The sequence below is a fragment of the Amycolatopsis sp. ATCC 39116 genome, from assembly GCF_000231075.2.
GTDB classification, from domain to species: Bacteria; Actinomycetota; Actinomycetes; order Mycobacteriales; family Pseudonocardiaceae; genus Amycolatopsis_E; species Amycolatopsis_E tucumanensis.
The window spans coordinates 1-40,766 of sequence record NZ_AFWY03000065.1 but is presented as its reverse complement, the minus strand read 5'-3'; the positions used below and the strand labels follow the sequence as shown (position 1 = coordinate 40,766).

Annotated in this window: 44 protein-coding genes and 2 riboswitches; of the genes, 24 read left to right on the top strand and 20 right to left on the bottom strand. The window is 71.9% G+C overall.

Annotation, left to right across the window (positions count from 1 at the left end; translation table 11 throughout):
- Nucleotides 1–34 precede the first annotated feature (34 nt).
- Genes AMY39116_RS0337465 through AMY39116_RS0337455 form a run of 3 tightly spaced genes read right to left on the bottom strand, consistent with a single transcriptional unit; the run spans nt 35 to nt 3,136 of the window.
- On the bottom strand, nt 35–1,204 hold the full coding sequence (locus AMY39116_RS0337465; protein WP_020422721.1) for an acyl-CoA dehydrogenase: 1,170 nt from the start codon (nt 1,202–1,204) through the stop codon (nt 35–37).
- Nucleotides 1,201–2,181, bottom strand: coding sequence for an alpha/beta fold hydrolase (locus AMY39116_RS0337460; protein WP_235716299.1), 981 nt, complete (start codon nt 2,179–2,181; stop codon nt 1,201–1,203). Before AMY39116_RS0337460 ends, AMY39116_RS0337465 begins: the two co-directional genes overlap by 4 nt.
- A 1-nt stretch (nt 2,182) precedes the next feature.
- A complete protein-coding gene (locus tag AMY39116_RS0337455) occupies nt 2,183–3,136 on the bottom strand; it encodes a VOC family protein (protein WP_020422719.1) in 954 nt (317 codons plus the stop codon).
- A 123-nt stretch (nt 3,137–3,259) separates the two neighbouring features.
- On the opposite strand from AMY39116_RS0337455, the gene AMY39116_RS0337450 reads away from it, so the two are divergent.
- The 4 genes from AMY39116_RS0337450 to AMY39116_RS0337435 all read left to right on the top strand — a co-directional run bounded on the left by AMY39116_RS0337450 (nt 3,260) and on the right by AMY39116_RS0337435 (nt 8,098).
- The gene (locus tag AMY39116_RS0337450; RefSeq protein WP_235716298.1) at nt 3,260–4,210 is read left to right on the top strand and encodes a helix-turn-helix domain-containing protein; all 951 of its coding nucleotides are present in this window, start codon (nt 3,260–3,262) and stop codon (nt 4,208–4,210) included.
- A 366-nt stretch (nt 4,211–4,576) separates the two neighbouring features.
- The gene (locus AMY39116_RS0337445; RefSeq protein ID WP_020422717.1) at nt 4,577–6,817 is read left to right on the top strand and encodes a xanthine dehydrogenase family protein molybdopterin-binding subunit; all 2,241 of its coding nucleotides are present in this window, start codon (nt 4,577–4,579) and stop codon (nt 6,815–6,817) included.
- 1 nt (nt 6,818) lies between these two features.
- A complete protein-coding gene (locus AMY39116_RS0337440) occupies nt 6,819–7,289 on the top strand; it encodes a (2Fe-2S)-binding protein (protein ID WP_017983258.1) in 471 nt (156 codons plus the stop codon).
- The gene (locus tag AMY39116_RS0337435; protein WP_020422716.1) at nt 7,286–8,098 is read left to right on the top strand and encodes a xanthine dehydrogenase family protein subunit M; all 813 of its coding nucleotides are present in this window, start codon (nt 7,286–7,288) and stop codon (nt 8,096–8,098) included. Before AMY39116_RS0337440 ends, AMY39116_RS0337435 begins: the two co-directional genes overlap by 4 nt.
- A gap of 33 nt (nt 8,099–8,131) precedes the next feature.
- Here AMY39116_RS0337435 and rraA read toward each other — a convergent pair whose 3' ends face one another.
- Entirely contained in the window at nt 8,132–8,602 is a 471-nt protein-coding gene (rraA, locus tag AMY39116_RS0337430) for a ribonuclease E activity regulator RraA (RefSeq protein WP_020422715.1), read from the bottom strand.
- Nucleotides 8,599–8,898 carry a helix-turn-helix transcriptional regulator gene (locus AMY39116_RS0337425; RefSeq protein WP_020422714.1) on the bottom strand — a complete coding sequence of 100 codons (300 nt, stop codon included), beginning with the start codon at nt 8,896–8,898 and terminating at the stop codon, nt 8,599–8,601. Before AMY39116_RS0337425 ends, rraA begins: the two co-directional genes overlap by 4 nt.
- A 46-nt stretch (nt 8,899–8,944) precedes the next feature.
- On the opposite strand from AMY39116_RS0337425, the gene AMY39116_RS0337420 reads away from it, so the two are divergent.
- Entirely contained in the window at nt 8,945–9,547 is a 603-nt protein-coding gene (locus AMY39116_RS0337420; protein ID WP_020422713.1) for an HAD family hydrolase, read from the top strand.
- Nucleotides 9,548–9,697: 150 nt separating this feature from the next.
- Here the strand turns inward: AMY39116_RS0337420 and AMY39116_RS0337415 are convergent, their stop codons facing one another.
- Nucleotides 9,698–11,497 carry a sigma-54-dependent Fis family transcriptional regulator gene (locus AMY39116_RS0337415; RefSeq protein WP_020422712.1) on the bottom strand — a complete coding sequence of 600 codons (1,800 nt, stop codon included), beginning with the start codon at nt 11,495–11,497 and terminating at the stop codon, nt 9,698–9,700.
- 140 nt (nt 11,498–11,637) lie between these two features.
- Between AMY39116_RS0337415 and AMY39116_RS0337410 the strand changes: the two genes are divergently transcribed.
- From AMY39116_RS0337410 to AMY39116_RS0337365, 10 genes are all read left to right on the top strand, one after another.
- Nucleotides 11,638–11,883, top strand: a complete 246-nt coding sequence (locus AMY39116_RS0337410; protein ID WP_020422711.1) for a hypothetical protein — start codon at nt 11,638–11,640, stop codon at nt 11,881–11,883.
- Between the two features lie 67 nt (nt 11,884–11,950).
- The gene (locus AMY39116_RS0337405; protein WP_157358818.1) at nt 11,951–13,600 is read left to right on the top strand and encodes a methane monooxygenase; all 1,650 of its coding nucleotides are present in this window, start codon (nt 11,951–11,953) and stop codon (nt 13,598–13,600) included.
- Nucleotides 13,601–13,658: 58 nt separating this feature from the next.
- On the top strand, nt 13,659–14,699 hold the full coding sequence (locus tag AMY39116_RS0337400) for an NADH:ubiquinone reductase (Na(+)-transporting) subunit F (protein ID WP_020422709.1): 1,041 nt from the start codon (nt 13,659–13,661) through the stop codon (nt 14,697–14,699).
- Nucleotides 14,700–14,711: 12 nt separating this feature from the next.
- Nucleotides 14,712–15,881 (top strand): toluene hydroxylase, encoded by a 1,170-nt coding sequence (locus AMY39116_RS0337395; protein WP_020422708.1) that lies wholly within the window; start codon nt 14,712–14,714, stop codon nt 15,879–15,881.
- 8 nt (nt 15,882–15,889) lie between these two features.
- Nucleotides 15,890–16,249, top strand: a complete 360-nt coding sequence (gene mimD / locus AMY39116_RS0337390) for a propane 2-monooxygenase effector subunit MimD (protein ID WP_020422707.1) — start codon at nt 15,890–15,892, stop codon at nt 16,247–16,249.
- A 33-nt stretch (nt 16,250–16,282) separates the two neighbouring features.
- Nucleotides 16,283–17,320: an amidohydrolase family protein gene (locus tag AMY39116_RS0337385; RefSeq protein ID WP_020422706.1), complete on the top strand. Its 1,038-nt coding sequence runs from the start codon at nt 16,283–16,285 to the stop codon at nt 17,318–17,320.
- Nucleotides 17,317–18,033, top strand: a complete 717-nt coding sequence (locus tag AMY39116_RS0337380) for an iron-sulfur cluster assembly protein (protein ID WP_020422705.1) — start codon at nt 17,317–17,319, stop codon at nt 18,031–18,033. The genes AMY39116_RS0337385 and AMY39116_RS0337380 overlap by 4 nt, the downstream gene beginning before the upstream one ends.
- Nucleotides 18,030–19,055 carry an NAD(P)-dependent alcohol dehydrogenase gene (locus tag AMY39116_RS0337375; RefSeq protein ID WP_020422704.1) on the top strand — a complete coding sequence of 342 codons (1,026 nt, stop codon included), beginning with the start codon at nt 18,030–18,032 and terminating at the stop codon, nt 19,053–19,055. The genes AMY39116_RS0337380 and AMY39116_RS0337375 overlap by 4 nt, the downstream gene beginning before the upstream one ends.
- A gap of 28 nt (nt 19,056–19,083) precedes the next feature.
- The gene (groL, locus tag AMY39116_RS0337370; protein WP_020422703.1) at nt 19,084–20,775 is read left to right on the top strand and encodes a chaperonin GroEL; all 1,692 of its coding nucleotides are present in this window, start codon (nt 19,084–19,086) and stop codon (nt 20,773–20,775) included.
- 27 nt (nt 20,776–20,802) lie between these two features.
- Nucleotides 20,803–21,495 (top strand): GPR1/FUN34/YaaH family transporter, encoded by a 693-nt coding sequence (locus AMY39116_RS0337365; protein ID WP_020422702.1) that lies wholly within the window; start codon nt 20,803–20,805, stop codon nt 21,493–21,495.
- A 175-nt stretch (nt 21,496–21,670) separates the two neighbouring features.
- On the opposite strand, the gene AMY39116_RS0337360 is transcribed toward AMY39116_RS0337365, so the two are convergent.
- From AMY39116_RS0337360 to AMY39116_RS0337350, 3 genes are read right to left on the bottom strand one after another with little or no spacing between them, the layout of a single operon-like run.
- On the bottom strand, nt 21,671–21,940 hold the full coding sequence (locus AMY39116_RS0337360) for a DUF6510 family protein (RefSeq protein ID WP_020422701.1): 270 nt from the start codon (nt 21,938–21,940) through the stop codon (nt 21,671–21,673).
- Nucleotide 21,941: 1 nt separating this feature from the next.
- Nucleotides 21,942–22,673, bottom strand: coding sequence for a ferredoxin reductase (locus AMY39116_RS0337355; protein WP_020422700.1), 732 nt, complete (start codon nt 22,671–22,673; stop codon nt 21,942–21,944).
- A gap of 1 nt (nt 22,674) precedes the next feature.
- A complete protein-coding gene (locus AMY39116_RS0337350; RefSeq protein WP_020422699.1) occupies nt 22,675–23,274 on the bottom strand; it encodes a sulfite oxidase-like oxidoreductase in 600 nt (199 codons plus the stop codon).
- Nucleotides 23,275–23,354: 80 nt separating this feature from the next.
- Here AMY39116_RS0337350 and AMY39116_RS0337345 point away from each other — a divergent pair, with 80 nt between their 5' ends.
- Nucleotides 23,355–24,197, top strand: coding sequence for an LLM class F420-dependent oxidoreductase (locus tag AMY39116_RS0337345; protein WP_020422698.1), 843 nt, complete (start codon nt 23,355–23,357; stop codon nt 24,195–24,197).
- Here the strand turns inward: AMY39116_RS0337345 and AMY39116_RS0337340 are convergent, their stop codons facing one another.
- Together AMY39116_RS0337340 and AMY39116_RS0337335 are read right to left on the bottom strand one after the other, a co-directional pair.
- Nucleotides 24,198–24,707 carry a CGNR zinc finger domain-containing protein gene (locus AMY39116_RS0337340; RefSeq protein WP_020422697.1) on the bottom strand — a complete coding sequence of 170 codons (510 nt, stop codon included), beginning with the start codon at nt 24,705–24,707 and terminating at the stop codon, nt 24,198–24,200. It abuts the gene before it with no gap.
- 13 nt (nt 24,708–24,720) lie between these two features.
- On the bottom strand, nt 24,721–25,086 hold the full coding sequence (locus tag AMY39116_RS0337335) for a DoxX family protein (RefSeq protein WP_020422696.1): 366 nt from the start codon (nt 25,084–25,086) through the stop codon (nt 24,721–24,723).
- A gap of 59 nt (nt 25,087–25,145) precedes the next feature.
- Between AMY39116_RS0337335 and AMY39116_RS0337330 the strand changes: the two genes are divergently transcribed.
- From AMY39116_RS0337330 to AMY39116_RS0337310, 5 genes are all read left to right on the top strand, one after another.
- On the top strand, nt 25,146–25,967 hold the full coding sequence (locus AMY39116_RS0337330) for a class I SAM-dependent methyltransferase (RefSeq protein WP_020422695.1): 822 nt from the start codon (nt 25,146–25,148) through the stop codon (nt 25,965–25,967).
- Nucleotides 25,968–26,068: 101 nt separating this feature from the next.
- The gene (locus AMY39116_RS0337325; protein WP_020422694.1) at nt 26,069–26,845 is read left to right on the top strand and encodes a sulfite exporter TauE/SafE family protein; all 777 of its coding nucleotides are present in this window, start codon (nt 26,069–26,071) and stop codon (nt 26,843–26,845) included.
- Nucleotides 26,846–26,864: 19 nt separating this feature from the next.
- Nucleotides 26,865–26,940: riboswitch (S-adenosyl-L-homocysteine riboswitch) on the top strand.
- Nucleotides 26,941–26,953: 13 nt separating this feature from the next.
- Nucleotides 26,954–27,586: an MOSC domain-containing protein gene (locus AMY39116_RS0337320; protein WP_020422693.1), complete on the top strand. Its 633-nt coding sequence runs from the start codon at nt 26,954–26,956 to the stop codon at nt 27,584–27,586.
- Between the two features lie 28 nt (nt 27,587–27,614).
- A riboswitch (cobalamin riboswitch) is annotated at nt 27,615–27,737 on the top strand.
- A gap of 72 nt (nt 27,738–27,809) precedes the next feature.
- Nucleotides 27,810–28,805, top strand: coding sequence for an ABC transporter substrate-binding protein (locus AMY39116_RS0337315; RefSeq protein WP_020422692.1), 996 nt, complete (start codon nt 27,810–27,812; stop codon nt 28,803–28,805).
- On the top strand, nt 28,802–29,839 hold the full coding sequence (locus tag AMY39116_RS0337310) for an iron ABC transporter permease (RefSeq protein ID WP_020422691.1): 1,038 nt from the start codon (nt 28,802–28,804) through the stop codon (nt 29,837–29,839). The genes AMY39116_RS0337315 and AMY39116_RS0337310 overlap by 4 nt, the downstream gene beginning before the upstream one ends.
- Before the next feature lie 12 nt (nt 29,840–29,851).
- Here the strand turns inward: AMY39116_RS0337310 and AMY39116_RS0337305 are convergent, their stop codons facing one another.
- From AMY39116_RS0337305 to AMY39116_RS0337275, 7 genes are all read right to left on the bottom strand, one after another.
- Nucleotides 29,852–30,085 carry a hypothetical protein gene (locus AMY39116_RS0337305; RefSeq protein ID WP_020422690.1) on the bottom strand — a complete coding sequence of 78 codons (234 nt, stop codon included), beginning with the start codon at nt 30,083–30,085 and terminating at the stop codon, nt 29,852–29,854.
- 369 nt (nt 30,086–30,454) lie between these two features.
- Entirely contained in the window at nt 30,455–31,408 is a 954-nt protein-coding gene (locus AMY39116_RS0337300) for a hypothetical protein (protein WP_235716297.1), read from the bottom strand.
- A 78-nt stretch (nt 31,409–31,486) separates the two neighbouring features.
- Nucleotides 31,487–32,875 carry a VWA domain-containing protein gene (locus AMY39116_RS0337295; protein WP_020422688.1) on the bottom strand — a complete coding sequence of 463 codons (1,389 nt, stop codon included), beginning with the start codon at nt 32,873–32,875 and terminating at the stop codon, nt 31,487–31,489.
- Nucleotides 32,872–33,747 (bottom strand): MoxR family ATPase, encoded by an 876-nt coding sequence (locus AMY39116_RS0337290; protein WP_020422687.1) that lies wholly within the window; start codon nt 33,745–33,747, stop codon nt 32,872–32,874. Before AMY39116_RS0337290 ends, AMY39116_RS0337295 begins: the two co-directional genes overlap by 4 nt.
- 77 nt (nt 33,748–33,824) lie before the next feature.
- Nucleotides 33,825–34,586 carry a maleylpyruvate isomerase family mycothiol-dependent enzyme gene (locus AMY39116_RS44230; RefSeq protein ID WP_020422686.1) on the bottom strand — a complete coding sequence of 254 codons (762 nt, stop codon included), beginning with the start codon at nt 34,584–34,586 and terminating at the stop codon, nt 33,825–33,827.
- A gap of 77 nt (nt 34,587–34,663) precedes the next feature.
- Nucleotides 34,664–35,599: an anti-sigma factor RsbA family regulatory protein gene (locus tag AMY39116_RS0337280; protein WP_020422685.1), complete on the bottom strand. Its 936-nt coding sequence runs from the start codon at nt 35,597–35,599 to the stop codon at nt 34,664–34,666.
- On the bottom strand, nt 35,596–36,435 hold the full coding sequence (locus AMY39116_RS0337275) for an MEDS domain-containing protein (protein ID WP_235716296.1): 840 nt from the start codon (nt 36,433–36,435) through the stop codon (nt 35,596–35,598). Before AMY39116_RS0337275 ends, AMY39116_RS0337280 begins: the two co-directional genes overlap by 4 nt.
- Nucleotides 36,436–36,584: 149 nt before the next feature.
- Here AMY39116_RS0337275 and AMY39116_RS44225 point away from each other — a divergent pair, with 149 nt between their 5' ends.
- Nucleotides 36,585–36,962, top strand: coding sequence for an STAS domain-containing protein (locus AMY39116_RS44225; RefSeq protein ID WP_027936570.1), 378 nt, complete (start codon nt 36,585–36,587; stop codon nt 36,960–36,962).
- Between the two features lie 12 nt (nt 36,963–36,974).
- On the opposite strand, the gene AMY39116_RS0337265 is transcribed toward AMY39116_RS44225, so the two are convergent.
- Complete coding sequence (locus AMY39116_RS0337265; protein ID WP_020422682.1) at nt 36,975–37,685, bottom strand: TetR/AcrR family transcriptional regulator; 711 nt, start codon at nt 37,683–37,685, stop codon at nt 36,975–36,977.
- 73 nt (nt 37,686–37,758) lie between these two features.
- On the opposite strand from AMY39116_RS0337265, the gene AMY39116_RS0337260 reads away from it, so the two are divergent.
- On the top strand, nt 37,759–39,261 hold the full coding sequence (locus AMY39116_RS0337260) for an FAD-dependent monooxygenase (protein WP_020422681.1): 1,503 nt from the start codon (nt 37,759–37,761) through the stop codon (nt 39,259–39,261).
- A 111-nt stretch (nt 39,262–39,372) separates the two neighbouring features.
- Here the strand turns inward: AMY39116_RS0337260 and AMY39116_RS0337255 are convergent, their stop codons facing one another.
- Nucleotides 39,373–39,960, bottom strand: a complete 588-nt coding sequence (locus AMY39116_RS0337255) for a DUF4291 domain-containing protein (protein ID WP_020422680.1) — start codon at nt 39,958–39,960, stop codon at nt 39,373–39,375.
- Nucleotides 39,961–40,012: 52 nt separating this feature from the next.
- Between AMY39116_RS0337255 and AMY39116_RS0337250 the strand changes: the two genes are divergently transcribed.
- Nucleotides 40,013–40,573, top strand: coding sequence for a winged helix-turn-helix transcriptional regulator (locus tag AMY39116_RS0337250; protein ID WP_020422679.1), 561 nt, complete (start codon nt 40,013–40,015; stop codon nt 40,571–40,573).
- Nucleotides 40,574–40,766 lie beyond the last annotated feature (193 nt).

Below are 40,766 nucleotides of genomic sequence, written 5' to 3'. Positions count from 1 at the left end.
GCCCCGCGGGCGCCGCCGCCCTGCGCTCCTGCCCTCAGCCCTTCAGTTCCAGGAACTCCCAGTGCGCCTCCGGCGCCAGGCCGGCCATCCAGCGGCCGCAGTTCTGCAGCACGACCGGCCCCGACGTGATGTGCTGCGTCCCGGCGTGGAGGTCCCTGAAGAAGCGCTGCAGGTCGCCCCTGCGCAGCGCCGCCGTGGCCGCCCACTTGTACACCGTCTGGCCCGCCGCGTGCACCGACCACGTCGTGTTGTTCAGCATCAGCCGGGTGAGCGTCTCCTGCTCCGTGGTCAGCAGCGAACCACCGTCCAGGGTCGCCTCGTTGGCCTCCCACACCTCCATCGCCCACGCCCGTGCCGAGCGCAGCGCCGCCTCCGCCTGCGCGTACTCCGCGTGGAACTGCCCGGTGTCGACCGACGCGCCCGGCGTTCCGGACTTCCGCGCGGCCAGCGCCCGCATCTCGTCGAGCATCCGGCGCCCCACCCCGAGCGCCCAGCCGGTGTGGCACACGCCGGCCATGTTCGCCAGCCCCATCCGGTAGATCGCGCCGCCGTGCCGGGCCGCCATCGTGGTGATCTCGTACACGTGCGTCGACGGCACGAACACGTCCTCGCACACGTAGTCGATGCTGCTGGTCGCCTTCAGGCCCATCACGTCCCAGTTGTCGACGAGCGTCGCCTGCTCCTTGGGGAACGTGAAGATCAGCGCCTGCCCCGTCTCCTCGCACAAGGCCGCCGTGTGGATGTGGCTGGCCATCGAGATCCCGGACGCGAAGCTCCACTGCCCGTTGATCACATACCCGCCGTCGACGCGCCGCGCGGCGCCCAGCCGCGTGCCCTGCCCCGCCATCAGCGCGTACCGGTTGCCCGGCACGTCCGGGAACAACTCCGCCGCGGCCTCGTCACCGAGGTAGGCGGCCGTGGTGCCGGTGACCATCTGCAACGCCATGAACGACCACCCGGCGGAGGCGTCCGAGTAGGCGATCTTCGCGATCGTCTCGATGACCTGTCGCGGCGAGAACTCGTACCCGCCCAGGTCCCGCGGGATGCCGATCTTCAGCGCCCCCGTCTCGTGCAGCACCTGCGCGACCTCGTCGGTGAGCCGCCCCAGTTCCTCGCCCTTCTCGGCGTTCGCGGCGAGCACCGGCGCGGCCTCGTCCAGGCGCGCCATCAACCCGTCGAACTCGTCGCTGACGTGCAGGCTCATGCGTCCGTCCCCTCCAGTCCGCGGATCCAGTCGATGACCGGCCGCACCGTCTCGTCGGAATTGGCTTCGAAGATCAGTCCGTGCCCGTTGCCCTTGACGCCGTGGTCGGGCAGGTGCAGCCGCACGGCGAGAGCGCCCGCGTCGCGCAGGAAGTCCACGACCTGCGGCGCGAAGTCCGCGAACGCCGACGCGCCACCGGTGACGACCACGACGGGTTTGCCCGCCAGCGCCGGGATCGGCATTCCCGCTCGCACCTCGGCCGGGTGGGAAACCGGCGGGTCGTAGGTGATCGGCGCCGAGGTCAGCCCCCAGTCCAGCGAACCCATCCCGGGGATCTCGGCGAAAGCCGGGCCGACCGGTTCGACCGCCACGATCGCCACCACCGCATCCGGTCGCGCGTCCGCCGCGAGCCACCCGACCGGACCGCCCGCGGAGTGGGTCACCAGCACCGCGGGACCGGTGAGGTCCAGCAACCGGCCCAGCCGGTCGGCGTCCATCCGCTGCGACTCCGCCAGGTCCGCGGGCAACGGGCCCATCGGGCACAGCAGTTGGTCGACCTCCGCCTCACCGTAAGTCCACTGGACCTGCTCGCCGCGCCGCTCCTCGGGCAGGAACAACGCCCGCGCCGCCTCGTACGGGAACGGCGCGCCCATCGGCGCCACCACGTCCGGGTGGTACGGCGAACGCCCGTGGCCGCACCGGTCCACCACGTACACGGCGAACCCGGCCTCCACGAAGCGCGTCGCCCAGCCCGGCCGCCCGTCCGGGGTGCCGGTCCAGTCGGTGCCCTGCCCGCCGCCGCCGTGCACCAGCACCAGTGGGTACGGCCGGGTCACCTCCGGCGGCGCCTCCCACTGCACGAACATCGGCGCCCGCTGCACGGTCACGCCGCCGGCCGCCACCCGCTCGCCCGGGATCCAGAACTGCCCGCGGCGCACGGTGATCTCGTGACCGCCGGTCACATGTGGTGCGGTCACGTCAGATCTCGATCGGCTCGAGCCGGGCGAGGATCTCCTCGCGGCGGTGCTCGAACTGCTCGGGCAGCTGGAACCGCGTGCCCAGCTCCTTCGGCGACTCGTCGCACGTCCAGCCGCCTTCGGGGTGCGTCACGGCCAGCTCGAACAACGCGCCGCCGGGCGTGCGGACGTACACGCTCTTGAAGTACTTGCGGTCCTTCAGCTCCGAGATGTCGGTGTAGCCGCGGCCTTCGATGTCGAACTTGACCTCGTCCTGGTTGCGCAGGTTGCCGACGTTCCACGCGAAGTGGTGGTAGGTGCCCGCGCCGTAGCCCCAGGTGCCCTGGTCGTCGGTGCGGTTGACCGTCAGCTCGAGGTGGTTGCCGTACTTGGCGTTGCCGATCTGCAGCGCCGCGCGGTCGCCCTCCTCGGCGAGACGGCCCTGGGAGAAGAACGATTCCTCGGCGAACTCGACCATCCGGTCCGGCGTCGCGACGTGGATGCCCACGCCGTGGATCCCGTGGATCGCGCACTCGGGTGGCACGCCGTAGCCCGCGTGCCCGACGCGGTCGTCACCGGTGTTGCCGACGAAGACGTACTCGATGCCGGACGGGTGCCGGAACGCCAGCCGCCGCTGCCCGAACACCTCGACGTTGTCCACCTCGACGTCGTGCTCGGTCAGGCGCCGGTGCCAGAAGTCCAGCGAATCGTGCGGCACCGACAGCAGCACCTCGCGCGCCTGGTTCGTGCCGCGTTTGCCGTAGAACCCGGCCTGCGCCCACGGGAACGTGGTGACCACACTGCTGGGGTCGCCCGCGGCGTTGGAGTAGTAGAGGTGGTAGATCGGCAGGGAGCCGTCGAACAGGACGGTGCGCTTGATCAGGCGCATGCCCAGCACCTTGACGTGGAAGTCCACGTCCTCCTGAGCGCCCGCGACGGACAACGTGACGTGGTGGGAACCTTCGACGAACGCCATGAAACGCCTCCACACTGAGGTTTTCCGCGGTGGTGCCGCAACGGTAGATTCGGCGGACGGCGCCCGTCATGAACGATGGGCGCACACCGCTGTCGAATGCGCGCACAACCGGTGGGGATGACGATGACGTCACTCGCGGACGTGGTGGCCGTGGCGCCCCCGGCCTCCGGGCCGAAGGTCGAGTTCGGCTCGTGGACGCACCAGGTGGAGCGCAGCGTGCTGCGGTTCCACTTCGACTGCGAGCGCCCGCGCGCCTTCGCCGGCATCGTCCGCAACCGCCCACTCGCCGACGTCAACTTCGTCGACATGGAGAGCGGGCGGCACGCCGCCTACCGGGACGCGGCCACGATCTCGCCGGACGAGCAGGACTTCTACGTGATGACCCTGCAGCTGTCCGGGCAGTTGCGCCTGGCGCAGGACGGGCGGACCGCGGTCCTGAAGCCGGGGCAGTTCGCCATCTACGACTCCGCGAAGCCCGCCGCGATCGTCTCCAGCGACGACTACCGCTCCACCTGCATCCGGTTCCCCAAGCGGTACCTGCCCGCGCCGCCGCCCGGAATCACCGCGACCGCCTTCGAGTGCGAGCCCGGGCTGCCGTCGACCGTGTGGGGCATGCTGCTCAGCCTCAACCGGAACGTGGAGTCCCTGGGCCCGCACGGCCCGCGCGCGGTGCGCACGGTGATGGACCTGGTGACCGTGATGCTGCACGGCACGCGCTTGCTGCCCGGACGGCGCGAGGCGCTGCTGGAGCAGGTGCGCGAGTGGATCGACGCGCACCTGGGCGACCCGGACCTGGGCCCGAACGCGGTCGCCGCCGCGCACTACATCTCGCCCCGGCACCTGCACAACCTGTTCGCGGGCACCGGGTTCACGGTGTCGTCGTGGATCCGCGCCCGCCGTGTCGAGTGCTGCCGCCGCGACCTGGCCGACCCGCGGCTGGCCGCGACGCCGGTCGCCGCGATCGCCGCGCGCTGGGGGTTCAAGGGCGCGTCCCACTTCGGCCAGGTCTTCAAGCGCGAGACGGGCCGCACCCCCGCGGAGTTCCGCGCGGAGTCGCTGGCGGGCCTGCGGTAGCGCGGTGGAGTCCGGGGCACCAGCCGGAGCGGGACGTGCTGTGGCGCCCGCGTGGCGGCACGACTGCCCCGTGCAGGTGCCCGTCCGCGGACCAGTGCAGGAACTCCTCTTCCCACGGCCGGTTTTCCAGGTCCCGGCGCTCGGTGAGCTCGATCTGCGTGGCAGCGAACTCCCGTAGCCCGGCGAAGATTCGGCTCAGCTTTCCCACACCTGGAGCGTGCTCCAGCCGCGCCCCCGGCACGAGTGGCAGAACCGCACGTGTTCGGCAAAATTCTGCCATCGACGTCTTCCGCGGGGCGAACCCGAGGGTGACTTCCGCCGCGCCAGGAGGCATGATCGCGAAGTATCCGTAGTGGGAGGCCAGTTTTGAGCATCGTCGGCACCAGGGTGGTCCGCATCGAGGACCAGCAGCTGATCACGCAGGGTGGGACCTACGTCGAGGATCTACGGGTGGAGGCGCTGACCGGCGCGGTGCACGCGATGTTCGTGCGCAGCCCGATCGCGCACGCCCGCATCGCCTCGATCGACACCTCGGCCGCGCTGGAGGCGCCCGGGGTCGTCGCGGTCTACACGGCCGCCGACATCGATCTCGCCCCGCACAAGGCGGGCCCGGTCGTGGAACCGTGGCTCGCCGACGGCGTGGTCCGCTACGTCGGTGAGCCCGTCGCGCTCGTGCTCACCGAGGAGCGCTACCAGCTCGCGGACGCCGCCGAACTCGTCGACATCGACTACGACCCGCTGGACGTGGTGGCGAGCATCGACAGCGCGCTCAGCGACGAGACCGTGCTGTTCCCGGACCAGGGCACGAACCTGCTGCAGACCACCGGCGGCGAGTTCGACGACAAGGCCTTCGACGAGTGCGAGGTCGTGGTCACCGAGACGATCCTCAACCAGCGCGTCGCCCCGGCGCCGCTGGAGGTGCGCGGCGCGGCTTGCGCGTGGGGCGAGGACGGCCGCCTGACGTTGTGGCTGTCCACGCAGAACGCGCAGATCTCCCGTTCCACCGTCGCGAAGGGCCTCGGCGTCGAGTCGGCGAACGTCCGGGTCATCACGCCGGACGTCGGCGGCGGGTTCGGCGCGAAGATCGGCACCGACCCCGAGTCCGTCGTGCTGGGCTGGGCCTCGAAGCGGGCCGGCCGTCCGATCCGCTGGGTGGAGACCCGCAGCGAGAACCTGGTCGCGATGACGCACGGCCGGGCACAGCAGAACACCGTCACCATCGGTGGCCGCCGCGACGGCACCGTGCTCGCGTTCCGGCTGGAGGTCGTGCAGGACGCGGGCGCCTACCCGCGCACGATGTTCCTGCCCACGCTGACCGAGCTGATGGGCACCGGCGTCTACCACTTCCCGAAGGTGGAGACGGGCAGCCGGGCCGTCGTCACCAACACCACGCCGATCGCGGCGTACCGCGGCGCCGGGCGGCCCGAGGCGGCGGCCGCCATCGAGCGCGCCATGGACCTGTTCGCCGCCGAGATCGGCATGGACCCGGCGGAGGTGCGCCGGGTGAACTTCATCCGCCCGGACGAGTTCCCGTACCAGTCGCCGACCGGCGCGAACTACGACACCGGCGAGTACGCGAAGGTCCTGGACAAGGTCCTCGAAGCCGGCGGGTACGAGCAGCTGCGCGCCGAGCAGGCCCGCCGCCGCGAGGCGGGCGACCCGGTCGTGCTCGGGCTCGGCCTGTCCGCCTACGTCGAGGTCACCGGCAACGACCGGGCGGGCGAGGCGGGCAAGGTGCACATCAACCCGGACGGCTCGGTCACCGCGTGGACCGGCGCCTCGCCGCACGGCCAGGGCCTGGACACCACGCTGGCGATGCTGCTGTCCGACCAGCTCGGCGTGCCCATCGAGAAGATCAGCATCCGGCACGGCGACACCGACGAGGTGCCACGGGCCATCGGCACCTTCGGGTCACGATCGCTGCAGCTGGGCGGATCCGCGCTGCGCCAAGCCGCCGACCAGGTCATCGAGCAGGCCCGCGCGCTCGCGGCCGACCGGCTGGAGGCCAGCCCGGACGACATCGAGCTCGCGGACGGCGCCTTCCAGGTGCGCGGCGCGCCCGCGAGCGGTTCGGTGACCTGGGCGCAGGTGGCCGAGCAGGCCGACCTGACCGCCGACGTGTGGTTCGGCGACGGCACCCCGACGTTCCCGTTCGGCGCGCACCTCGCCGTCGTCGAGGTCGACACGCTCACCGGGAAGGTCGAGCTGAAGCGGATCATCGCGTGCGACGACGCGGGCCCGATCGTCAACCCGCTCGCCTTCCAGGGTCAGCGGCACGGCGGGCTCGGCCAGGGCGCGGCGCAGGCGCTGCTGGAGGTCATGAACTACGACGCCGACGGCAACCCGACCACTGCCACGCTGGCCGACTACTCGTTCATCACCGCGACCGAGCTGCCCGACTTCGAGCTGGTCGACTCCGAGACGCCCACGACGCGGAACCTGCTGGGCGTCAAGGGGATCGGCGAAGCCGCGACGATCGGCGCGACCCCCGCGGTGCACAACGCGGTGGTCGACGCGCTGTCCCACCTGGGCGTGCGCCATCTCGACATGCCCACCACCCCGCTGCGGGTCTGGCAGGCTCTCACCGACGCGAGGAAGGCGAACTGAAGTGAAGGTCTCGATCGAGATCAACGGCACGACGGTCTCCGAGGAGGTCGAGGACCGCACCCTCCTGGTCCACTTCGTGCGTGAACAGGCCGGCCTGACGGCGACGAACATCGGCTGCGACACCACCTCCTGCGGCGCGTGCACGGTGCTGCTCGACGGCGAGTCCGTGAAGTCGTGCACCGTGCTGGCCGCGCAGGCCGACGGGCACTCGGTCACCACGCTGGAGGGCCTGCACGGCGAGGACGGCGATCTGCACCCGGTGCAGCGCGCGTTCCGCGAGGAACACGGCCTGCAGTGCGGGTTCTGCACGCCCGGGATGATCATGGCGTCGGTGTCGCTGCTGGACCACAACCCGAAGCCGACGCGCCAGGAGGTGCGTGCGGGGCTGGAGGGGAACCTGTGCCGTTGCACGGGTTACCACAACATCGTCAACGCGGTGATGAACGCGTCCGGGCAGGAGGTCCAGCGGTGATCCCGGCCCAGTTCACCTACCGGCGGGTGTCCTCTGTGGACGAAGCGCTCGCGGTGGTCGCCGAGCACGGTGACGACGCCAAGCTGCTGGCGGGCGGGCAGTCCCTGCTGCCGCTGATGAAACTGCGCTTCGCCGCGCCCGAGGTGGTCGTCGACATCGGCCCGCTCGACGAGCTGCGGTACGTGCGGGCCGAGGGCGGCGAGATCGCGATCGGCGCCATGTCGCGCTACCACGACCTGCACCACGACCCGGTGCTGGCCGAGCACGCGCCGCTGCTCGCGCACGTCGCGGGCGAGGTGGGGGACCAGCAGGTGCGCCACCGCGGCACGATCGGCGGCTCGCTGGTCCACGCCGACCCGGCGGCCGACCTGCCCGCGGCGGTCCTCGCCGTGGACGGGGTGCTGGTCGCGCGCGGCCCGGACGGCGAGCGGCGGATTCCGGCGGCCGAGTTCTTCCAGGGGCCGTTCGAGACGCCGCTCGCGCCGGAGGAGCTGCTGACCGAGGTGCGGATCCCGGTGCAGGACGGCGCCGGGTGGGCGTTCGAAAAGTTCACGCGGCGGTCGATCGACTGGGCGATCGTCGGGGTCGTCGTCGCCGGGAGCGCCGTGTCGCTGATCAACATGGGCGGCACCCCGCTGCGCGCCACGGCGACCGAGGCGGCCCTGGCCGACGGCGCGTCCGCCGCCGAGGCCGCCGCGCTGGCCGCGGAGGGCACCTCCCCGGCCGACGAGGCCCACGCGACGGCCGAGTACCGGCAGCACCTGGCGCGGGTGCTGACCGAGCGGGCGCTGGTGTCCGCCGGTCGTTGAGCCAGGGGGCGGGCCGGCCGGCCCGCCCCACGCTCAGCTCTCCAGCAGCACGATGCCGTCGTCGTCGGCGTAGAGCATGTCGCCGGGGTGGAAGGTGACCCCGCCGAAGCCGACCGGCACGTCGACCGCGCCGTTGCCCGCCTTGCTGCTCTTGCGCGGGTTGGTGCCCAGGGCCTTGATGCCGATCGGCAGCCCGGCGAGCACCGCGCTGTCCCGCACCGCGCCGTTGATCACCAGGCCGGCCCAGCCGTTCTCGACCGCCGAGCCCGCGATGAGGTCGCCGGTGAGCGCGGTGTGCAGCGAGCCGCGCCCGTCGACCACCAGCACCGCGCCCTCGCCCGGCGTGGCGAGCACCTGCTTGACCAGGCCGTTGTCCTGGTAGCACGAGACGGTCCGGACCCGGCCGGAGAACACCCGCTGCCCGCCGAACTGGCGGAACTGCGTGTCGCACACCCGGAGCTTGTCGCCGTGCTCGTCGACCAGGTCGGCGGTGGAGGAGGTCACTCGGATCGCCTTTCGTCGTGGTGGGCCTGCCGGATGGAGTCCAGAAGGCCGGGGAACCGCTGGTGGATCTCGTCCCGGCGCAGGCGCACGAAGCTGCCGTTGCCCGCGTCGCGCTGGTCGATGAGCCCGGCCTGCCGCAGCACCCGCCAGTGGTGGGTGCGGGTCGACTTGGCGACGGGCAGGTCGAACGAGGCGCACGCGTGCTCGCCGTCCGGCCGGTCCAGCAGGTCGACGACCACCCCGCGCCGGTGCCGGTCGGCCAGCGCCGACAGCACGGTGCCGAGATCGAGGTCCATCGCGTCCCCTTGTCGTAGGTACGAAGGTGATAGTACCTTGCCGGTCATGCTCATGGTCTTCGACATCAACGAAACCCTGCTCGACCTCGCGCCGCTGGACGACGTCCTCGGCGGCGAGGAGGTCCGCACGCGGTGGTTCGACCTGCTCATCCACACCGCGCTGGTGGTCACCGCGAGCGGCCGGTACCAGGACTTCGCGCAGCTCGCCGGAGCCTGCGCACGCGCCGTCGCGCCCGATGCGGACGTGCCACGGCTGGCCGCGACGCTGCGATCCCTGCCGCCGCACCCCGATGTGGAGCCCGCGCTGGCCGAGCTGCGCGACCAGGGGCACCGGCTGGTGGCGCTGGGGAACTCGCCGCAGGCGGTGATCGAGGCGCAACTCGCGGACCTCGGTTTCGACGCGATCTACTCGGCCGAGGCGGCGGGCGCGCTCAAGCCGTCCCCGGCGGCCTACGCGCTGGTCGAACACGCCGGCGAGCCGCCGGTGATGGTCGCCGCGCACGACTGGGACATCGCCGGCGCGCAGGCCGCGGGAATGCGCACGGCCTTCGTCACCCGCGACGGCCGCCGCCCGCTGCCCGCACACGCGAGTCCGGATTGGACGGTCACGGATCTCGCCGAGTGGGCGCGGAGCCTGCGCACCGCGTGACGTCGCCTGGGGAGAGAACACGGCTGCGTGGTGAACAAGGCGCCCGGAGTGGGCGCCTTGGTGCCGGGTGGCTGGCCCGCACCCGGAACGCCAACACACCACCCAGACAGCAAACACACCGCCCAGAACGGCAAACCCACCGCGCCGGCGTCAGTGCACCGGCGTGACGATCCCGTACTCGTGGATCTTCCGGTAGATCGTCGCGCGGGAGATGCCCAGCAGTTGCGCCGCGCGGGCCTTGTTGCCGCCCGCGTCCTCCAGGCTGCGCACGATCGCGTCGCGTTCGACGGCCTCGAACCGGTTCAGCGGACGCCGCGTGATGGTGTGGTACTCGGCCGGCAGGTCGTTCGGCCGGATGGTCCCAGTGCGGCGCCGCTGGGTGATTTCCCGCAGCACCTGGTGCAGCTGCGCCGTGTTGCCCGGCCATGACGCCCGCATCAACAGGTGCATCGCCTCCGGTGAGCACGTGATCTGCCCGCCGTGCGACAGCTTGCTGAGGAACAGCGGCACCAGCTCGGCCAGGTCCTCCACGTGCCGCCGCAGCGACGGCACCCCGACCGTCCGCGGGAAGAACGCGAGCAGCTCCGCCAGCCGCGGGCTGCTCTCGGCCTCCGGCGTCAGCGTCAGCGCCACCCACGGCCCGTCCGGCCGCGGCACCTGCCGCAGCACGGCGACCAGCGCGCGCACGTCCTCGTCGCCCAGCCGGTCGGCATGCCGGATCACCAGCGTGTCCACCGGGTCGTCGAGCAGCTCGTGCCGCACGTCCCCGGCCCAGCCCGGTCCGGCCTCGGCCGCGTCGAGCGTGTGCAGCCGCCCGGCCGGGTTGCGCCGCCGGTGCACGCCCTGCGCCAGCGTGTGCTTCCCGACCCCGGGCTCGCCTGCCAGCACCAGCCACTCGCCGCGGACGAAGCTGCTGTCGACGGCGTGGCAGCTGCGCGACCACGTCGGCGCCGACCCGGCCACGCCGGGCAGGAACATCGGCACGGCGGGCAGCGTGACGCCCGCGCCCCCGTCGTCGGTGTCGACCAGCTGCACCGACAGCACCCCGCCGGCGATCTCGCCGCTCCGCTCGCCCGCCACGCGACGGCAGTACATCCGCACCTTGCCGCCGCTGGACAGCACGATCGTCTCGGTGGCGCGCCGGGCCGCGGACAGCGCCTGCTTGGCGTGCCCGAGCACGAGCGACTGGTCGACCGGGTCGAGGAGCTGGCGGGCGGCGTCGTTCATCATCACCACGTCGTCGTTGAACGCGATCACGATCCCGGTGGTGCGGCGGCAGGCCTGCAGGTAGGTCTGGAACAGCACCAGCTCGCGCATGGTGCTGTGGGTGAGCAGCGCCTGCCGGATCTGCTCGGCGGTCGACCTGGCGAGCGCGACGAGCAGCCCGCCGGCGTCCTTGCGCCAGCAGGTCAGGTCCACGGCGCCGATCGTCTTGCCGGAGATCGGGTGCTGGATCGGCACGCCCGCGCACGCCAGGTTCTCCAGGTTCTCCGCGTAGTGCTCGTGCCCGAACACCTGCGTCGGCCGCCCGTCGGCGAGCGCGGTGCCGATCCCGTTGGTGCCGACGAACTTCTCGCCATAGCTGAACCCGGGCGCCAGCTCCACGCTCTGCAGGTGCCGGTGCAGGTCGTGGTCGCCGGTGCGCTGCGTGAGCACGACGCCGGACTGGTCGGTGAGGATCATGCTGATCGGCTGGCCGTCGAGCTGGTCGCCCAGCCGTTCCAGCACCGGTTGCGCGCCGCGGATCAGCGGCGTGTCCAGGTTCTGGTCGCCGCTGTAGGGCAGGTCGATGCGGTCGGCGGGCACCTGGAACTCGCGGGAGCGCCACCAGGACGCGAGGATCGCCTCGCGGACCTGCCCGGGCTCGACCGCTTCGGCCGTCAGGAACCGCAACCGGGTGCGCGCCAGCTTGACGTCGTCGAGCACCGCGCCGCCCCGGTCGTGGTCCACTCTGACCTCCTGCCGCTGCCCCGCACAGGGTAGTCCGGACACCGCCGTTGTGTCCTGGGTCACAAGGTAGCCGCCCAGCCGGTCGCACCGCGTCTCAAATTGAGACACGCCCCCGTCCTGGCCGGGCGTGGGATGGGTGCATGCCCGAGGAAACGTACAACCCGTGGACGGTCGTGAACGTCGTGTTCCACCACCTCGTCGACCAGGGCCTGCACCCCACCCTCGGGGACGGGCACCCGGGCGACCCGGCGGCGGAACTGCTGCGCGCCCTCGGCATCACGCCGGAGGCCGAGGGCGACGCCCGGCAGAAGGCCGCGGTGCACGACCACCTCGCCGAGCTGCGCCGATCCGTCTTCGGCGAACCTGAACCGCCTGTCTCATATTGAGACCCGCACGCGCGGGCGCCCGGCCTCCAATAGACGGTGTAGGACTTGTGCCCACCTAGGAGTGATCATGAGCCGCCAAAGTGTGGCGAGAGCCCACCAGAAGATCCAGGAACTGTCCTGGGAACCGGCCTACCACGAGCCGGTGTCGCAGTACGGGACGGACTACACGTTCCGCAAGGCGAAGAAGAAGGATCCGCTCAAGCAGGTCCTGCGGTCCTATTTCCCGATGCAGGAGGAGAAGGACCACCGCGTGTACGGCGCCGAGGACGGCGCGATCCGCGGCAACATGTTCCGCCAGGTCCAGGAACGCTGGCTGGAGTGGCAGAAGTTGTTCCTGAGCATCATCCCGCTGCCGGAGATCTCCGCGGCGCGCGCGATGCCGCTGCTGTTCCGCACCGTGCCGAACCCCGAGCTGCACAACGGCCAGGCGATCCAGATGATCGACGAGGTCCGGCACTCGACGATCCAGCAGAACCTCAAGCGCCTGTACATGAACAACTACATCGACCCGGCCGGCTTCAACTCGAGCCTGCGCAACTTCCAGAACGACTACTGCGGCACGATCGGCCGCCAGTTCGCGGAAGGCTTCATCACCGGTGACGCCATCACCGCCGCGAGCATCTACCTGACGATCGTCGCCGAGACCGCGTTCACCAACACGCTGTTCGTGGCCATGCCGGCGGAGGCCGCGGCCAACGGCGACTACCTGCTGCCGACCGTCTTCCACTCGGTGCAGTCCGACGAGTCCCGGCACATCAGCAACGGTTACGCCACGCTGCTGATGGCGCTGTCCGACGAGAGCAACCACCAGCTGCTCGAACGCGACCTGCGCTACGCCTGGTGGAACAACCACGCCGTGGTGGACGCGGCGATCGGCACGTTCATCGAGTACGGCACCAAGGACCGCCGCAAGGACCGCGAGTCCTACGCCGAGATGTGGCGCCGCTGGATCTACGACGACTACTACCGCAGCTACCTCGTGCCGCTGGAGAAGTACGGCCTGGTCATCCCGCACGACCTGATCGAGGAGGCCTGGAACCGCATCTGGAACAAGGGTTACGTGCACGAGGTCGCGCAGTTCTTCGCCACCGGGTGGCTCGCCAACTACTGGCGCATCGACCCGATGACCGACGAGGACTTCGAGTGGTTCGAGCACAAGTACCCCGGCTGGTACGACAAGTACGGGAAGTGGTGGGAGAACTACAACCGGCTGTCCGTGCCGAACGGGCACCACCCGATCGTCGCCGAGGACGTCGACTACGTGTACCCGCACCGGTGCTGGACGTGCATGGTGCCGTGCCTCATCCGCGAGGACACCGTGATCGACAAGGTGGACGGGCAGTGGCGCACCTACTGCTCCGAGCCGTGCCGGTGGACCGACGCCGAGGCGTTCCGCCCGGTCTACCAGGGCAGGCAGACGCCGAACATGGGCCAGCTGGTCGGCGCCCGCGAGTGGGAGACCCTCTACCACGGCTGGAACTGGGCCGACGTCGTCTCCGACATGGGTTTCGTGCGCGACGACGGCAAGACGATGGTCGCGCAGCCGCACTTGAACCTCGACCCGAAGAAGATGTGGACGCTGGACCACCTGCGGCGCATGCCGGAGGTGCAGAGCCCCAACGTGCTGCTCAACCAGATGACCGACGACGAGCGGTCGGCCTTCATCGCCGACTACAACCGCCAGGGCCCGGCCGGGCGGCCGGCGCCGGCGAACTGATCGCACCGCGGGCCCCGGGCGCACCGGGGCCCGCGCGCCGGGACACGAAGGGGTGTCGATGGGCGACAAGCACGTGGTGCGCTTCGAGCCGGTGGGGATCGAGATCGAGGTCGACGAGGACCAGACGGTTCTCCGGGCCGCCGCCGAGCAGGGCGTGATGCTCATGCACGGCTGCAAGGAGGGGCAGTGCGCCTCCTGCAAGTCGTTCATCCTCGACGGCGACGACGTGGAGCACGAAAGGTACTCCACGTTCGCGCTGCCGGACTTCGAGAAGGAGGAAGGGTTCACGCTGCTGTGCCGGGCGCACGCGTACGAGGACCTGACCATCGAACTGCTCAACTACGACGAGGAGATGATCCACTCCGGACTGCCGATCCGGACCGCGGTGGCCGAGGTCGTGTCCAACGAGCCGGTCACGCACGACATGCGCCACCTCGTGCTGAAGCTGGTCGAACCGGCCACGCTCAAGTACTTCCCCGGCCAGTACCTGGACTTCGCGGTGCCCGGCACGGACCAGACGCGCTCGTTCTCGATGGCCGGCCTGCCGACCGACGGGCACCTCGAGTTCGTGATCAGGATCTACCCCGGCGGCCTGTTCTCCCAGTTCCTGGACACCGGTGTCGCGGTCGGTGACCGGCTCGAGGTGACCGGGCCGTTCGGGGTGTTCACCCTGCGGGACGCGCCCGGCGCGCCGCTGGTGTTCGTCGGCGGCGGGGCGGGCATGGCGCCGATCCTGTCGCTGCTGCGGTCGATGGCCGCCCGCGGCGGCGAGGTGGCCGCGCGCCGGACCACGTTCTACTACGGCGCCCGCCGCAAGCAGGACCTCTGCTTCGAGGCGGAGCTCCACGAGCTGGAGCAGACGCTGCCGGCGTTCACCTACGTGCCCGCGTTGTCCGAGCCCGGCGACGACGACTGGGACGGCGAAACCGGGCTGATCACCGATGTCGTGCGCCGCCGCGAGGCGGACCTCGCGGGCGCCGACGCCTACGTGTGCGGGCCGCCGCCGATGGTCGAGGCGGCCCTGGACCTGCTGCCCGCGCTCGGGGTCGCGGACAGGCGGATCTTCTACGACAAGTTCACCACAACCGGCGACGAGTGAAGGAACAAGCCGATGACAGCGACGCAGGAACGCAGCGTGCCCAAGCCCGTCTTCACCGACGCCGAAGCGGGCGCCAAGGTCTTCCCGGACTCCGGGGCGCGCCGGTTCAACTACTTCAACCCGGCCAAGCGCAAGCAGAGCCACTACGAGGACGTCACCGTCGAGGTGCAGCCCGACCCGCGGCACTACCTGTCCCAGGGCTGGTTGTACGCCTTCGCCGACGGCCGTGGCGGCTACCCGCTCGAATGGACCGCGCTCAAGGCGTGGGGTTCGGACCGGCCGGTGCCGGAGCGTGGCCCCGGCTCGGGCGGCAAGGGCTACGACTGGCCCGCGCTGGGCTGGCACGAGTTCCGCGACCCGAACGAGGAGTGGGAGCTCACGCTCTACCGGTACAACGCCAACGTGGTGCGCCAGCTCAACCAGAACGTCGAGGCGGCCCGCCAGTCGCACGCGTTCGACCAGTGGAACCGCAACTGGACGAACTTCGTGGCGCAGCACGTCGGGGCGTGGATGCACGTCGACCACGGGCTGGGCCTGTACCTGTTCGCCAACGCCAACCGGCGCGCGCCGACGAACATGCACAACAACGCGATCTCGGTCAACAGCATGCACAAGATCCGGGCCGCGCAGGACCTGGCGCTGTACAACCTCACGCTCACCGAGGAGATCGAGGGCTTCGACGGCTCCGCGCACCTGGCGACGTGGAACGACGACCCGGCCTGGCAGGGCGTGCGGGAGGTCGCCGAGCAGCTGACCGCGATCGACGACTGGTGCGAGGCCGTCTTCGCCGCCAACGTCGTGTTCGAGCCGCTGGTCGGGGAGCTGTTCCGCAGCAACCTCGTGCAGCAGGCGGCGCCCGCCAACGGCGACTTCGTGACCCCGACCCTGATCGGGGCCGAGGAGTACGACTACGCCGAACGCGACCTGCGTTACACGCGTGCCATGTTCGAACTGCTCGTCGACGACCGCGAATTCGCCGAGCACAACACGAAGATCATGCAGGACTGGCTGAGCACCTGGGTTCCGCGCTGTATCACCGCCGCCAGGACGCTGCAGCCGCTGTGGTCGCAGCCCGACGCCAAACCGTCCCGCTTCGAGGACGGACTCGACCGCGTGAAGAGCCGCTTCAGCGGCATCCTGTCCGACCTGCGTCTGCAAGCACCGAAGGAGCTGGCCCAGTGACTACCCAAGTGCGCGCCGAGAGCCCGTTCAAGTCCGACAACACCGCGTCCAACATGTGCGGCTTCACCTTGATGAACAACCAGGTCGGCGTGATCGTGGCCGAGGTGATGGGGACCAAGGACAACGTGCGGATCACCCACCTGCCGTCGATGATCCGCGTGGACGCGAAGAACCGGATGGACGTGGTCTACAGCGAGATCGACGAGGCCGCAGGCGAGGAGGAGGGCTGGTTCAACTCCGCCGAGTTCGAGGAGAGCATGTCCACCCACTACGGCCGGATGGTGCACCTGGACGACCGCACGATCATGTTCGCCAACCCCGAGGACGCGGCCGAGTACCTCGACTTCGACCTCAAACCGATCCGCTGACGCCGACCACCACAACGGAGTGAGGGCAGGAGAATGTACGAAAAGGACGGCCAGAAGTACTTCGTGGTCGACGGGCACACCCACTTCTGGGACGCGAGCCCGGAGAACTGGGTCGAGGGGCAGGAGGAGTACGCCAAGGGCTGGATCGAATGCTTCCACGCCTACCAGGGCCTCGGCCCGGCGGACACCCACTGGCCGATCGACCGGTTCCAGAAGTACTCCGAGGAACTGATGATGCACGACCTCTTCGAGGCCGGGCACGTCGACGTCGCGATCTTCCAGCCGACGAACCTGCGGCAGTGGTACCGCAACGGGTTCAACACCACCGAAGCCGACGGGGCGCTGGCCGAGAAGCACCCGGGCAAGTTCCTCGTCAACACCTACTTCGACCCGCGTGAGGGCGATGCGGGCATGAAGGCGTTCGAGGAGCGGGTCAAGCGCTACGGCTGCAAGGGCGTCAAGCTCTACACCGCCGAGTGGCTGGGCGACTCCCGCGGCTGGAGCCTGAAGGACCCGGAGGCGTTCCGCTACCTGGAGAAGTGCGAGGAGCTGGGCGTCAGGAACGTCCACGTGCACAAGGGCCCGACGATCTGGCCGCTGGACAAGGACGCGTTCGACATGTCCGATGTGGACCGCGCCGCGACCAGCTTCCAGGGGCTCAACTTCATCGTCGAGCACGTCGGACTGCCGCGCATCGAGGACTTCTGCTTCATGGCCACGCAGGAGCGCAACGTCTACGCCGGCCTCGCGGTCGTCGTCGGCGGGCTCATGCACGCCCGGCCGAAGTTCTTCGCGAAGGTGATGGGCGAGCTGATGTTCTGGCTCGGCGAGGACAAGCTGATCTTCGGCGCGGACTACGCGATCTGGGAGCCGAAATGGCAGGTCGAAGGGTTCGTCGACTGGCAGATGCCGGCCGACGAGGAGCTGTCCGACTTCGCGCCGCTGACGGTGGAACAGAAGAAGAAGATCCTCGGGCTGAACGCCGCCCGGCTCTACGACATCGACGTGCCCGAGGAGCTGCGGCTCGAGGCGCCGAAGGTGGTCGAGCCCGTCGGCGTGCCGAACCCGTGACCGCGCTGGAGGAGGTCCGCGCCTGCCACGCCGCGGTGTGGCAGGCGCTGGGCACCGTCCGCGACCCCGAGCTGGACGAGCCGCTCACCGACCTCGGGTTCGTCGCGCGGTGCGCGGTGGACGGCGGACGGGCGGCCGTCGAACTGCGGTTGCCGACCTACTTCTGCGCGCCGAACTTCGCGTTCCTCATGGTCGCCGACGCCTACGACGCCGTCTCCGCGGTGCCCGGCGTCACGAGCGTCGAGGTCCGGCTGGTCGACCACTTCGCGGCCGAGGCGATCAACAGGGGTGTCGCGGCGCGGGCGGGGTTCGTGGCCTCGTTCGCGGGGGAGGCGGTGAACGAGCTGGACGAGCTGCGGGCCACCTTCGTCCGCAAGGCGGTGCTCGCCGGCACCGACCGGGTCTGCCGCGCGCTGCGCAGGTCCGGTGTGGACGGTGACCGGCTGTCACGGATGACGTTGGGCGAGGTGCCCGCGAGCCCGGACCTGGAACGGCTCCGGGCCAGGCGCCGGGAACTCGGGCTGCCGTGCGGGGACGGCGATCCGCTGCTGGTCGACCCGGAGACCGGCGAGGCGGTGCCGCCGTCGGACGCGGCGCGGCACCTCGGATTCGCGCGGCTGACGCGGGCGGGGCAGGAGGCCAACTCCGGGGTCTGCCGGGACATGCTGCGCGTGCGGTACCCGCACACCGGAGAACAGGAGGGCGCACGATGAAAGCGGTGCGGCTGCACGCCTACCACCAGCAGCCGGTGATCGAGGACGTTCCGGAGCCGCAGGCGAAGGAACCCTTCGACGTCGTGGTGAAGATCGGCGGCGCGGGTGTGTGCCGGACCGATCTGCACATCATCGAGGAGCAGTGGGCGGAGAAGTCCGGCGTCACGCTGCCCTACACGATCGGGCACGAGAACGCGGGCTGGGTGCACGAGATCGGGCCGGGCGTGACCAACGTGGCGGTCGGCGACACGGTGATCCTGCACCCGACGCCGACCTGCGGGCTGTGCCACGCCTGCCGCGCCGGCAACGACATGCACTGCGAGAACTCGGTCTTCCCCGGCATCGACTCCGACGGCGGGATGGCCGAGTACCTGCTCACCTCCGCGCGGGCGTGCATCAAGCTCGACCCCGGCACACAACCCGCGGACGTCGCGGCGCTCGCGGACGCCGGGATCACCGCCTACCACGCGGTGCGCAAGGCGGTGCCGCAGCTGTACCCGGGCACGCTGTGCGTCGTGAACGGCGCCGGCGGGCTGGGGCACATCGGCATCCAGTCGCTGCGCGCGCTGACGGCGGCCACCGTGGTGGTCGTCGACCGCAACGCCGAGGCGCTCGAGCTCGCGGCCGGGCTCGGCGCGGACCACACGGTGCTGGCCGACGGCAAGCAGGTCGACGCGGTGCTGGACCTGACCGGCGGCAACGGCGCCGAGGTCGTGCTCGACTTCGTCGCCGAGCAGGGCGCCCAGCAGGACGCCTTCGCGATGACCCGGCGGGGCGGCTCGCACTTCGTCATCGGCTACGGCGGCAACATCGACATCCCGACGATCGACATCATCTCCACCGAGCGCAACGTGATCGGCAACCTGGTCGGCACCTACAACGACCTGGTGGAGCTGATGGTGCTGGCGCAGGCCGGGAAGGTCACGCTGCACACGAAGAAGTACCCGCTGGACGCGGCACTCGACGCGCTGGCCGATCTGGACGGCGGCCGCGTGCGGGGCCGGGCGATCCTCACCCCCTGACCACTCGCAGCGGAGGAGTGACGAAACGATGGCGAAGGAACTGCGGTTCGGTGCGGACGCCCGCGGCCTGCTGCTGTCCGGTGTGGACAAGCTGGCCGAGGCGGTGAAGTCCACGCTGGGTCCCAAGGGGCGCAACGTGATCATCGAGAAGATCACCGGCTCGCCGGTGGTCACCAACGACGGCGTCACGATCGCTCGGGAGATCCACCTGAAGAACCAGTTCGAGAACATGGGCGCGCAGCTGGTCAAGGAAGCCGCGATCAAGACCAACGACGTGGTGGGAGACGGGACCACCACGGCGACGGTGCTCGCCCAGGCCATCGTGCGGGAGGGCATGGCGGCGATCGCGCGCGGCGGCAACCCGGTGCTGGTCAAGCGCGGCATCGACCACGCCGTCGGCCGCCTGGTCGAGCACCTGGAGAAGGTCGCGCACCCGGTCGTCACCGAGCACGACTACGCCCGGGTCGCGGCCATCTCCGCCAACGACGACGACGCGGTCGGCGCTGTCATCGCGAAGGCGCTGCACACCGTCGGCGACACCGGTGTGGTCACCGTCGAGGAGGCCCCGCGGATCGGGATGACCGTCGACTTCGTGGAGGGGTTCGAGTTCGACAACGGCTACCTCTCGCCGTACCTGGTCACCGACCCGGGCAGGCTGGAGGCCGTGCTCGACGACCCCTACATCCTGATGTGCAGCGAGAAGATCACCAAGGTGCAGCAGCTGATGCCGTTGCTGGACAAGGTGATGCGCGCGCCGCGGCCGCTGGTGGTGATCGCCGAGACGGTCGAGGGCACCGCGCTGAGCATGCTGGTGCACAACCACGTCAACGGCACGTTCCAGGCGTGCGCGATCCGGGCGCCCGGCTTCGGCGACCGGCGGCTGCACAAGCTGGAGGACCTCGCCGCGGTCGTCGGGGGCGCGGTGCTGTCCCGGCACTCCGGGTTCACGCTGGAGACGATGACGCTGGAGCACCTCGGGCGGGCCCGGCAGGTGCGGGTGACCGAGAACAAGACGACCGTCGTCGACGGGGCGGGATCCGCCGACGACGTCGAGTTCCGCGTCACCCAGCTGCGCGCGGAGCTGGAGCGCGCCCAGTTCGGCGTGGACGAGGACGTCCTGACCGAACGCATCGGCGCGCTGACCGGGAAGGTCGCGATGATCCACGTCGGCGCGGCCACCCCGGCCGAGCTGAAGGAGTTGCAGCACCGGGTCGAGGACGCGTTGTCCGCGACCAGGGCGGCCATGGCGGAGGGCATCGTCGCCGGGGGTGGGGCGGCGTTGCTGCATGCCGAAAAGGTGCTGGCCGACACCGGCCTGGCGGGCGACTACGCCACCGGGGCGGAGATCGTGCGGCGGGCGCTGGCCGAACCGGCACGGCTGATCGCGGCCAACGCCGGCTACCCGGCCGACGAGGTGGTGGCGCGCACGCGTGACCTCGGCGAGGACGAGGGGTTCGACGCGCTGCTCGACCGCTACGGCAACATGATCGAGATGGGGATCATCGATCCCCTCCGGGTGTGCCGCTCGGCGCTGCAGAACGGCGCCTCGGTGGCCGGGCTGCTGCTCACGACCAACTCGCTGGTCGCCGAGGAGCAGACCCCGTGGGGCGGCAGCCCCGCGCTGATGACCGAGTTCGGTCCGCTGGACGAGGGGTTGCACCAGCCCTCGCCCGATTCCAGTACTCCGCAGTCGCTCGGGATGGGCCCGTCGGTGGGCTGATCTCCCGTGCCCGTGAGGTGGAACGTCATGTCAGAGACAACGCAGAGCACCAACGTCCATCCGGAAACCGTCCCCCACGTCCAGGACCTGCGGGCGATCGTCGAATCGCCCGGCCACCCGGCGAGCGTCGTGGTCGGCGCGGGCGGTGATCCGCTGATCCTGGCCCTGCCGATCTTCGCGGTCGGGTCGCTGGCACTGGGCATCGCGCTGACCGGGGTGATGCTCCCGCTGGCCGCCCTCGGCGCGGTGCTGCCCATCGTGCTGTTCGCGACCGGCGTCGGCCTGGTCATCTCCACGGTGTGGGCGCTGCTGCTGGGGCAGACGATGGTCGCCGGCATCACCGGCACGTTCGCCGGGTTCTGGCTGAGCCTGGGCGGGTTGCTGCTCGGCCTGACGCACAACTGGTTCGGGCTGCTGCCCGAGGTGGCGGTCCAGACGCAGGAGATGTTCTTCATCTGCTGGGCGTGCCTGTTCGTGTTCCTCCTGGTGCCGTGCCTGCGGCTGCCGGCGGTCTACCCGCTGATCGTCGGGCTCGTGGTGGCCGCGCTGGCGCTGGCCGCGACGGCGCTGCACGTTGGCGACGCGACCCTGTTCGAGTTCTCCGGGTACGTGGTCCTGGCGTTCGCCGCGCTCGGGTTCTACGCCTTCGTGAACGTCGGGCTCACCGCGATGGGGGCTCGCAAACCCTTCCCGCCGCTGGGCAGGCCGCTGCTGTCCTGACGGCGGACGCGAGCGTGCGCCGGGAGCCGGCCGCGACTCCCGGCACACGCGCCCACACCGCAACGGCAGATGGGCAAACACGCCGCCCCCACGGGCAAACACGCCGCCCCAGCCGGTGTGTTTGCCCGTCCGGGTGGGGTGTTTGCCGGTCCGGGTGGGGTGTTTGCCGGTCCCGTCAGGCTCCGGGCAGCGGCACGCGCAGGCTGGACGTCCCGGTGAGGTCCAGCCACGCCGACTCCGGGCCGCGCACCAGCTTCAGCACCACGGCGTCGCAGCCGGCGCAGCGGGCCACCAGGCCCGGCGCGTGCCGGTAGACGCGCAGCGACGCGACCGCGTCGACGCGGCCGCAGGCCACGCAGCGGGTCGTGGCGGCTGTGATGTCCACGGCGAAGATCTCGCCGGCCGGGCCGGCCAGTGCGTTGCCGTCTTCGAAGGGCTCGCTCATGTCAGCTCCCGCTGGGCCCGAAGCGTTCGGTCTTGACGCGCCGCGGATCGTGGCCGAGCGCGACGAGCACGTTCGCCACCGCCTCGACGAACCCGGTAGGCCCGCACACGTAGCACTGCGGCCCGAACTCCGCGGGCCAGCCCGCGGAGTTGACGTCGGCCACCCCGATCCGGTGCGGCTCGCCCGGCCAGTCCGCCGGGCCCTTGCGCGTGTAGACGAACGTGACGTCCAGCCCGGCCTCCGGGCGGCGCAGCTCGCCCGCGTAGTACACGTCCTCCGGGGTGCGCACCGAGTACAGCAGCTTGAACGGCGCCCGGCTGCCTGCCTGGCGCCGGGCGCGGATCATCGCCATCAGCGGCACGATCCCGGCGCCGCCTGCGACCAGCAGCACCGGGTCGGTTGACGCCGGGCGCCAGACGAACCACCCGCCCACCGGGCCGCGCAGCTCGACCGGGTCGCCGGGCGCGAACACCTCGGTCAGGAACGGCGACACCTCGCCGCCGGGCACCCGCTGCACGGTGATCTCGACGCGCTCGCCGTCGGCGGGCGCCGCGATCGAGTACGTGCGCGTCGTGCTGTAGCCGTCCTCGGCGGTGAGCCGGACGTCGACGTGCTGCCCGGCCAGGTGCCCCGGCCAGCCGGGCACGTCCAGCACGAGGGTGCGCGCGGTGGGCGTCTCGTCCCGCACCTCGGCGAGCCGTCCGACCCGCCACGCCAGCGTCCCCTGGACCACGTCAGTCCCCCTGGTAGCGCTGCTCGCGCCACGGGTCGCCGTAGCTGTGGTAGCCCGCGGCCTCCCAGAAGCCCAAGTCGTCGTCCAGCATGAGCCGCAGGCCCTTGACCCACTTCGCCGACTTCCAGAAGTACAGGTGCGGCACCAGCAGCCGGGCCGGGCCGCCGTGCTCGGCGGGCAGGTCCTCGCCCTCGAACTCGTAGGCGATCCACGCCTGGCCGTCGAGCAGGTCCTCCAGCGGCAGGTTCGTCGTGTACCCGCCGTGCGACTCGACCATCACGTAGTCGGCGGCCGTGTCCACGTCCTCCAGCAGGGTGTCCAGCGAGACGCCGCGCCAGGTGGTGCCGAACTTCGACCACCGCGTCACGCAGTGGATGTCCACCGTCGGCGTCTCCGACGGCAGCGCCTTGAGGTCCGCCCACGTCCACTCGTGCTTCTGCCCGGTCTCGGTGGTGACCGTGAAGCGCCAGTTCTCCAGCCGCACCCGGGGCGTCGGCCCGGCGGAGAGGACGGGGAAGTCCTCCACCAGGTACTGCCCCGGCGGCAGCTTCTCGTCCGCCGATCGCGCCCGGCCCTGGAACCCGGGAGTCACAATCCCCATCTGCTTCCCCTTCCTCGTCCCGCGAGTCTAAGCCGTGCTTTACTAGAACGTGTTCTAGTCGCCGGAGACGGGAGGCCGCTGTGCGGTTCGGGGTCGTGTTGTTCACCAGTGACCGCGGGATCACGCCGGCCGCGGCGGCGAAGGCGGCCGAGGACGCCGGGTTCGACTCGTTCGCGGTGCCGGAGCACACGCACATCCCGGTCCGGCGGGAGGCGGCGCACCCTGGCACCGGCACCGCCGAGCTGCCCGACGACCGGTACCTGCGCACCCTGGACCCGTGGGTCGCGCTCGCCACCGCGGCCTCGGTGACCTCGCGGATCACCCTGTCGACCGCCGTCGCGTTGCCCGCCGAGCACGACCCGATCACCCTGGCCAAGACGATCGCCTCGCTCGACCACCTGTCCGGCGGCCGGGTCGTGCTCGGCGCCGGGTTCGGGTGGAACGTCGACGAGCTGACCGACCACGGCGTCCCGGCCGGGCAGCGGCGCACGGTGGTGCGCGAGTACCTGGAGGCGATGCGGGCGCTGTGGACCGACGAGGAGGCCGCCTACGAGGGCGCCCACGTCCGGTTCGGCCCGTCCTGGGCGTGGCCGAAACCGGTCGGCGAGGTGCCGGTGGTGATCGGCGCGGGCGGCACCGAGCGGACGTTCGCCTGGATCTCGCGCTCCGCCGACGGCTGGCTGACCACGCCCCGGGACCACGAGCTGGACGACAAGGTGCGGCTGCTGCGCAAGATCTGGCAGGACGCCGGCCGGGCGGGCGAGCCGCGGGTGGTCGCGCTCGCCGGGCGGCCGGACGAGGAGGTGCTCGCGCACTGGCGGTCGCTCGGGGTGACCGAGGTGCTGTTCGGGCTGCCGGACCGGGACGCCGGCCAGGTGGCGGCCTACATCGCGAAGCTGGGGGAGCGGCTGCGGCTGGGCTGATCAGGCGCGGGACCGGTAGGCCCGCATCTTGTGCCGCGCCCCGCAGATGTCCATGCTGCACCAGACGCTGTTGCCGGCCGGGGAGCGGTCGTAGAACAGCCACCGGCACTCCGGCGCTCGGCACGGCTTCAGCCGCCGAGCCCGGCCTGTCACCTCGGCGCGGAACAGCACGTCGAGCAGCCGCGCGATGAGCCCGTCGACGCCCTCGCCCGCCGGGGCCAGCGCGGGCCCGGGCCAGCGCGGCCCGGCGACGGTCGCGGCCGCGAAGGCGTTCAGCTCGGCGGCCACGTCCACGCCGTCGAGGTGGTCGCGCAGCGTCTCGCGGAACCGGACCAGGCGCGCCAGATCCCGCTCGTCCAGGGGCAACTCGCCCAGTTGGTGCTCGGCCAGCCAGTCGCGGGCCGAGCCGGGCGTGCCGAAGTGGTCCTCGCCGTAGAGGAAGCGCGCCGAGTTGCCGAACACCTCGAGCGGACGCAGATCGTCCGGCGCGGCGGGGCGCGAGTAGGCCATACCGGCAGGTTACCTACCCCGCCAGCCGCCCCACCGCCACGAACACGCAGACCGCCAGCACCAGCAGGTTGACCGCGCTCGTGCGGTACTCGCGCAGCTTCGCGTGGCTGATCGCCGCCCCGGCCATCACGACGGCGAGCCCGATCGCGGCGGCGGGCGTGAGCACGGGCGCGATCCCGGTCGCACCGGGCAGGATCAGCCCGAGCACCGCGGCCAGCTCCGCGGCGGCGACCACCCGGATGACGGGCAGCGGGAAGAACACCACCCCGGTCTGGCCGGTGTCGAGCATCCGCTGCTTCGACTGGGTGGACTTGAGCAGTCCGGACACCAGGAACAGCGCCGCGAGCAGCCCCTGGCAGATCCACAACACGACGTTCACCTGACACGCCTCCTTCCGTCTCACCCACCGGACGAGGCGGCGCGGGCTAACGTGACCGCATGGCCAACGAGGACGAGGCACGCGACTGGAACGGCGACACCGGCCGCTACTGGGCCGACCACGCCGAGCACTACGACGCGATGCTCGCGCACCTGACCCCGCACCTCCTCGACGCCGCCCGAATCGAGCCGGGCGAGCGGGTCCTCGACATCGGCTGCGGCTGCGGCACCACCACGCTGCTCGCGGCCGGGCGGGGCGCGACCGTCCTCGGCGCGGACCTGTCCGGCCCGATGCTCGCCGTGGCGCGGGAGCGCGCCGCCGGGCTCGACGGGGTGCGGTTCGAGCAGACCGACGTGCAGGTCCACGACTTCGGTGCGGGCTCGTTCGACATCGCGCTCAGCCGGTTCGGCGTGATGTTCTTCGACGACCCGCTCGCCGCCTTCACCAACGTCGCGCGGGCGCTGCGGCCCGGCGGGCGGCTGGCGTTCCTGTGCTGGCAGGACGTGCGCGAGAACGAGCACCGGGTGCTGGCGCTGGACGCGGTCGCCCCGCACGTCGACACCGCCGACGCCGTCCCGCCCGGCCCCGGCCCGTTCTCGTTCGCCCAGCCGGGCTACCTGCGCGAGCTGCTGACCGGCGCCGGGCTGACCGGCGTCGCCGTGGACGACGTGCGGGCGCCGGTCCGGCTCGGCGCCGACGCCACGTCGGCGGCCGATTTCCTGCGTCGCGGCGCGATGCTGCGGACGATCTTCGAGCGGTACCCGGCGGAAACGGTCGAGCGGGCGGTCGCCGCGCTGACCGAGGCCCTCGTCCCGCACGAGACGCCCGACGGCGTGCTGCTGGGCGCGGCTGCCTGGCTCGTCACCGCGCGCCGGCCGTGACGGAGTCCCTTCTGGACAGCGCACTCTGATTCCACAGTGGAGGAGTGGGGTTCGTCTCGCACGGCCGGAAAACGATTGCTCCTGCGGTAAATTGGGGCAACGTGCCCGCTGAACCGCTGCTCACCCTCGGCCCGTGGCAACTGCTGTTCCTCGTGGTGGCCGGGGTCGGGGCGGGCCTGACCGGTTCGATCGCGGGGCTCGCGTCGCTGGTGTCCTACCCGGCGCTGCTGGCGATCGGTGTGCCGCCGGTCACCGCGAACGTGACCAACACCGTCGCGTTGATGGGCAACACGGTCGGCTCGGCGGCCGGTTCGCGTCCCGAGTTGCGCGGGCAGCGCGCCCGGTTGCTGCGGCTGTGCGCGATCACGGCGGTCGGCGGCGCGGCGGGCAGCGCGCTGCTGCTGCTCACTCCGGAGGGCACGTTCGCCTACATCGTCCCGTTCCTGATCGGCGGCGCGTCGATTCTCCTGCTGTTCTCCCCGCGCCTGGCCGAACGCGCCGGCCGTGGTGACGGCGGGCTGACCGCGGGCACCGCCACGGGCGCGTTCCTGGTCGCGATCTACGGCGGCTACTTCGGCGCGGCGGCCGGGGTGATCATGCTGGCGCTGCTGTCCGCGGCCTGGGCGCAGCCGCTGGCCAGGACGAACGCGGCGAAGAACATCGTCACCGGTGCGGCCAACCTGGTGGCCGCCGTGGTGTTCGCGTTCACCGGCTCGGTGCTCTGGCCCGCGGCGGCGGCCCTGTGCCTCGGTCTGGTCGCCGGATCCTTCGTGGGGCCCGCGGTGGTCCGCCGCCTGCCCGCGGCGCCACTCCGGGTCGCGATCGCGCTGGCGGGCATGGGCCTGGCCGTCACGCTGGCCTGGCAGGCCTGGAACTAGAAGTGCTACCTTCGCGGGCGGTGCCGAGGGGCGCTGCGACGGGCCCGGCCCGCCACGCTCGGCACCGTCTCCTGCAGCAAGGGCGCCTTCTCACCCGAGGAGGCGCAGATGCTCGTCGGACACCTCGCCGCGATCTTCCGCTACCCGGTCAAGTCCATGGCCGCGCAACCGCTGGACGAGGCCGCCGTCTCCTGGCACGGCCTCGACGGTGACCGGCGCTGGGCGTTCGTCCGGCCGGGCCAGGAGGCGAACGGCTTCCCCTGGCTCACCATCCGCAGGCGCAACGACCTGGTCCGCTACCAGGTCGTCGGCGAGTCCCAGGTCCGCACCCCGGACGGCCGCCTGCACGACGTCACCGATCCCGCGCTCGCGGCGGAGCTCGGCGCCGCGAGCGTCCAGAAACTGGACCGCGGCACCTTCGACAGCGCGCCGTTGTCCCTGATCACCACCCGCAGTGCCGGCGCCGAGCCGCTGCGCTTCCGCCCCAACCTCCTCGTCGACACCGACGTGCCCGAGGAGGACTGGATCGGCCGCACGCTCCGCATCGGCGCCACCCGCATCCGGGTCGACCGCCGCGACCGGCGCTGCGTCGTTGTCAACGTCGATCCGCGCACCGGCCGGCGCGCCCCGGCCGTCCTGCGCCGCATCGCGCGTGAGCACGACATGTGCCTCGGCGTCTACGGGTCCACTGTGGAACCGGGCACGGTCGGGGTCGGGGACGAGGTCGTCGTGGTAGCGTGAGCCGGCCAGTCGTGCCCCGCGAGGGGCCAGGGAATCCGGTGCGAATCCGGAACTGACGCGCAGCGGTGAGCGGCGACGGGCGGGACAACGGCCACTGGACCACGCGGTCCGGGAAGGCGTTCCGCCCGGACGACCCCGAGTCCGAAGACCTGCTGGCACCCCCGCCACGGGGGAGACCGCCGGACCGGGCTCCGCGCATGAGCCCTCGACGCTAGGGGCCGCTGTGCGCCGATCGATCACCTTCCCGCTGCTCGCCGCCGTGCTGGCGCTGACCGGGTGCGCGAGCGCCACCCCCTCCGGAGACACCGCCGCCGTGGCCGTCGACAACTGCGGCCACCAGGTCCGCGTGCCGGAACCGCCGCGGCGGGCGGTCGCGCTCAACCAGGGCGCGGCGGAGATCATGCTGTCCCTCGGCCTCGCCGACCGCATGGCGGGCACCGCCACCTGGACCGATCCCGTGCTGCCGCACCTGGCCGCGGACAACGCGAAGGTGCCCCGGCTCGCCGAGAACTACCCGTCGTTCGAGACCGTGCTCGCCACCGAGCCGGACTTCGTCGCCGCCTCGTTCGGCGCGATCCTCGGCAAGGGCGGCGTCGCCACCCGCGAGCAGTTCGAGCAGCTCGGGGTGCCCGCCTACCTGTCGCCGACCGAGTGCGCCAAGGACACCAGCGGCGGCGGTGACGGCGCGCGCACCGAGACGCTGACCATGGACGCCGTCTACACCGAGATCCGCGACCTCGCGCGGATCTTCGGCGTCGAGGACCGCGGCGAACAGCTGGTCACCAGCCTGCGGGAACGGATGCGCGCGGTCGCGGGCGCAGGCGCGAACGCCCGGCTGATGTTCTGGTTCGCCAACTCCGAGGCCCCCTACCTGGCGGGTTGCTGCGGCGCGCCCGGCATCATCACCACGACCGTGGGCGCCCGCAACGTCTTCGACGACACGCGCGAGGAGTGGCCGCAGATCAACTGGGAGACGGTCGCCGAACGCGACCCGGACGTGATCGTCCTCGGCGACCTGACCCGCCGTTCGCAGACCGCGGAGAACGCGGCCGCCAAGATCGCGTTCCTGGAGTCGCACCCGGTGACCCGCGACCTGACCGCGGTGCGGAACAAGCGGTACGTGCTGCTGTCCGGGCAGGCGATGAACCCGACGTTGCGCACCGTGGACGGCGCCGAGCAGGTCGCCGCGGCGCTGCGCGGGTTCGGGTTCGGCGGGTGACGCGCACCGCGCGCGTCCTGCCGCTGTGCGCCGGGGGCGTAGCGCTGCTCGTGGTGTCGGTGGCCGTCGCGGTGACGATCGGCCCGGCCGGGATCGGCGTGGGCGACGTGTACGCCACCGTCCTGGCCCACCTCGGTCTCGGGGAGCCGGTGCTCTCGCCGGTCCGCGACGGGATCGTGTGGCACCTGCGGATCCCGCGCGCCCTGCTCGCCGCCGTGTGCGGGGCGGGTCTGGCGGTGTGCGGGGCGGTCATGCAGTCGCTGCTGCGCAACCCGCTGGCCGACCCGTTCGTGCTCGGGGTGTCCTCGGGCGCGTCGACCGGCGCCGTGCTGGTCGTGGTGCTCGGGGTCGGCGGGGGAGTGGTGTCGTTGTCCGCGGGGGCGTTCGCCGGGGCGGTGCTGTCGTTCGGGCTCGTGCTGCTGCTCAGCCAGACGCTGGGCGGCACCACCGAGCGCGTGGTGCTGTCCGGGGTCGCGGCGATGCAGCTGTTCTCCGCGCTGACCTCGTTCGTCGTGCTGACGGCCGGGGACGCGGAAACGACGCGGGGCGTGTTGTTCTGGCTGCTCGGGTCGTTCAGCAGCGCGTCGTGGTCCGAGGTCGGCGTGTGCGCCGCGGTGCTGGTCGTCGCGCTGCTGGTGTGCTTCGGCCACGCCCGGACGCTCGACGTGCTCGCCTACGGCCAGGACCTCGCCGCGGCGCTCGGGGTCGCGCTGACGCGCACGCGGATCGTGCTGATGTGCGTCACCGCGCTGCTGACGGCCGCGCTGGTGAGCGCCTGCGGGGCGGTCGGATTCGTCGGGCTGGTGCTCCCGCACGCGGCCCGCGCACTGGTCGGCCCCGGCCACGGACGTCTGCTGCCGGTGACCGCCGTGGCCGGCGCGGTGTTCCTGGTATGGGTCGACACGCTGGCGCGCACGGTGCTCGACCCGCAGGAGGTGCCGGTCGGCGTGGTCACGTCGATCATCGGCGTGCCCGCGTTCGTGGCCGTGCTGTACCGCAGCCGTCCACAGTGGACGCGGCGGGCGGCCGCCTAAGCGCTCAACGGGTCACCTGATCGCGTCGCGGCCGGCATCGGTGAGTTTGGCGGGGATGCGGGAGCCGGTGCCGGGGACGCGGCGGACCAGGCCGGCGTGGATCAGCAGTCGCGCGCCGAACTGGTCGCAGCAGGAGAGTCCGTCGACGTACACGTGCGGCTCGCTGCTCGCGGTCAGTTCCACGCGGCCGTCGGCAACCGCTTTCAGGAACTCGACGTCGCGGTGGCTGAGGGTGGACGCGGTCATCGCTGGCACCTTTCCGAGAACGGTGTGGTGCGCCACAGAATAGAGGATCGTTGAACAATCGAGCAACCGGGTTGACGGATCGTTCAACAATCGCTAGCGTCGTGGGGCATGCGAGCCAGCTCACAGGACACCCGGCAGACCCTCATCGGCGGCGACCCCGACGACATCTCCTGGATTCCCTGAAATTGTTGAAGACCTGCCAGTAACACGCCCTGCTTTCGCCTCGATTCACTGATAAGGCCCGCGCGGAGGGTGGGCGCGACACCTCCGGCACCGCCGTCTTGCCCGCGCTCGAACTCCCCCTCGGAGCGTTGTGGCAGGCGAGTGGCCCCCGAGTGCGGACTCCCAACTGCCCCGCGCTCGGGGGCCCTATTCGTACACCACGTAGACCGGTTCCGGCTGCAGCCCGACCACCTGCTCGGGCGTCATCAGCGGTTGCCCGCCGCGGGTGTCCTCCTGGTAGAAGAGCTTGAACCCGGCCTTGACGTGCGGCGGTTTGCGCTTCATCACCTGGTCCCAGGTGGCCTTCTTCGCCTCGGCGCTGCCGATGCCGTCCACCACGTTGATCACCGCGACCCCGTTGTGCCGCTTCAGCCCGGCGATGTCCCGCACGACCGTCACCGCCACCTGGTGGTAGACCATGATCTTCTCCGGCAGCCGGTGCCGCGCCACCAGCGAAGCGAGGTAGGCGGCCACGCCGTCCAGTTCCTCGCCGGTCGTCACGCCGAACTCCTCGCCCGGCACGACGCCCGGTTCCACCGCCCACTCCGGGTCCAGCGCGACACCGACGTCCGGCTCGGTCAGCCAGCGCTCGAACGCCTTGACCTCGGGCAGGAAGTCCGCGCGCCCCGGCTGGATGTTGAGCAGCAGCTGCCCGTCGAGCGCCCGCGCCGCGTCGAGGTAGCGCTGGATCGTGTTGTCGTTCGCCCGGCTGCGGTACATGCCGTCCGGGCCCGGCGTCGGGTTCACCGTCGTCGCGATCAGCTCGACCACCGGGACCACCGGCCGGGTCCGCGGGTAGGTGCCGATCAGCTCGCGCAGCTGCGCGGACGCCTCCTGCAGATCACCGGTCATCCGCCCCAGCGCCGGGCTGCCCGGCGCGCCGCAGTAACCGACCAGCAGGTGGTCTTCGACCACGCTGTGCGCGGCGACCTGCGCCGGAAATCCGCGCAACCCCGCCGCGGGCGCATCCAGCGGCGCCGGCCGCCCGGAAAGCGCCTGCCTGGGAAAGAAACCCTCACCACCGCTGCTGCAGGCGACGCTCGCCGCGCCCGCCAGGGCCGCGGTGAGGAACGCCCGCCTGCCGACCGTGCTCCCCGCCATGACCACGGGATGCCCTGGTCTCGACCACTTACACACAGCAGCGGGAAAATCACTCCCCGCGAGACGGCTTCGTTACCGTCAGCCGGGCAGCAGTTCGGTCACCAGCTGGGTGAGCTGGCGCAGGTTGCGGCACTCGTGCATCGGCACCACGCGCGCGTACCGCAGGGCGGCGGAATCGCCCGTGCCCCAAGCCGATCGCGCCTCCGGGTTGAGCCAGTGGACGTGCTTGGCCCGCTCCGCGATCCGGCGCACCGCGTCCAGGTTCGGGTCGCCGCCGTTGGTGCGGCCGTCGCCGAGGATCAGGACCGAGGTGCGCGGCCCGACCGCGTCCGGCCACCCGTCCACGAAGCTCGCCAGCGAACCGCCGTAGTCGCTGCTCATGCCCCAGCGGGTGAGCTTCGCCTGAGTCAGGATGCGCCGCGCGAGCCCCTCCGGGTCCGCCGCGCCCGCGGTGACCAGGCCGGTGATCTCGTCGGTCAGCTCGACGAACGCGAACGTGCGGATCTTGCTGAACTGGTCCGACAGCGCCTGCACCAGCAGCAGCGTGAACTGCGCGAACCCGGCCACCGACCCGGACATGTCGCACAGCAGCACCAGTTCCGGGCGGCCGGGACGGCGGTCGCGCATCGCCGGCCGCATCGGCACCCCGCCGGTGGCCAGCGACCGGCGCAGCGTGCGGCGCAGGTCGATCTGCCCGCGCCGGGCACGGCGGCGGCGCGTTGCCAGCCGGGTGGCGAGCTTGCGGGACAACGGCTGGATCGTGCGCCGCAGCTCGGCGAGCTGGGCGCGGGTGGCGTTGGTGAAGCTGACCAGGTCGGTCTGCGGCGGCACCGCGTACTGCGCGATCCGCTCACGCCCGCGCAGCTCGGCGGTGCGGCGGCGGGCTTCGGCCTGCACGGCCTCGCGGTAGGTGGTGATCCGGGATTGCGCCTCGCTGCGGGCGACGGCGTCGCCGAACGCGCTGTCGTCCGTGCGGATCGCGGCGAGAACCCGGTTCAGCAGCGCGTCCGGCCGCACCCGGTCCAGCGCCTGGTAGGCCGACCAGCCGCGCATCCCGTTCGCTCCGCCCCCGCCGGACCCGCCTTCGCCGAACGAGCCGTACCGGCCGAACTGGTCGACCGCGGCCGAAGCGAGCGCCCGCAGGCGTTCCCCGTCGCCCTCGGCGAGCGCGGCGACCAGCGCTTCCCGCAGCTCCGCCGCGTTCGCGGGCGCGTCCCCGGCCGTCTCCGCGGCGCCGACCGCGACCGGGAAGTACAGGTCGAACAACGCGTCGAAGGTGCCCCGCTGCCCCGAGCGGCGCAGCACGGTCGCCGCCAGCGCGGCCCGCAGCTGCTCGCGGTCGGCCAGCCCGAGCACGTCCACGGCCGCGGCCGCGTCGACCGTTTCGCCGGGACCGACCGGGATGCCGTGCTCGCGCAGCGAGCCGACGAACTCGACCAGCCGCCGCGCCAGCGCCGGGGAGGTCATGACAGCAGCGAGTCGAGCCGCAGCTCGGCCGCGGCCTTCCGGTGATCGCTCTGGTACTTCAGGATCACGCCGAGGCTGGTCTCGACCACCTGCTCGTCGAGCGTGTCGGCGCCCAGCGCGAGCAGCGTGCGCGCCCAGTCGACGGTCTCGGCGATGGAGGGCGCCTTGCGCAGTTCCATCGTCCGCAGCGCGGCCACGACCCGCACCACCGAGTCCGCCAGGCGCGCGTCCAGCCCGGGGACCTTGAGCGTGACGATGTCGCGCTCCAGCTCCGGCGTGGGGAAGTCCAGGTGCAGGAACAGGCAGCGCCGCTTGAGCGCCTCCGACAGCTCACGGGTCGCGTTCGAGGTGAGCAACACGAACGGGCGACGCTGCGCGGTGATCGTGCCCAGCTCCGGCACGGTCACCTGGAAGTCGCCGAGGACCTCCAGCAGCAGGCCTTCCATCTCGACGTCGGCCTTGTCGGTCTCGTCGATCAGCAGGACCGTGGGGTCCGGGTTGCGGATCGCCTTGAGCAGCGGGCGGGGGAGCAGGAACTCCTCGCTGAACACCTCGTCGCGGGCCTGTTCCCAGCCCTCGTCGCGGCCCGCGGTGATGCGCAGCAGCTGTTTGGCGTGGTTCCACTCGTAGAGCGCGCGGGCCTCGTCGATGCCCTCGTAGCACTGCAACCGGACCAGCTCGCTGCCGGTGGCCTGCGCCAGCGCCCGCGCCAGCTCGGTCTTGCCGACCCCGGCCGGGCCCTCGACCAGCAGCGGCTTGCCGAGGCGGTCGGCGAGGAAGACGGTGGTGGCGACGGCGGTGGACGCCAGGTAGCCCGCGCCGGCCAGGCGCTCGACGACCTCGTCGACCGAGCCGAACAACGGCTCCTGCATCGGCCCTCCCTGGGTTGGTGCGCAACCCACCCATTCTGGGCCCTCGCGACCTGATCCCGCGGCTGTCGTGCCCAATCTCACGCCGCGTAGCGGGTGACAGCCGCCAGCGCCGCACGCAGTCCGGAGACGTCCCCGGTCACCGTCAGCGGGTCGGCCGGCCCGCGCCCCCACAGCCACAGGTACACGTCCGCCGGCGCGCCGGACACCCGCCCGTCCGCGCTCGCCGCCGGTTCCGGTCGCACCAAGGGATTTCCGGTCCCCGAGGGCATCCGCACCGTCCACACGCGACCGGCGCACCGCACCTCGAACACCTCGCCCGAGGCGTCCACCGACACCGTGTCCTCGGGCGCCGGCCGGTTGCCCTCCGCCAGCCACACCGTCAGCACCTCGTCCACCCCGTCGGCGGCCAGCGCCGGATCCACCACCGGCGGCAGTCCCAGCGCCTGCTCCAGGTCGACGCGGTGCACGGTGAACTCGTGGGCCATCCGGCGGCGCCAGAACCCGTAGGTCCGGTCGGCGGGGAACCAGGTCTGGCAGGGGAAGCTCGGCGGGCGGCTGGCGAGGCTGCGGAACAGCCCGTCGGCCGCGGCCCGAAACCAGCTCAGCACGTCCTGCCCCGCGGGCGGCTCCTGTTCCCACTCCAGCGGCAGCGTCTGGCTGTCCACCCAGTCGGTCACGCGGTGCGCCACCCCGCCGAGGTGACGGACCAGCGCGCCCGCCGTCCACCCCGGACACGCGGGCACCGGGAGGTCCGGATCGGCCGGAGCGGCGAGGACCCCGATGCCGTGGATCTCGGCGCGCAGGGTGTCGAGGAGGAACGGCTGGTCGGGTTTCGTCATGACCCGCCGAACATACCGGGTGGGTGATCGCCGTGGGGGCCGGATCGGTTCCGAAGTGGACATCCCGGCCCCTTCTGTCACAAGGGCTTTCCGGCCAGCCGCATGCGAACCCGGATGGTCGTGCCGTGCGGCGCGCGGTGTGTGCGGACCAGGTCGGCCAGGTCGTTGACGAGCAGCAGGCCGCGCCCGGACAGCTGACCCCGTTCGGGCGGACGCCGTCCGGCGAGCGGGTCGGTCAGCCGCCCGCCGTCGATGACCGAGCAGACCAGTTCCGCGCCCTCGCGCCACAGGCTCAGCTCGCACGCGGTGCCGGCGTGCAGCAGGCTGTTCGTCGCCAGCTCGGTGACGATCAGCTTCAGGTCCTCGGTGCGCGCTTCGCCCAGCCCGAACTCCAGCGCGTACGCGGCGACGGACCGGCGCGCCACGGACAGGTCGTCGGGCACCTGGACGCGGAACGTCACCGCGCCCACGGCCGGTTTCAGCTCGTCGTTGTACCGGGCGACGAGATCGTCCCACGCGTAGGTGTCGCTGCCGCGCCGCACGCCACCCTCGGTGACCAGTGGGTGCGTCACGTGGGCGTCGGCGATCGCGACCGGGTCGAGCGCCTTGGTGTCGTACGGGCACACGATCGTCACGTCGCGGCCCGCGAAGGCCGGGTTGATGAGAGCCTCGTGCTGAGCGCAGGCCGGGTACTCGACGGCGGACCGCCCGTCCCAGATGGGCTCGCCGATGATGCGCACGCGGGCGGCGTCGCGGTGCCGGTCGGCGAAGCCCCGCAGCACCTGCGGGATGATCCGGCCCGGGTTGCGGCCCGCGACGCCCATGTCGAGCAGGTGCACGCGGCTCGCGTCGTCGCCGAGCGCCTCGCGCAGCAGCGACAGGTTGGGCTCCGGCACGGCGGCCGCCACCGGATCGCCCGCCGCCAGGCCGTCGGTCAGGAACGGCACCAGCCCGGCCAGGTACTCCTCCGGTGAGCCGTAGAACAAGGCCTCGTGCACGAATCCGGTGCTCATCGCGGCGCCTCCACGTGGATGTCCTCGAGTTTCAGGACCTCCACGACGCTCGCCGGTCCCGGGCGGGGAGCGCGCAGAACCACCTCGGCCGCGTGCCGCCTGGCGTGCTCGGCCAGCGTCAGCAGGTTGCGGTGGTCGATGAAGTCCAGGGTGGCCGCGTCGAGCACCAGCCGGCCGCCGACCGGCCGGGGGTCGACGTGGCCGAGTGCGCGGGGGAACAACTCGGCCGAAGCGAGGTCGAGTTCGCCGCCGAGGCTCGCGCAGCAGCCGCCGCGGGCCGAGGCGTGCAACCGGAAACCCGCGCCGTTTTCGTTGGCGCTCGGGTGGAGCGCGGACAGCAGCGCCAGGGTGGGCCGGTCCAGCTTCCGGCGGTCGTAGCCGCACAGCGCGGAAAACGGGTGCACCGCGGAGTAGCCGTCCGCGAGGTGCTCGAACCGCGCCAGCGAATTCAACCGCGTGGGTGACCGCAACAGCCCGGTGACGTCGGCCGCCACCCGCAGGCCCCGGTAACCGTCGGCCAGCGCCGCCTCGGTGGCCTTCGCGTAGATCCGCAAGCGCACGTGCGGATCGCCGAGCGCGCCGAGGTCGTCGAGCGAAACCACCCGCAGATCGCCGCGGCGGCGGGCCTCGCCGCCGTCCACGATGCCGTCCAGATCCGTGGCCAGGCGCGACACCGGGCCGGTCCCGGCGTAGCAGACCCGGTGACCCAGGGCCAGACCCTCGGCCAGGAACTCCCGAACCCGGGACCGGAACTCGGCCGGGTCCTCGTAGCCCCAGCACAGGTGGTCGTGGCAGCCGAGGCCGCGCGCGTCCACGACGATTCCGGACCGTCTCATCGCATCCGAGCGTACCGCGCCGCGGCGGCCGGGACAGGGTCCGTCGCGCCCGGCGGTGGTACTGCCGGAGGCGCGTCGACTACGCTGGGTTGGACGCGGTTCAGAGCGCAGCCGCAGAATGCTGTCGCCGAAGGGTAGGCGAGCGCGTCATGTCACGGGCTCCGCGTGTTCCGGAGGAATCCGCCGGACTCAGCACATCCACACCGCTGCACGTCTCGGTCCGCTGGCCGAGTCGCGACGTCGCCGTGCTCGCGGTCGGCGGCGAACTCGACCTGGCCACCGCGGGCAGGCTGGAGGCCGCGTTCCGCCGCTTGATGGCGCGACGGCCGCGCGTGGTCGTGGTCGACCTGAGCGGGGTCGCGTTCCTCGGATCGTCCGGGCTGGCCGCGATCACCGCCGCGCTCACGTCGGGCGTCGTGCTGCGGATCGTCGCACCGGGCTCGCTGGCCCGGATCTTCGCGCTCACCGCGCTGGACAAGGTGCTCGACCTCTACGGAACCGTCGACGAGGCGCTGGCCGCGGGCTGACCGTCCGGGAGTTCACCCGCGCAGGGCCGCTTCGATCCCGGTGAGCAGGCATTCCAGGCCGAATTCGAAGCGGGTGGCGGGATCGACGTCGTCGGCTTCCAGCACCCGCCGGTTGAAGTGCGGGTACCGGCCGGACTCGACGACCTGCCGGACGTAGGCGCCCACCCAGTTCCGCCACTCGTCTTCGGTCATGCCGGTGCGGCGCTGGACCTCCAGCTCGGCCAGCTCGGCGGACACCGCTCCCAGCACGTGGGTGTTGATCGTGTCCACCACCATCGTCGCGAGCGTCGGGTCGCCGGTCATCCTGGAGACGATGCCGAGGTGGTGGTCGGCGCGCGCGATCACGTTCGGCCCGAGCGTCGGGTGGCGGGCCGCCTGCTGGGCGAGCCAGGGGTGCAGCAGCATGACGGCCCGCTGGCGGCGGGCCAGCTGGGCCAGCTCGGCGCGCCAGTCGTCGCCGGGTTCGGGCAGCGGCTCCTCGCCGATGATCGTGTCGACCATCAGCTCGAACAGCTCGTCCTTGCCGGCCACGTGCCGGTAGAGCGACGTGGTGCCGGTGCCCATTTCCGCCGCCAGCCGCCGCATGGACAGCGCGTCCAGTCCCTCGGCGTCGGCGATCGCGATGGCCGTCCGGACGATCTTCTCCTCGGTGACGACCGGCCGCGTCTTCGTGGTCCGGTCGCGCATCCAGACCATCGTCGGCGGCTTCTTCGCGGGCGGCATGGGCACAGCGTACTTCTCGGGTACAGTGTTCCCAAGAACGGGAACAGTGTTCCCGACTGGGAGGAGGAAGCTCATGTCGGATGTGGTGATCGCCGGTGGTGGGTCGGTCGGCCTGGCCGCCGCGGTGTTCCTGGCGCACCACGGGGTGCGCGCGCACGTGGTGGAGCGCCGCGCGGGTCTGTCGGAGCACCCGCGGGCGCTCGGTCTCAGCCCGCGCACGCTGGAGTTCTTCCGCGAGGCCGGCCTGACGGCGGAACTCGACGCCGTCGCGGTCCGGTCGACCGAGATGTGGAAGGCGGACGCGCGCACGGTCGCTGAGATCGACCGGGCGAACGCGCCGCGGCGGACGCCGTTCACGCAGCCGGAGATCTCGCCGGAGCAGCCCGTCGGCCACTACCCGCAGGACCGGCTGGACGCGGCGCTCCTGCCCGCCGCGCGCGAGCGGGGCGCGACAGTGGAATTCGGCGTGGCCGTCGCCGGGGTTTCGCAGGACGCGGACGGGGTGTCGGTGGAGCTGTCCGACGGGCGGGTCCTGCGGACGCGGTACCTCATCGGGGCGGACGGGGTGAAGACCGCCGTGCGGCCTGCGCTCGGGATCGGCACGACCGGTCCCGGCGAGGTGGGGGAGCCGGTGCTGAACATCCTGTTCGAGGCGGATCTCACCGGGTTCTTCGGCGCGCTGCCGACGATGGTGGAGATCGGGCACCCGGACGTGCGGGGGATGCTGCTCAGCGTCGGCGAACGGCGGTGGGTCCTGCACACCGGCGCGCCCGGGAGCCCCGAGGAACTCATCCGGACGGCGCTCGGCGCGGACGTGCCGGTGCGGGTGATCGCCGCGAAGTGGTGGCGCGCGACGCTGCGGATGGCCGAGGAGTTCCGCGCGGGGCGGGCGTTCCTGGCAGGGGACGCCGCCCGGTCGGTCTCGCCGCTCGGGGCGTTCGGGCTCAACACGGGGATGGCCGACGCGCACAACCTGGCGTGGAAGCTGGCGCTGGTGCTGGCAGGCCAGGCCGGTGACGGACTGCTGGACACCTACCACGACGAGCGGCACGCGGTGGCCGAGTTCGTGACGCGGCAGGCCGTGCTGCGCTGGGAGAACCCGCGGCTGCACTGGGACCCGGCCGCGGTGGCGGAGCGGGAGGCCGTCGGGGCGTGGAACGCGCCGCTGGTGACGATGGGCTACCGGTACGACTCGACGGCGGTCATCGACGCGGTCGTGCGGCCACCGTCCACAGAGGATTTGGCGGCCGCACTGGATGGCGCCCCGGGATCCCGGTTGCCGCACCGGTGGGTCTCGCCCGGGGTGTCCACTCTGGACCTGGTGGGATCCGGGTTCACGGTGTTCGCGGGCGAGGTGTCCTGGCGCGAGGCCGCGGAGAAGGCCGCCGCCCGGCTGGACGTCCCGATGGGCGCGGCGGTGCTGCCGGACGCGGACTGGTTGTCGACGATCGGCATCGAGAAGGGCGGGGCCTTGCTGGTGCGCCCGGACGGCTTCGTCGCCTGGCGCTCGCCGGTCGCCGTGGCGGGCGCGGATGCGGTGCTGGAGTCGGTGGTGGCGCGGGTGCTGGCCCGCTAGCCGGCGCCGATGCGGGCGACTAGTTCCGCGCGGGCTGGTCGAGGAACGTCCCTGTCGTGCTGGTGCGCGCGGGTGTTCCTGCGCCGCCGATGCCGTGGCGCGGGTGGGCCCTTAGGCGGCGCCGATGCGGGCGGCCAGGTCCGCGTCGACCGGGTAGGGGCGCTCCTCCGGGAGGAGTGCGCGGGCCTCGTCCAGGCGGCGGTCGCGCACCAGCGCTTCGATCTCGTGGGCGCGTTCCGTCTCGTCGGTCAGGCCGGTGATCCACTCGCCGACGTAGCGGTCGGAGGCCTCGCCGGCAAGGCCGATCTGGATGGCGCGTCGCGGGAGCGGGCGCAGGTGCAGGTTCTTGTCCGGGTCCCACTGGATGCGCACCGGGCTGGTGGCGAGTTGCCGTCGCCACGCGTCGTCGCTGGGGTGGTGGCCCGGGTCGAACGCGGACAGGCACGAGTGTGCCAGCGCCCATTCGAAGCCGGCGCGGGTGATGGTCACCGCGAGGACCCGTTCCTGGCCGGGTTTGCGGGCCCAGCCGCTGCGGTAGGCCATCCAGAGGAACGACGGTTTGATCCAGGTCATGCGGCCGCGCTTGAACGGCGGCACGAACGTGCCGGCGCGCAGGGCGGGCTCGGCGATCTCGGGGGAGTAGGCCTGGTACACGACGATCGTGTCGTCGTCGTACCGGGCACGGATCTCATTGCTCATGTGGGTGATCTTCGGGCATGGGCGCAAGCGGTTTTGCGTGCGAGACTGGGGCATGCTCTTCGACCGCGCGGCGATCGAGGGACTGGCGGCGGGCCGCGTCACGGTGGCCTTCCGCAGGTGGGACGCGCCCCGCGTGCGCCCCGGCTCCCGGATGCGCACCGCGGCCGGGGTGGTCGAGGTGACCTCGGTGGACGAGGTCGCGACGGTGACCGACGAGGACGCCAGGGCCGCGGGCTACGAGTCGGCGGCGCAGATGCCCGACCGCGGTTCGGGACGGCTGTACCGGATCGGACTGCGCGTGGCGGGCCCGGACCCGCGGATCGCCCTGCGGGAAACCGCCGACCTGACGGACGACGACCGCGCCGCGATCGGCGCCGCGCTGTGGCGGATGGACCGGGTGGCGGAGGTCCCGTGGACCGGCGCGTTCCTGAGGCTGATCGCCGACAACGAGGGCGTGCGGGCCGTGGAGCTGGCCGAGCGGGTCGGCCTGGCGCGCGACGTGTTCAAACGCCGTGTGCGGCGCCTGAAGGAACTCGGCCTGACGGAAAGCCTGGAGGTGGGTTATCGCCTCTCGCCGAGAGGCAGGGCATTCCTCGAAGGCGGCGACGCCTGAGCCGCACGCCCGGCACGGTGCTGCCGCGGCCATCGCCCGCTGCGGTGACGGCCGGGATGCGCGGCAATCGGACTCGGCGCCCAGGAGGGGGTGCCGCCCCAGGAGCGGTATCTCCTCCGCAGGGGGAGAAGTCGCCTCCCGGCCAGCCGCCCGCGGCCGGTCGCCCGCGGCCGGTCGCCAGCGGCCGGTCGGC

Coding starts and splice junctions, on each gene's coding strand:
- AMY39116_RS0337465 (WP_020422721.1), bottom strand. CDS start 1,204: ATGAGCCTGCACGTCAGCGACGAGTTCGACGGGTTGATGGCGCGCCTG.
- AMY39116_RS0337455 (WP_020422719.1), bottom strand. CDS start 3,136: ATGGCGTTCGTCGAAGGTTCCCACCACGTCACGTTGTCCGTCGCGGGC.
- AMY39116_RS0337450 (WP_235716298.1), top strand. CDS start 3,260: ATGACGTCACTCGCGGACGTGGTGGCCGTGGCGCCCCCGGCCTCCGGG.
- AMY39116_RS0337425 (WP_020422714.1), bottom strand. CDS start 8,898: ATGGACCTCGATCTCGGCACCGTGCTGTCGGCGCTGGCCGACCGGCAC.
- AMY39116_RS0337420 (WP_020422713.1), top strand. CDS start 8,945: ATGCTCATGGTCTTCGACATCAACGAAACCCTGCTCGACCTCGCGCCG.
- AMY39116_RS0337410 (WP_020422711.1), top strand. CDS start 11,638: ATGCCCGAGGAAACGTACAACCCGTGGACGGTCGTGAACGTCGTGTTC.
- AMY39116_RS0337405 (WP_157358818.1), top strand. CDS start 11,951: ATGAGCCGCCAAAGTGTGGCGAGAGCCCACCAGAAGATCCAGGAACTG.
- AMY39116_RS0337400 (WP_020422709.1), top strand. CDS start 13,659: ATGGGCGACAAGCACGTGGTGCGCTTCGAGCCGGTGGGGATCGAGATC.
- AMY39116_RS0337395 (WP_020422708.1), top strand. CDS start 14,712: ATGACAGCGACGCAGGAACGCAGCGTGCCCAAGCCCGTCTTCACCGAC.
- AMY39116_RS0337385 (WP_020422706.1), top strand. CDS start 16,283: ATGTACGAAAAGGACGGCCAGAAGTACTTCGTGGTCGACGGGCACACC.
- AMY39116_RS0337375 (WP_020422704.1), top strand. CDS start 18,030: ATGAAAGCGGTGCGGCTGCACGCCTACCACCAGCAGCCGGTGATCGAG.
- groL (WP_020422703.1), top strand. CDS start 19,084: ATGGCGAAGGAACTGCGGTTCGGTGCGGACGCCCGCGGCCTGCTGCTG.
- AMY39116_RS0337365 (WP_020422702.1), top strand. CDS start 20,803: ATGTCAGAGACAACGCAGAGCACCAACGTCCATCCGGAAACCGTCCCC.
- AMY39116_RS0337360 (WP_020422701.1), bottom strand. CDS start 21,940: ATGAGCGAGCCCTTCGAAGACGGCAACGCACTGGCCGGCCCGGCCGGC.
- AMY39116_RS0337350 (WP_020422699.1), bottom strand. CDS start 23,274: ATGGGGATTGTGACTCCCGGGTTCCAGGGCCGGGCGCGATCGGCGGAC.
- AMY39116_RS0337340 (WP_020422697.1), bottom strand. CDS start 24,707: ATGGCCTACTCGCGCCCCGCCGCGCCGGACGATCTGCGTCCGCTCGAG.
- AMY39116_RS0337330 (WP_020422695.1), top strand. CDS start 25,146: ATGGCCAACGAGGACGAGGCACGCGACTGGAACGGCGACACCGGCCGC.
- AMY39116_RS0337320 (WP_020422693.1), top strand. CDS start 26,954: ATGCTCGTCGGACACCTCGCCGCGATCTTCCGCTACCCGGTCAAGTCC.
- AMY39116_RS0337305 (WP_020422690.1), bottom strand. CDS start 30,085: ATGACCGCGTCCACCCTCAGCCACCGCGACGTCGAGTTCCTGAAAGCG.
- AMY39116_RS0337300 (WP_235716297.1), bottom strand. CDS start 31,408: ATGGCGGGGAGCACGGTCGGCAGGCGGGCGTTCCTCACCGCGGCCCTG.
- AMY39116_RS0337295 (WP_020422688.1), bottom strand. CDS start 32,875: ATGACCTCCCCGGCGCTGGCGCGGCGGCTGGTCGAGTTCGTCGGCTCG.
- AMY39116_RS0337290 (WP_020422687.1), bottom strand. CDS start 33,747: ATGCAGGAGCCGTTGTTCGGCTCGGTCGACGAGGTCGTCGAGCGCCTG.
- AMY39116_RS44230 (WP_020422686.1), bottom strand. CDS start 34,586: ATGACGAAACCCGACCAGCCGTTCCTCCTCGACACCCTGCGCGCCGAG.
- AMY39116_RS0337280 (WP_020422685.1), bottom strand. CDS start 35,599: ATGAGCACCGGATTCGTGCACGAGGCCTTGTTCTACGGCTCACCGGAG.
- AMY39116_RS0337275 (WP_235716296.1), bottom strand. CDS start 36,435: ATGAGACGGTCCGGAATCGTCGTGGACGCGCGCGGCCTCGGCTGCCAC.
- AMY39116_RS44225 (WP_027936570.1), top strand. CDS start 36,585: ATGTCACGGGCTCCGCGTGTTCCGGAGGAATCCGCCGGACTCAGCACA.
- AMY39116_RS0337265 (WP_020422682.1), bottom strand. CDS start 37,685: ATGCCGCCCGCGAAGAAGCCGCCGACGATGGTCTGGATGCGCGACCGG.
- AMY39116_RS0337260 (WP_020422681.1), top strand. CDS start 37,759: ATGTCGGATGTGGTGATCGCCGGTGGTGGGTCGGTCGGCCTGGCCGCC.
- AMY39116_RS0337255 (WP_020422680.1), bottom strand. CDS start 39,960: ATGAGCAATGAGATCCGTGCCCGGTACGACGACGACACGATCGTCGTG.
- AMY39116_RS0337250 (WP_020422679.1), top strand. CDS start 40,013: ATGCTCTTCGACCGCGCGGCGATCGAGGGACTGGCGGCGGGCCGCGTC.